This window comes from Pseudomonas sp. OST1909 (genome assembly GCF_015277575.1).
Lineage (GTDB): Bacteria > Pseudomonadota > Gammaproteobacteria > Pseudomonadales > Pseudomonadaceae > Aquipseudomonas > Aquipseudomonas synxantha_A.
In genome coordinates, this window is record NZ_CP063780.1 from 6154648 (window position 1) to 6212318 (window position 57671).

At 60.6% G+C, this 57671-nt stretch carries 52 protein-coding genes (2 of these 52 only partly in view); 15 read left to right on the forward strand and 37 right to left on the reverse strand.

Going from position 1 to position 57671, the window contains the following annotated elements:
- The 6 genes from IH404_RS27005 to IH404_RS27030 form a co-directional block, all read right to left on the reverse strand.
- Positions 1-463, reverse strand: the start of a protein-coding gene (locus tag IH404_RS27005; protein WP_194439507.1) for a TIGR03364 family FAD-dependent oxidoreductase. Its footprint begins 671 nt before the window's first position; the window shows 463 of its 1134 coding nt (coding positions 1-463); its start codon is at positions 461-463; its stop codon lies off the left edge, out of view.
- Between the two features lie 125 nt (positions 464-588).
- Positions 589-1611, reverse strand: a complete 1023-nt coding sequence (locus IH404_RS27010; RefSeq protein WP_005792321.1) for a putative 2-aminoethylphosphonate ABC transporter substrate-binding protein — start codon at positions 1609-1611, stop codon at positions 589-591.
- 23 nt (positions 1612-1634) lie between these two features.
- Positions 1635-3347 (reverse strand): putative 2-aminoethylphosphonate ABC transporter permease subunit, encoded by a 1713-nt coding sequence (locus IH404_RS27015; protein WP_194439508.1) that lies wholly within the window; start codon positions 3345-3347, stop codon positions 1635-1637.
- Position 3348: 1 nt separating this feature from the next.
- Complete coding sequence (locus IH404_RS27020; protein WP_194439509.1) at positions 3349-4413, reverse strand: putative 2-aminoethylphosphonate ABC transporter ATP-binding protein; 1065 nt, start codon at positions 4411-4413, stop codon at positions 3349-3351.
- 247 nt (positions 4414-4660) lie between these two features.
- Entirely contained in the window at positions 4661-5524 is an 864-nt protein-coding gene (locus IH404_RS27025) for a LysR family transcriptional regulator (RefSeq protein ID WP_005792324.1), read from the reverse strand.
- Between the two features lie 16 nt (positions 5525-5540).
- Positions 5541-7847, reverse strand: a complete 2307-nt coding sequence (locus tag IH404_RS27030; protein WP_194439510.1) for a heavy metal translocating P-type ATPase — start codon at positions 7845-7847, stop codon at positions 5541-5543.
- Positions 7848-7932: 85 nt separating this feature from the next.
- On the opposite strand from IH404_RS27030, the gene cadR reads away from it, so the two are divergent.
- The gene (gene cadR / locus IH404_RS27035; RefSeq protein WP_005792326.1) at positions 7933-8373 is read left to right on the forward strand and encodes a Cd(II)/Pb(II)-responsive transcriptional regulator; all 441 of its coding nucleotides are present in this window, start codon (positions 7933-7935) and stop codon (positions 8371-8373) included.
- A gap of 132 nt (positions 8374-8505) precedes the next feature.
- Here the strand turns inward: cadR and IH404_RS27040 are convergent, their stop codons facing one another.
- Together IH404_RS27040 and lgt are read right to left on the reverse strand one after the other, a co-directional pair.
- The gene (locus IH404_RS27040) at positions 8506-9339 is read right to left on the reverse strand and encodes a thymidylate synthase (protein WP_005792328.1); all 834 of its coding nucleotides are present in this window, start codon (positions 9337-9339) and stop codon (positions 8506-8508) included.
- A gap of 51 nt (positions 9340-9390) precedes the next feature.
- The gene (gene lgt / locus IH404_RS27045) at positions 9391-10203 is read right to left on the reverse strand and encodes a prolipoprotein diacylglyceryl transferase (RefSeq protein WP_005792329.1); all 813 of its coding nucleotides are present in this window, start codon (positions 10201-10203) and stop codon (positions 9391-9393) included.
- Positions 10204-10419: 216 nt separating this feature from the next.
- Between lgt and IH404_RS27050 the strand changes: the two genes are divergently transcribed.
- Positions 10420-11166: an NRDE family protein gene (locus tag IH404_RS27050; protein ID WP_194439511.1), complete on the forward strand. Its 747-nt coding sequence runs from the start codon at positions 10420-10422 to the stop codon at positions 11164-11166.
- 98 nt (positions 11167-11264) lie between these two features.
- On the opposite strand, the gene ptsP is transcribed toward IH404_RS27050, so the two are convergent.
- Both ptsP and IH404_RS27060 read right to left on the reverse strand, forming a co-directional pair.
- Positions 11265-13544, reverse strand: a complete 2280-nt coding sequence (gene ptsP, locus IH404_RS27055; protein ID WP_005792331.1) for a phosphoenolpyruvate--protein phosphotransferase — start codon at positions 13542-13544, stop codon at positions 11265-11267.
- Positions 13545-13566: 22 nt separating this feature from the next.
- Positions 13567-14046 carry an RNA pyrophosphohydrolase gene (locus IH404_RS27060; protein WP_003176750.1) on the reverse strand — a complete coding sequence of 160 codons (480 nt, stop codon included), beginning with the start codon at positions 14044-14046 and terminating at the stop codon, positions 13567-13569.
- Positions 14047-14189: 143 nt separating this feature from the next.
- On the opposite strand from IH404_RS27060, the gene IH404_RS27065 reads away from it, so the two are divergent.
- On the forward strand, positions 14190-14846 hold the full coding sequence (locus tag IH404_RS27065; protein ID WP_005792332.1) for an HAD family hydrolase: 657 nt from the start codon (positions 14190-14192) through the stop codon (positions 14844-14846).
- A 94-nt stretch (positions 14847-14940) separates the two neighbouring features.
- Here IH404_RS27065 and IH404_RS27070 read toward each other — a convergent pair whose 3' ends face one another.
- Positions 14941-15354: a DUF2269 family protein gene (locus IH404_RS27070; protein WP_005792333.1), complete on the reverse strand. Its 414-nt coding sequence runs from the start codon at positions 15352-15354 to the stop codon at positions 14941-14943.
- Positions 15355-15394: 40 nt separating this feature from the next.
- A complete protein-coding gene (gene ilvA, locus IH404_RS27075; protein ID WP_005792335.1) occupies positions 15395-16909 on the reverse strand; it encodes a threonine ammonia-lyase, biosynthetic in 1515 nt (504 codons plus the stop codon).
- Between the two features lie 138 nt (positions 16910-17047).
- On the opposite strand from ilvA, the gene rpiA reads away from it, so the two are divergent.
- Positions 17048-17719: a ribose-5-phosphate isomerase RpiA gene (gene rpiA / locus IH404_RS27080; protein ID WP_005792336.1), complete on the forward strand. Its 672-nt coding sequence runs from the start codon at positions 17048-17050 to the stop codon at positions 17717-17719.
- A 324-nt stretch (positions 17720-18043) separates the two neighbouring features.
- Positions 18044-19990, forward strand: a complete 1947-nt coding sequence (locus tag IH404_RS27085) for an autotransporter domain-containing protein (RefSeq protein ID WP_194439513.1) — start codon at positions 18044-18046, stop codon at positions 19988-19990.
- Here IH404_RS27085 and IH404_RS27090 read toward each other — a convergent pair whose 3' ends face one another.
- The 4 genes from IH404_RS27090 to IH404_RS27105 all read right to left on the reverse strand — a co-directional run bounded on the left by IH404_RS27090 (position 19991) and on the right by IH404_RS27105 (position 24227).
- Positions 19991-20899: an SdiA-regulated domain-containing protein gene (locus tag IH404_RS27090; RefSeq protein WP_005792338.1), complete on the reverse strand. Its 909-nt coding sequence runs from the start codon at positions 20897-20899 to the stop codon at positions 19991-19993.
- 121 nt (positions 20900-21020) lie between these two features.
- Complete coding sequence (locus IH404_RS27095) at positions 21021-21944, reverse strand: SdiA-regulated domain-containing protein (protein ID WP_005792339.1); 924 nt, start codon at positions 21942-21944, stop codon at positions 21021-21023.
- Positions 21945-22144: 200 nt separating this feature from the next.
- Positions 22145-22810 (reverse strand): fumarylacetoacetate hydrolase family protein, encoded by a 666-nt coding sequence (locus tag IH404_RS27100; protein WP_005792340.1) that lies wholly within the window; start codon positions 22808-22810, stop codon positions 22145-22147.
- 22 nt (positions 22811-22832) lie between these two features.
- Positions 22833-24227 (reverse strand): FAD-binding oxidoreductase, encoded by a 1395-nt coding sequence (locus IH404_RS27105; RefSeq protein ID WP_005792341.1) that lies wholly within the window; start codon positions 24225-24227, stop codon positions 22833-22835.
- A gap of 205 nt (positions 24228-24432) precedes the next feature.
- On the opposite strand from IH404_RS27105, the gene serA reads away from it, so the two are divergent.
- Positions 24433-25662 (forward strand): phosphoglycerate dehydrogenase, encoded by a 1230-nt coding sequence (gene serA / locus IH404_RS27110; protein WP_124360241.1) that lies wholly within the window; start codon positions 24433-24435, stop codon positions 25660-25662.
- A 64-nt stretch (positions 25663-25726) separates the two neighbouring features.
- On the opposite strand, the gene IH404_RS27115 is transcribed toward serA, so the two are convergent.
- Positions 25727-26167, reverse strand: a complete 441-nt coding sequence (locus IH404_RS27115) for a DUF4399 domain-containing protein (RefSeq protein ID WP_005792343.1) — start codon at positions 26165-26167, stop codon at positions 25727-25729.
- A 134-nt stretch (positions 26168-26301) separates the two neighbouring features.
- Here IH404_RS27115 and IH404_RS27120 point away from each other — a divergent pair, with 134 nt between their 5' ends.
- The gene (locus tag IH404_RS27120) at positions 26302-26796 is read left to right on the forward strand and encodes a transporter substrate-binding domain-containing protein (protein ID WP_005792344.1); all 495 of its coding nucleotides are present in this window, start codon (positions 26302-26304) and stop codon (positions 26794-26796) included.
- Between the two features lie 25 nt (positions 26797-26821).
- Here IH404_RS27120 and IH404_RS27125 read toward each other — a convergent pair whose 3' ends face one another.
- On the reverse strand, positions 26822-27454 hold the full coding sequence (locus IH404_RS27125; RefSeq protein ID WP_005792345.1) for a 2OG-Fe(II) oxygenase: 633 nt from the start codon (positions 27452-27454) through the stop codon (positions 26822-26824).
- Between the two features lie 132 nt (positions 27455-27586).
- Between IH404_RS27125 and IH404_RS27130 the strand changes: the two genes are divergently transcribed.
- On the forward strand, positions 27587-28339 hold the full coding sequence (locus IH404_RS27130; protein WP_005792346.1) for a DUF2059 domain-containing protein: 753 nt from the start codon (positions 27587-27589) through the stop codon (positions 28337-28339).
- A 101-nt stretch (positions 28340-28440) separates the two neighbouring features.
- Here the strand turns inward: IH404_RS27130 and IH404_RS27135 are convergent, their stop codons facing one another.
- On the reverse strand, positions 28441-29382 hold the full coding sequence (locus IH404_RS27135; RefSeq protein WP_194440715.1) for an alpha/beta hydrolase: 942 nt from the start codon (positions 29380-29382) through the stop codon (positions 28441-28443).
- 99 nt (positions 29383-29481) lie between these two features.
- Between IH404_RS27135 and IH404_RS27140 the strand changes: the two genes are divergently transcribed.
- A complete protein-coding gene (locus IH404_RS27140; RefSeq protein ID WP_194439514.1) occupies positions 29482-30057 on the forward strand; it encodes a DUF6436 domain-containing protein in 576 nt (191 codons plus the stop codon).
- Between the two features lie 26 nt (positions 30058-30083).
- Positions 30084-32438: a penicillin acylase family protein gene (locus tag IH404_RS27145; RefSeq protein ID WP_194439516.1), complete on the forward strand. Its 2355-nt coding sequence runs from the start codon at positions 30084-30086 to the stop codon at positions 32436-32438.
- Positions 32439-32448: 10 nt separating this feature from the next.
- Here the strand turns inward: IH404_RS27145 and IH404_RS27150 are convergent, their stop codons facing one another.
- Complete coding sequence (locus tag IH404_RS27150) at positions 32449-33414, reverse strand: GlxA family transcriptional regulator (protein ID WP_194439518.1); 966 nt, start codon at positions 33412-33414, stop codon at positions 32449-32451.
- A 240-nt stretch (positions 33415-33654) separates the two neighbouring features.
- Here IH404_RS27150 and IH404_RS27155 point away from each other — a divergent pair, with 240 nt between their 5' ends.
- Entirely contained in the window at positions 33655-34296 is a 642-nt protein-coding gene (locus IH404_RS27155) for an HD domain-containing protein (RefSeq protein ID WP_194439519.1), read from the forward strand.
- Between the two features lie 70 nt (positions 34297-34366).
- On the opposite strand, the gene IH404_RS27160 is transcribed toward IH404_RS27155, so the two are convergent.
- From IH404_RS27160 to IH404_RS27190, 7 genes are all read right to left on the reverse strand, one after another.
- Positions 34367-35251, reverse strand: a complete 885-nt coding sequence (locus IH404_RS27160; RefSeq protein ID WP_003195236.1) for an ABC transporter permease subunit — start codon at positions 35249-35251, stop codon at positions 34367-34369.
- Positions 35248-36168 carry an ABC transporter permease subunit gene (locus IH404_RS27165; protein WP_347340290.1) on the reverse strand — a complete coding sequence of 307 codons (921 nt, stop codon included), beginning with the start codon at positions 36166-36168 and terminating at the stop codon, positions 35248-35250. The genes IH404_RS27160 and IH404_RS27165 overlap by 4 nt, the downstream gene beginning before the upstream one ends.
- Positions 36165-37307 (reverse strand): polyamine ABC transporter ATP-binding protein, encoded by a 1143-nt coding sequence (potA, locus tag IH404_RS27170; protein ID WP_003195240.1) that lies wholly within the window; start codon positions 37305-37307, stop codon positions 36165-36167. The genes IH404_RS27165 and potA overlap by 4 nt, the downstream gene beginning before the upstream one ends.
- 65 nt (positions 37308-37372) lie before the next feature.
- Positions 37373-38467 (reverse strand): polyamine ABC transporter substrate-binding protein, encoded by a 1095-nt coding sequence (locus IH404_RS27175; RefSeq protein ID WP_194439521.1) that lies wholly within the window; start codon positions 38465-38467, stop codon positions 37373-37375.
- 149 nt (positions 38468-38616) lie between these two features.
- Positions 38617-39711: a polyamine ABC transporter substrate-binding protein gene (locus IH404_RS27180; protein ID WP_032803992.1), complete on the reverse strand. Its 1095-nt coding sequence runs from the start codon at positions 39709-39711 to the stop codon at positions 38617-38619.
- Between the two features lie 149 nt (positions 39712-39860).
- Entirely contained in the window at positions 39861-41225 is a 1365-nt protein-coding gene (locus IH404_RS27185; protein WP_103734202.1) for an aspartate aminotransferase family protein, read from the reverse strand.
- A gap of 58 nt (positions 41226-41283) precedes the next feature.
- On the reverse strand, positions 41284-42642 hold the full coding sequence (locus IH404_RS27190) for a glutamine synthetase family protein (RefSeq protein ID WP_003195249.1): 1359 nt from the start codon (positions 42640-42642) through the stop codon (positions 41284-41286).
- A 597-nt stretch (positions 42643-43239) separates the two neighbouring features.
- On the opposite strand from IH404_RS27190, the gene IH404_RS27195 reads away from it, so the two are divergent.
- Both IH404_RS27195 and IH404_RS27200 read left to right on the forward strand, forming a co-directional pair.
- A complete protein-coding gene (locus IH404_RS27195) occupies positions 43240-44616 on the forward strand; it encodes a glutamine synthetase family protein (RefSeq protein ID WP_003213894.1) in 1377 nt (458 codons plus the stop codon).
- Positions 44617-44861: 245 nt separating this feature from the next.
- A complete protein-coding gene (locus IH404_RS27200; RefSeq protein WP_194439523.1) occupies positions 44862-45524 on the forward strand; it encodes a TetR/AcrR family transcriptional regulator in 663 nt (220 codons plus the stop codon).
- Between the two features lie 65 nt (positions 45525-45589).
- On the opposite strand, the gene IH404_RS27205 is transcribed toward IH404_RS27200, so the two are convergent.
- From IH404_RS27205 to IH404_RS27240, 8 genes are all read right to left on the reverse strand, one after another.
- Positions 45590-45805 (reverse strand): TOBE domain-containing protein, encoded by a 216-nt coding sequence (locus IH404_RS27205; RefSeq protein WP_003176783.1) that lies wholly within the window; start codon positions 45803-45805, stop codon positions 45590-45592.
- 19 nt (positions 45806-45824) lie between these two features.
- The gene (gene ssuB, locus IH404_RS27210) at positions 45825-46631 is read right to left on the reverse strand and encodes an aliphatic sulfonates ABC transporter ATP-binding protein (RefSeq protein ID WP_005792359.1); all 807 of its coding nucleotides are present in this window, start codon (positions 46629-46631) and stop codon (positions 45825-45827) included.
- Complete coding sequence (gene ssuC / locus IH404_RS27215; protein ID WP_032878854.1) at positions 46628-47413, reverse strand: aliphatic sulfonate ABC transporter permease SsuC; 786 nt, start codon at positions 47411-47413, stop codon at positions 46628-46630. The genes ssuB and ssuC overlap by 4 nt, the downstream gene beginning before the upstream one ends.
- A 9-nt stretch (positions 47414-47422) precedes the next feature.
- The gene (gene ssuD / locus IH404_RS27220) at positions 47423-48571 is read right to left on the reverse strand and encodes an FMNH2-dependent alkanesulfonate monooxygenase (RefSeq protein ID WP_005792361.1); all 1149 of its coding nucleotides are present in this window, start codon (positions 48569-48571) and stop codon (positions 47423-47425) included.
- Between the two features lie 26 nt (positions 48572-48597).
- Positions 48598-49566, reverse strand: coding sequence for a sulfonate ABC transporter substrate-binding protein (locus IH404_RS27225; RefSeq protein ID WP_194439524.1), 969 nt, complete (start codon positions 49564-49566; stop codon positions 48598-48600).
- 96 nt (positions 49567-49662) lie between these two features.
- Positions 49663-50256 (reverse strand): NADPH-dependent FMN reductase, encoded by a 594-nt coding sequence (gene ssuE / locus IH404_RS27230; protein WP_005792364.1) that lies wholly within the window; start codon positions 50254-50256, stop codon positions 49663-49665.
- 314 nt (positions 50257-50570) lie between these two features.
- Positions 50571-51209, reverse strand: a complete 639-nt coding sequence (locus IH404_RS27235; protein ID WP_194439526.1) for a peroxiredoxin — start codon at positions 51207-51209, stop codon at positions 50571-50573.
- 273 nt (positions 51210-51482) lie between these two features.
- The gene (locus IH404_RS27240) at positions 51483-52826 is read right to left on the reverse strand and encodes an OprD family porin (RefSeq protein ID WP_194439529.1); all 1344 of its coding nucleotides are present in this window, start codon (positions 52824-52826) and stop codon (positions 51483-51485) included.
- A gap of 370 nt (positions 52827-53196) precedes the next feature.
- Between IH404_RS27240 and tauA the strand changes: the two genes are divergently transcribed.
- Positions 53197-54183, forward strand: coding sequence for a taurine ABC transporter substrate-binding protein (gene tauA, locus IH404_RS27245; protein ID WP_194439531.1), 987 nt, complete (start codon positions 53197-53199; stop codon positions 54181-54183).
- Between the two features lie 113 nt (positions 54184-54296).
- On the opposite strand, the gene argA is transcribed toward tauA, so the two are convergent.
- Positions 54297-55595: an amino-acid N-acetyltransferase gene (gene argA / locus IH404_RS27250; RefSeq protein ID WP_005792368.1), complete on the reverse strand. Its 1299-nt coding sequence runs from the start codon at positions 55593-55595 to the stop codon at positions 54297-54299.
- Positions 55596-55728: 133 nt separating this feature from the next.
- Positions 55729-56877, reverse strand: a complete 1149-nt coding sequence (gene argE, locus IH404_RS27255) for an acetylornithine deacetylase (RefSeq protein ID WP_194439532.1) — start codon at positions 56875-56877, stop codon at positions 55729-55731.
- A 158-nt stretch (positions 56878-57035) separates the two neighbouring features.
- Here argE and IH404_RS27260 point away from each other — a divergent pair, with 158 nt between their 5' ends.
- Positions 57036-57671, forward strand: partial view of a CYTH domain-containing protein gene (locus tag IH404_RS27260; protein ID WP_005792371.1) — the 5' portion only. It continues 732 nt past the right edge of the window; the window shows 636 of its 1368 coding nt (coding positions 1-636); the start codon lies at positions 57036-57038; its stop codon lies beyond the right edge, outside the window.

Consider the following 57671-nt stretch of genomic DNA (forward strand, 5'->3'; position numbering starts at 1 on the left):
GCGCCGGGATCGCCTCGCGGGAATACAGTTGCTGATCGTCCTTGCCATGCAACGCGGCGCGGTGATGGCGGAACTGGCCGGCGTAGAGATCCTTCATCGCAGCGCCTTGCAGCAGCTCCACGTTATAGCCGTGCTCCCGGGCACGCCCGGCGCAAAAGGCTTCGAGCAACTGTTCTTCGGCCTCGGTGCGGGCGAACAGGTAGGAGCCATTGCGCTTGAGTGCAAGGCCCGCTGCTAGCGCCCATTGGCCCCAGATGTCGCGACTTTCCCGTGCCAGGTCGAGCATCGGGCCCGGCGGCTGGCCGGTGACCACGGCCTGGCCGAAGTTGCGTACCGAGGCGCCCAGCGGTGTGGCGCTGCGCTCGAACACCTTGACCTTGAGGCCGCGCTTGGCGGCGGCATAAGCGTGGGACAGGCCGAGGATGCCGGCGCCGATGATCAGCAGGTCGCTGTGGTGTGTCATGGAGTGATGTCCTGAATTCGAAGCCGCTATCGCAGGCAAGCCAGCTCCCACATTTTGATGTGTGAATACCTTCAAATGTGGGAGCTGGCTTGCCTGCGAAGGGGCCATAAGCCCTAACGAAAACCTTACTGACCCGCCACCTTCTCCGACTTACCGTCATAGCGCTTGCGCCATTCAGCCAGGATGCTGTCGCGATTTTTCGAGGCCCAGGCAAAGTCGTTCTTGATCAGGCGCTGCTCGTAGTCGGCCGGCAATTCGGTCTGCGGCTTGGCGATACCCGGCTGGGCGAGGATGGCGAAGTTAGCCTTGTACAGCTCCATCGCCGCTGGGCTGGCGGAAAAGTCAGCGAGTTTTTTTGCCGCATCGGCGTGTGCGCTGCCCTTGACTACGGCGGTGGCTTCGATCTCCCAGCCCAGGCCCTCTTTGGGCAGAATGATGTCCAACGGGGCGCCCTGGCGTTTGAGTTGAATCGCCGGGTATTCAAAGGAAATCCCGATCGGGAACTCACCGGACGCCGCCAGCTTGCACGGCTTGGAGCCGGAGTGAACGTATTGGCCGATGTTCTGGTGCAGGTCGTCCATGTACTGCCAGCCTTGCTTCTCGCCGAAGGTCTGCAACCAGGCACTGACATCCAGAAAGCCCGTGCCGGACGATGCCGGGTTAGGCATGACGATCTTGCCCTTGTACTCAGGCTTGGTCAGGTCCTGCCAGCTCACCGGTTTGGTCAGGCCCTGCTTTTCGGCTTCGATGGTGTTGAAGCACAGGGTCGCAGCCCACACGTCCATGCCCACCCAGGCCGGCGGGTTGGCGGCGTCTCGGTAGTTTTTGCCGATCTTGTCCAAATCCTTGGGCGCGTAGTTGTCGAGCATGCCTTGCTGGTCGAGGATCGCCAGGCTTGAGGCGGCCAGGCCCCACACCACGTCAGCCTGCGGGCGGTCTTTTTCAGCCAGCAGCTTGGCGGTGATGATGCCGGTGGAATCGCGTACCCACTTGATCTCGATGTCGGGGTTGGCCTGTTCGAAGGCTTTTTTGTAGGTCTTCAACTGTTCGGCTTCAAGGGCCGTGTACACGGTCAATTCGGTCTTGGCGAAGGCATTCAGGCTGAATGCCGTGAGTACCGCAGCGACCAGCGCCAGGGGCTTGAACATGGAGCACCTCCTTCAGGGATGTTTTATTGGCCGGGCGCGGTCTGGCGCCAGGCTTGGGAGCGACGCAGCGCGCCACGTGAGGCCCACGCCAGCAACAGCGAGACGCCGACTGAGGTGAACAGGATCAGGGTCGACATGGCCGCCGCGCCGCCCACGTTGCCGGCGTCGTCCATGTTCAGCACGGCGACGGCGGCGAGGATGGTGTCGGGGCTGTAGAGAAAGATCGCGGCGGACACGGTGGTCATCGCCGACACAAACAGGTAGCGCAGGATATCCAGCAGCGCCGGCAGGCAGATCGGCACCGTGACGCGCCAATAGTGGCGGTACAACGGCGCCTTGAGCGACAACGCCGCCGCCTCGAACTCGGCGTCCAGCTGGCGCAGGGCGGTGGTCGCGGTCATCTGCGCGGTGGTCAGGTAGTGCGCAATGGTGCACACCACCAGCAACGCCATGCTCCCGTAGAACACGTGCAGCGGGTTGCCGTTGAGGTTGAAAAAGAACACGTAGCCCAAGCCGAGCACCAGCCCCGGCACCGCCATCGGTACGAAGCTGAGCATGCGCAGCGCCAGGTTCAGGCCCTTCTGGCCCTTGGTCTTCTCCATCAGGTAGGCGCCGGTGAAGATCAGCACACTGCCGATCAACGCCGTGCACAGCGCCATGGTCAGGCTGTTGCGGTAGGCCAGCCAGCCGCCGCCGGCGGTGTCTTCGAACTGGTAGTGGTTGAGCGATAGCGACAGGTTGTACGGCCAGAACTTCACCAGCGACGAATACACCGCCATCCCGAACACCAGCAGCAACACCGCGCAAATCAGCAACACGATGGCCAGGTAGCAACCGTCGCGCAGCCGCGATGGCGCGGGCAGAAACACCTGGGCGCGACCGCTCATCGAGTCGCCATGCCGACGGCGCAACCAGGCATCCACGCCGAAGCTGAACAGTGCCGGCAGCAGCAACACCATGCCGATCAACGCGCCGCGCCCGAACTGTTGCTGACCGACCACCGCCTTGTAGGCTTCCAGCGCCAACACCTGGTAATCACCGCCCACCACCACCGGCACACCGAAGTCGGTGATGGTCAGGGTAAACACCAGGCAGAACGCGGCGAACACTGCCTGGCGCGTGGCCGGCCAGGTAATGCTGCGAAACGCCCGGGCCGGGCTGGCGCCCATGCTCGACGCGGCATCGAACAAGCGTGCATCCGCCAGGGACAGCGCCGAGAGCAAGATCATCAAGGCATGGGGAAAGGTGTAGATCACTTCACCGAGCACAATGCCCCAGAAGCCGTAGATATTGTCCGAGAGCAAGCCGCGCAACATGCCCTGGTTGCCGAACAGATAGACCAGGGCAATGCCCGGCAGCATCGACGGCGCCATCAAGGGCAGCAATGACAAACCGCGCCAGACGGTCTTGCCGGGAATCAGCGTACGTTGCAGGGCGTAGGCAAACAGGTAGGCCAGCGGTACGACGATGACCGCCACGCTGAGGGAAACTTTCAGGCTATTGCCCAGCAACCAGTGGAAGTTGGCGCTGGTCAGCAGTTCCCGCGCTGCCACCAGGCCACCGCCCTGCCCGGCTTCGCTGCTGAAGCCGCGCCAGAAGATCGCCAGCAACGGCAGCAGGACAGCCACCACCAACAGGCCGAGCCAGAGCCATTTGCCGCCGACTACAAAGAGGCGGTCGCCCCACTCGGCGCGGGACACCTGACGCGGTACCGGCAATGTCATGACGGCGGCCATCTCAGGCAAACACATGCAGGCTGCGCGGCGGCAAGGCCACCCAGATGTCCTGGGCGCCCAGGCGTGGCATGGCTTCGGGTGCCAGTTCGGCCAGCAACGGATGGCCCGGCAACTGTTCCAGCTCAAAGCTCATGCGGCAGCGGTTGCCGAGGAAGGTAATTTCGCGAACCTTGGCCGGGAACAGGTTTTCTTCATGCACCGTCGGGTTGACGCTGATCGCTTCCGGGCGACAGAACAGGCGGCCCGACCTGGCCACACCCGCATCGTCGGCCAGGCGCATATTCATTCCGCCGACCTGGGCATGGCTGGCGCTGCTACGGCTGAACGGCAACCAGTTGCCCTGGCCGACAAACTCGGCCACGAACGGCGTGGCCGGGCGGTCGTAGATCTCCTGGGGCGTGGCGTACTGCTCGACCTTACCGTTGTTCATCACGGCAATGCGGTCGGCCATCAACATGGCTTCGTCCTGGTTGTGGGTCACCATCAAGGTGGTAATTCCCAGGCGCCGCTGCAATTGGCGCAGCTCGGTGCACAAATGCTCGCGCACACGGGCGTCGAGGGCCGACATCGGTTCATCCAGCAGCAATAACGAAGGGGCCGGCGCCAATGCACGGGCCAGAGCGACGCGCTGCTGCTGGCCGCCGGAGAGTTGGCCGGGGTATTTCTTTTCGCTGCCGACCAAACCGACCAGTTCAAGCATCTGCCCGACGCGCTTGCGCACTTCATCGCGGCCGCTGCCTGTGAGGCCGTAGCCGATGTTTGCTTCAACCGTGAGATTGGGGAACAGCGCGTAGGACTGAAACAGGATGCCGTAGTCTCGCGCCTGGGGCGGCAGCAGGGAAACGTCCCGCTCGCCCAGGTAAAGCTCACCGCTATCCTGGCGCTCCAGGCCGGCGATGCAGCGCAGCAACGTGGTCTTGCCGCAGCCGGACGGGCCCAGCAGGCACACCAGCTCGCCGGCGGCGACGTCCAGGGACACGTTGTCCAGCGCGGTGAAAGCGCCAAAGCGTTTCTGGATCCCGCGCACCTTCATGGGCGCGCCGGGTTGGGTCAGGGCTGTGTTCATGCAAGGCACCTCATCGAACGGATGAAGGCCATGCTAGGGAGGCAATGCGTAGTTGGTGTGGCAGAAAGGCAAAAGGAGGTGATAGTGGTATTGGTGGATTTGTGTAGGACTCATGGAGATGAGTTGCCTGTCCTACCGCTATCGGGAGCAAGCCCCCTCCCACAGTTGACTGGGTTCCAACATGAGAATGCGGTCAAAATGTGGGAGGGGGCTTGCTCCCGATTGGCCCTCAAGCCAGCCACAGAACTTAAATTGGCGACATTTCCTGAGCCAGGCCAAGGAATGCCGCCGGCAGCCGCGCACCTTTACGCTCTTTAAGGCAATACAGATATTCCGGAATCTGCGGCGCATTCTCGATGGTCAGCACACGCAATTGCGGATCATGGGGCACTTCCTGGCGAGCAATGATGCTGATGCCGATATTGCGCAGCACCGCCTCGCGAATCGACTCACGGCTGCCAATCTCCAGCAACGGCCCATACCCCACGCCGCCGCTTTTCAACAGTTCTTCGGTCAGCCTGCGGGTGGTGGAGCCGGCTTCACGCATCAACAGCGTATGCCCGGCCAGCGCGCTCAACGACACATGCTCAAGCTTGGCCAACGGGTGATTGCGATGTACCGCCAGCACCAGCGGGTCGGTGCCCAGCACGCGGCGGATCAGGCGCGGGTCGTCCAGCAATTGCGAAGAGGCCGCAACGTCGACGCGGTAATCATCCAGCGCTTCGAGCACCTGCTGGGAGTTGCCGATTTCCACCGATACTTCCACGTGCGGCAGGCGTTCACGAAAGGCTTTGACCAGGTCGAGAATGTAATACGGCGCCGTCGCGGCAATCCGCAGCGCGCCCTGGACCTGACCATTGTTGCGCAGGAAAAACTCGATATCCGCTTCCTGCTGCAACAGCGTCTTGACCATCGGCAACAGCCGCGCACCTTCGTCGCTGACCGTCAGGCGACGGCCGCCGCGATAGAACAGCTCAACGCCGTATTGGCTTTCCAGGTTGCGAATCTGGGTGGTCACCGTGGGCTGGCTCAGGCCGAGTTTTTTCGCCGCCTGGGTGATACTGCCCAGGCGGGCGACCATGAAAAACGCCTTTAACTCAGCACTCAGCACACCACCCTCTCATCCTCTATTTGCGCAACAGGCGCAGGCCATTGAACACCACCAGCAAACTCACGCCCATGTCGGCGAAGACCGCCATCCACATGGTCGCCATGCCCATGAAGGTCACGGCCAGGAAAATTGCCTTGATCACCAGCGCCAGGGCGATGTTCTGCTTGAGGATACTCGACGTTTGCCGCGACAGCCGAATGAAAGCCGGAATCTTGCGCAGATCATCATCCATCAGCGCCACGTCAGCGGTCTCGATAGCCGTGTCAGTGCCCGCCGCTGCCATGGCAAAGCCGATCTCGGCACGGGCCAGAGCCGGGGCGTCATTGATGCCATCGCCGACCATGCCCACCCGATGGCCTTGGCCGTAGAGGGTTTCGATGGCTTGCAGCTTGTCGGTGGGCAACAGGTCACCCTGGGCCTGGTCGATGCCGACTTGGGTGGCAATCGCCTGGGCGGTGTGGGTGTTGTCGCCGGTGAGCATCAGGGTTTTGATGCCCAGGTCGTGAAGTTGCTGGATGGCTTCGCGACTGCTGTCCTTGACTGTGTCGGCCACGGCAAACAGCGCCAGGGGGCCGGACTTGTCCAGCAGTAGCACGACGGACTTGCCTTGTTTTTCCAGGGCGAAGAGTTTTTCTTCCAGCGCCTCTGAGCACAGGCCGAGGTCTTCCACCAGGCGGTGGTTGCCCAAGTGATAGGTCTGGCCATTGATGTCGCCGCGCACACCGCGCCCGGCCAGAGCCTCGAAGTTATCCACAGCATGAATTGGCAGGTTTTTATCCACAGCCGCGTTAGCGATCGCCAGGGACACCGGGTGGTCGGAACGCCCGGCCAAACTGGCGGCCAGGGCCGGGGCGCTGTCTTCAAGATTCGGGAACAGCGGCAGGTAATCGGTTTGCACCGGTTTGCCGTGGGTGATGGTGCCGGTCTTGTCGAGCGCCAGGTAGTCGAGCTTGTAACCGCCCTCCAGGTACACGCCGCCCTTGATCAGGATGCCTTTGCGCGCTGCGGCGGCCAGGCCGCTGACGATGGTCACCGGTGTGGAGATCACCAAGGCACACGGGCAGGCAACCACCAGCAGCACGAGGGCGCGATAGATCCAGTCGAACCACACGCCCGCCATGAACAGTGGCGGAATCACCGCCACACCCAGGGCAAACAGGAACACCGCCGGGGTGTAGACCTTGGAAAAACTGTCGACAAAGCGCTGGGTCGGCGCCCGTGCGCCTTGGGCTTGTTCCACCGCGTGGATGATTCGCGCCAGGGTCGAGTTGTTGGCCGCCGCAGTGACTTTGTACTCCAGGGAACCGGCCTGGTTGATGGTGCCGGCGAAGACTTTATCGCCGATGGTCTTTTCAATCGGCAGGCTTTCCCCTGTGATCGGTGCCTGATCGATGGTGGATTGACCGGCAGTGACTTCACCGTCCAGGCCGATACGCTCGCCGGGTCTTACCCGCACGATCGCGCCCAGTTCTATGCTTTTGACTTCCTGTTCCAACCATGAACCGTCAGCCTGGCGCACGGTGGCCTGCTCCGGGGTCATCTGCATCAAGCCGCTGATGGCATTGCGCGCCCGATCCAGGGACTTGGCCTCAATCAATTCGGCCACGGTAAACAGGAACATCACCATCGCCGCTTCAGGCCACTGACCAATCAGGATGGCGCCGGTCACCGCGATGCTCATCAGCGCGTTGATGTTCAGGTTGAGGTTTTTCAGGGCAATCCAGCCCTTTTTGTAGGTGGTCAAGCCGCCGCTGAGGATCGACACCAGCGCCACCAGTGCGATCACCCAGGTCGGTGCCACACCGGTGAAGTGCAGCACTTCGGCACCCAGAGCGCCCACGCCCGACACTGCCAATGGCCACCAATGCTTCTTGGCCGGCGGCGCGGCAGCGGGGCTGCCTTCCTCGATAGGGTCGGCCTGCATACCGATGGACTTGATCGCCGCAATGATCGGCGCCGTGCTCGGCAGGTCATGGGTGACACCGAGGATGCGGTTGATCAGGTTGAATTCCAGTTGCTGCACGCCGGCGAGCTTGCCCAGTTTGTTCTGGATCAGCGTCTGCTCGGTGGGGCAGTCCATGGCTTCGATGCGGAAGGTGCTCAGGCGCGAGCCGGCGGTGGGCGCTTCGCTCAGGGTCACCACGGCAGGCCCGGCAGCGCCGGAACAGCAGGAGCCTGAGTGGCCGTGGCTATCCACCGGCGTGAGTTTTGCCGGGGCGTGATCATGTGGGTGATCGTGACCATGATCGTGCGGGTGATCATGAGCATGGTCATGATCGTGCTTGTGGTCGTGCTTGTGTGGGGTGTGAATGGAGTGGCTCATCAGGTCGCGTCCGTAAAGGTGCCTGTTGCCAAGTAAAGACCCTGTAGCCACTATAGGGTCAAGCACCCATGTGGAGATTGCTGCGATGAAGATCGGCGAACTGGCCAAACTCACCGACTGTCCGGTGGAAACCATCCGTTATTACGAGAAGGAAAGCCTGCTGCCACCGCCTGCGCGCACTGAGGGCAACTACCGGGTCTATACCCAGGCGCACACCGAGCGGCTGATCTTTATCCGCAACTGCCGCAGCCTGGACATGACCCTCGAAGAAATCCGCAGCCTGTTAGGGCTGCGCGACAGCCCCCAGGACCAGTGCGAAAGCGTGAATGCGTTGATCGACGAACATATCCACCACGTGAAAGCGCGGATTGATGGATTGTTGGCCTTGCAGGAACAACTGCTGGACCTGCGCCAACGTTGCGGCGGTGGGAACCAGTGCGGGATCTTGCAGCAGTTGGAAGTCAGCGGCGGGATTGCGGCCAGTGAGGCCGAGCCTTCGCATGTGGGCAGAAGCCACGGCCACTAAACTCAAGCGAACACGCAACCCATGTGGGAGCTGGCTTGCCTGCGATAGCGGTGGGCCCGCGACATTGATGTCGCCTGACACTCCGCTATCGCAGGCAAGCCAGCTCCCACAGTTTTTTACCGCGATGGGCCGTTAGATAGCCACGTCGGCCTTGATGCTTGGGTCCGCGTCGTAGCCCACGATCTCGAAATCTTCGAACTTGTAGTCGTAGATCGAAGCTGGCTTGCGCTTGATCACCAGCTCCGGCAGCTTTTTCGGCGTGCGCGCCAGCTGGGTCTGGATCTGTTCCATGTGGTTGCTGTAAGCGTGGGTGTCGCCAGTGGTGACAATGATCTCGTGAGGGATCAGGTCGCATTGCTGGGCCAGCATATGGGTCAGCAACGCCAGCGCGGCGGTGTTATACGGCAGCCCCAGGAATACGTCAGAGCTGCGGATATACAGCTGCATCGACAGATGGCCGTCATGCACGAACGCCTGATACAGCAAGTGGCACGGCGGCAGGGCTTGCTTGCCGTTGCGCGCGTTTTCCTGCGGGCTCTGGGTTTCGTCCGGCAGGTACTCGACGTTCCAGCCGTGGAACAGGATGCGGCGGCTGTTGGGGTTGGTCTTGAGCGTGTGCACCATGTAGTCGATCTGGTTGATCGTGCCGCCATCTTTGGTAGGCCAGGCGGTCCATTGCTCGCCGTACACCGGGCCCAGGTCACCGTCTTCGGTGGCCCATTCATCCCAGATCTTCACGCCATTTTCGTTGAGCCATTTGATGTTGGTGTTGCCGCTCAACATCCAGATCAGTTCGTTGGCGATGCTTTTGAAGTGCAGCTTCTTGGTGGTCAGCAGCGGGAAGCCGTCGGCCAGGTTATGCCGATACTGACGGGCGAACACGGCCTTGGTGCCGGTGCCGGTACGGTCGCCCTTGGTCAGGCCATTGGTCACGACGTCGTGCAGCAGTTCGAGATATTGCTTCATTTGAGTACCTGTATCGTTGAAGCCGAGGCGGGCAAACCTCGGCGTTCGAATTTAAAGCGCGGCGTTCTTCAGCGGCTGCGGGCGGTTGTAAGCCCACCACAACATGCCCAGGCCCGCCAGGATCATCGGCAGGCTGAGCACCTGACCCATGGTCAGCCAGCCCCACGCCAGGTAGCCCAACTGCGCATCCGGCACCCGAACGAACTCGACGATAAAGCGGAAAATCCCGTAGAACAGCGCGAACATACCCGACACGGCCATGGTAGGGCGTGGCTTGCGCGAGAAGAGGTAAAGAATAAGGAACAGCGCCACACCTTCCAACGCAAACTGATACAGCTGCGACGGGTGGCGCGGCAGTTGCGCCGGGTCGCTGAACGGCGGGAACACCATGGCCCACGGCACGTCAGTCGGCTTGCCCCACAACTCGGCGTTGATAAAGTTGCCAATGCGCCCGGCACCCAGGCCGATCGGCACGAACGGCGCCACAAAATCCATCAACTGGAAGAACGACTTGCCGTTGCGGCGCCCGAACCACCAAGCGGCGATCATCACGCCGACAAACCCGCCGTGGAATGCCATGCCGCCCTTCCACACTTCGAAAATCAGCGTCGGGTTGGCGATATACGCAGACAGGTCGTAGAACAGCACATACCCCAGGCGCCCGCCGACGATCACCCCCATCGACATCCAGAACACCATGTCGGAGAGCTTCTCCTTGGTCCAGGTCGGGTCGAAACGGTTCAGGCGCCGGGAAGCCAGCAGCCAGGCACCGCCGATGCCGATCAGGTACATCAACCCGTACCAATGGATTTTCAGCGGACCAATGGCCAGGGCCACCGGGTCGATCTGCGGGTAAGGCAGCATTGCGACTCCTCGTTAAAACATTTAGTCATGACGCACCGGACCATGCCGATGTGCGATTAAGCCTGCGTTACAGCGGCGAGATCAAATTAAGAAGTTCACATACACGCCAAATAGCCCGGCATGTTAACGGATGGAAGGTGAACGGCCCAACTTCGTTACGATGGAACGCCTGCACATCTGTGGGTAGAGTGGCAAAAACACAAAAGGGGTCACCCGATGTGCCTGATTGTTTTCGCCTGGCGACCGGGCCATGCCCAACCGCTGATCGTCGCGGCCAACCGCGATGAGTTCTATGCCCGCCCCAGCCTGCCGCTGGCCCAGTGGCCGGATGCGCCGCAGGTCTACGCTGGCCGCGATCAGGAGGCCGGGGGCACTTGGTTGGGTGTAAGCGCGGATGGGCGTTTTGCTGCGCTGACCAATATCCGCGACCCGCACCAGCCACCGGCACGCAAGTCGCGGGGCGAGCTGGTGGCGCGCTTTCTCAGTGGATCGCTGCCCATTGATGACTATTTAGCCGACGTTAACGGACGCTCGATTGAATATGCCGGGTTTAACCTGCTGGTTGGCACGCGGGATGAGCTGTGGCATTACAACGCCAATGATACCGAGCCGACGTTGCTGAAGGCTGGGGTTTACGGGTTATCCAATGCCGGGCTGGATACGCCCTGGCCTAAGTTGGTGAAGGCCAAGGCGGCGTTCAGCGCAGTGCTGGAGAACCCCGAGCCTAAGGCACTGCTGGGAATTCTCAGCGACCCGCAGACCGCCCCGTTTGCTGAACTGCCGGACACCGGCGTAGGCCTGGCGACCGAAAGCCTGCTGTCGAGCGTGTTTATCGCCAGCCCCAGTTACGGGACACGGGCGAGTACGGCGCTGATTGTGAATGCCGATGGGACGCGCAGGATGCTGGAGCGTAGTTTTGGCCCGCACGGCGGGCGGCTGGGCGAGGTCGAACTGGAAATCTGACGGCGCTTGGACTGACGTCATCGCAGGCAAGCCAGCTCCCACAGGGAACTGCATTCCAAATGTGGGAGCTGGCTTGCCTGCGATGAAGGCGCCTCGGTCTAGAGGGTTTTCGCCGAGGCCGGGTTGATCATCCGGGTCAGCCCGAGGTTCTTCAGCGCCAACTGCAACGAGCTGTGGATAACTTGCGGGTTGTCGATGGTCATCAACTGCGCGAGCAAATCCTTGGCCATGCCCAGGTCAACCTGGCGCAGCATCCACTTCACCTTCGGCAAGTTGGTGGCGTTCATCGACAGGCTGTCAAAGCCCATCGCCATCAGCAACACCGCGGCCGCCGGGTCGCCGGCCATCTCGCCGCAGATACTCACCGGCTTGCCCTCGGCATGGGCGTCGCGCACCACGTGTTGCAACGCTTGCAACACCGCCGGGTGCAGGTAGTCGTAGAGGTCGGCCACCCGTGGGTTGTTACGGTCCACCGCCAGCAGGTACTGAGTCAGGTCGTTGGAGCCCACCGAGAGGAAGTCCACCTGCCGCGCCAACTCCTTGGCCTGGTATACCGCTGCGGGAATTTCGATCATCACGCCAATCGGCGGCATCGGTACGTCGGCGCCTTCGTCGCGTACTTCGCCCCAGGCGCGGTGGATCAGGTGCAGGGCTTCTTCCAGCTCATGGGTGCCGGAGATCATCGGCAGCAGGATACGCAGGTTGTTCAACCCCTCGCTGGCCTTGAGCATGGCGCGGGTCTGTACGAGGAAGATTTCAGGATGGTCGAGGGTAACGCGAATGCCACGCCAGCCAAGGAAGGGGTTGTCTTCCTTGATGGGGAAATACGACAGTGACTTGTCGCCGCCAATGTCCAGGCTGCGCATCGTCACTGGTAGCGGGTGGAAGGCCTGCAGTTGCTCGCGATAAATCGCCAGCTGCTCCTTCTCGCTCGGAAAACGCTGGTTGATCATGAACGGCACTTCGGTGCGGTACAGCCCCACCCCCTCAGCGCCTCGTTGCTGCGCACGCGCTACATCCGCCAGCAGGCCGGTGTTGACCAGCAGCGGTACGCGGTGACCGTCGAGGGTGACGCACGGCAGCTCGCGCAACGAATCGAGGCCCTGGGCCAGTTGCTTCTCTTCTTCCACCACTTCGGCGTATTGCTTGCGCAGCACGTCGCTGGGGTTGGTAAATACCTCGCCGCGATGCCCATCGACGATCATGTCGATGCCGTCGACCTTGGAGTACGGCAGGTCCACCAGGCCCATCACCGTCGGGATGCCCATGGCCCGGGCCAGGATCGCGACGTGGGAGTTACCCGAGCCCAATACCGAGACCAGGCCCACCAGCTTGCCCTCAGGCACTTCGCCGAGCTGAGTGGCCGTCAGCTCTTCGCTGACCAGGATGGTGTTATCGGGGAAGACCATGTTGGTGCTGCGGTCTTCCTGCAGGTACGCCAGCAGGCGGCGACCCAGGTCGCGCACATCCGAAGCCCGCTCGCGCAGGTAGGCGTCGTCCATCATTTCGAAACGGTTGACGTGATCGGTGACCACCTGGCGCAACGCGCCCTGGGCCCACTGGCCGGTCTTGATCACGGTTTTGACTTCGTTACCTAGAGACGCGTCGTCGAGCATCATCTGGTACACGTCGAACAGCGCACGCTCTTCGGGGCGCAGCTGGGTGGCCAGCTTGTTCGACAGGTTGCGCATGTCGGCGCGCACGCCTTCCAGGGCGGTCTTGAACAGTTTGATTTCGGCTTCGATGTCGTGGACGGTCTTGTCCGGTACCACATCGAGGTCGGCCGGCGGCAGCATGACCACCGCCGTACCCACCGCAGCACCCGGCGAGCCGGGCACGCCGACGAACTTGGCTTCCTGGATGCCCTTGCCCTGGCGCCCCAGGCCGCGGATCGAGCCGGTGGCTTCAGCGTGGGCGATAACCCCGGCCAACTGCGCGCTCATGGTCACCAGGAAGGCTTCTTCACCTTCATCGAACTGACGACGTTCTTTTTGCTGGATGACCAACACGCCGACAACGCGGCGGTGGTGGATGATCGGCGCCCCCAGGAACGAGGCGTAGCGCTCTTCACCGGTTTCGGCGAAGTAGCGATAACGCGGGTGGTCGGCCGCATGTTCGAGGTTCAGGGGTTCTTCACGCGTCCCCACCAGGCCCACCAGACCTTCATTGGGCGCCATGCTGACCTTGCCGATGGAGCGCTTGTTCAAGCCCTCCGTGGCCATCAGCACAAAACGGTTGGTCTCGGGGTCCAGCAGGTAAACCGAGCAGACCTGGCTGCCCATGGCTTCCTTGACGCGCAACACAATAATCCCCAACGCCGCCTTGAGATCCTTGGCGGAGTTAACTTCCTGGACGATCTTGCGCAGCGTATTGAGCATGGCTCGGGGTCGAACTCCGTCGTCAGTCGCGCGCTAAAAGGCGCGGGGCAAGCTCTTTGAGAGCGCGGCGGTAAACCTCGCGCTTGAATGTCACCACCTGGCCCAACGGGTACCAATAGCTGACCCAGCGCCAGCCATCGAACTCCGGTTTACCGGTCAAATCCATCCGCACCCGCTGCTCGTTGGAGATCAGGCGCAAAAGAAACCATTTCTGCTTCTGGCCGATGCACAGCGGTTGGCTGTGGGTACGCACCAGGCGTTGCGGCAAACGATAGCGCAACCAGCCACGGGTACAGGCCAGAATCTGCACATCTTCACGCTCAAGGCCGACTTCTTCGTTCAACTCACGGTACAAGGCGTCTTCAGGGGTTTCGTCGGGGTTTATCCCACCTTGAGGAAACTGCCAGGCATCTTGGTTGATTCGGCGAGCCCATAGCACCTGTCCGGCATCATTCGTAAGAATAATCCCGACATTAGGACGGAAACCATCGGGGTCGATCACGGCAACAACCTCGCAAACGCATGTCGCCGCATTGTTCCACAAAGATTGTTCCAGCGGCAACGAGGCTTCTTACCTTATGTGCACTCTTGTGAAAAGACCGTATTCTGGACGCCTTTTTACAGACTTTTCAGCGAGTAACTGCAATGCGCCTGGCTTTATTCGACTTGGACAACACCCTTCTCGGCGGTGACAGCGATCACGCCTGGGGCGATTACCTGTGTGAGCGTGGGATTCTCGACCCGGTGGCCTACAAGGCCCGCAACGACGAGTTCTACCAGGACTACCTGGCCGGCAAGCTCGACAATGCTGCCTACCTGAACTTCAGCCTGGAAATCCTCGGCCGTACCGAGATGGCCCAGTTGGACGAGTGGCACCGCGACTTCATGCGCGACTGCATCGCCCCGCTGATGCTGCCCCTGGCGGCGCAATTGCTGGCCAAACACCGCGCCGCCGGCGACAAGCTGGTGATCATCACTGCGACCAACCGCTTCGTCACCGCGCCGATTGCCGAGTTGCTGGGCGTCGAGACCCTGATCGCCACCGAATGCGAAATGCTCGACGGCCGCTATACCGGGCGCAGCACCGATATACCGTGCTTTCGTGAAGGCAAAGTGACGCGCTTGAACCGTTGGTTGGAAGAGACTGGGTACAGCCTGGAAGACAGCTACTTCTATAGCGACTCGATGAATGATTTGCCGTTGCTGGAGCAGGTGACGCATCCGGTGGCGGTGGACCCGGATCCGAATTTGCGCGCTGAAGCGCAGAAGCGGGGCTGGCCGGTGATCACTCTGCGCAGCTGATGACGCTATCGCAGGCAAGCCAGCTCCCACATTTGGAATGCATTCCCCTGTGGGAGCTGGCTTGCCTGCGATGAAGGCGACGCGGCCTAACGCTTTAAACCGGCTTGGCGCCCATCAGCCCTGCAATCGCCACAAACCCCACCAGGCTGACCACCGCCAGCACCAGGGTAAAATTCAGGCTGCCGCCCTCACCTTTGCGCAGGCGATTAAGGCGCGCCACCAGCCAGAACCACGCCAGCGCCGCCACGGTGTAGAGGATGCTGGAGCCTAAAATCCAGGTTTGCCCCAGGGGCCAGCCGATCAGGTGCACCAGCCACCAACCGGTGAACGGCATACTGACCAGGCAAATGCCCATCAGCAGCCACACGAACGCCCATGGGCGTTGCACGGTAACCGCCGGGCCGGCGCTGCGTTTACGCCAGGCCAGTACGGCCAGGCCGAGGCCGCTGAGCAGCAGCAACACGGTGGCGGTGATGTGGATAACCTTGAGGGTGGTCAGTGTTTCCATGGTCTCGATTCCTTAAAGGCCGCTCAGTCAGCGTAGTCGCTCAACCGAGGAACAACTGGTAGGCCGGGTTTTCGCTTTCATCCCAGTACGGGTAGCCGATTTCAGCCAGGGCTGCCGGCACCAGGTGGCGCTCGTCCGCCGGCACTTGCAGCCCGGCGACCACACGGCCGTCCGCTGCACCGTGGTTGCGATAGTGGAACATCGAAATGTTCCAGCGCCCGCCCAGCTTGTGCAAGAAGTTGAACAAGGCGCCCGGACGCTCCGGAAATTCGAAGCGAAACACCACCTCATCGCTGACTTTGGCCGCATGGCCGCCCACCATATGGCGAATGTGCAACTTGGCCAGTTCGTTTTCGGTCAGGTCCAGCACGGGGAAACCCTGGCTGGTCAGGCTGGCGATCAGTGCGCTGCGCGGATCGTTTTCCGGGTGGGTCTGCACGCCGACGAAGATGTGCGCTTCGCTGCCAGAGTGGTAGCGGTAATTGAATTCGGTGATCTGGCGCTTGCCCACGGCCTCGCAGAACGCCTTGAAACTACCCGGCTGCTCGGGAATGGTTACTGCGATGATGGCTTCGCGGCCTTCACCCAGCTCGGCGCGCTCGGCCACATGGCGCAGGCGATCGAAGTTGACGTTGGCGCCGGAGTCGATGGCGACAAAGGTCTGGCCGCTGACGCCGCGAGTCTCGACGTACTTCTTGATCCCGGCCACGCCCAACGCGCCTGCCGGCTCGGTGATGGAGCGCGTGTCGTCGTAGATATCCTTGATCGCCGCGCAGATTTCATCGGTGCTGACGGTGATCACTTCATCCACATGATCCTTGCAGATGTCGAAGGTGTGCTGACCGATCTGAGCCACCGCCACGCCATCAGCAAAGATTCCCACGGTCGGCAGCACCACGCGCTCGCCTGCCGCCATGGCGGCTTGCAGGCAGTTGGAGTCGTCCGGCTCAACGCCGATGATCTTGATTTCCGGACGCAGGTATTTCACATACGCCGCAATACCGGCGATCAGCCCGCCGCCGCCCACCGGTACGAAAATCACGTCCAGCGGCCCCGGGTGCTGGCGCAGGATTTCCATCGCCACGGTGCCCTGCCCGGCAATCGTGTGTGGATCATCGTAGGGGTGAATGTAGACGTAGCCTTTTTCTTCGACCAGCTTGAGCGAATAGGCCAGGGCTTCCGGGAAGGAATCACCGTGCAGCACCACTTTGCCGCCCCGCGAGCGCACGCCTTCGACCTTGATCTCCGGGGTGGTCTTGGGCATCACGATGGTGGCCTTGACCCCCAGCACCTTGGCCGCCAGGGCCAAGCCCTGGGCATGGTTGCCCGCCGATGCCGTGACCACGCCACGGGCGCGTTCCTCGCTGCTCAATTGGGTCAGCTTGTTGTAGGCGCCGCGAATCTTGAACGAGAACACCGGCTGCAAGTCTTCGCGCTTGAGCCATACCTTGTTGCCCAACCGCTCGGAGAGCTGGCGGGCAGTCTGCAAGGGAGTTTCCACGGCGATGTCATACACGCGCGAGGTGAGGATCTTTTTGACGTAGTGTTCAAGCATCGGCAGGCATCTACTTCACGAGTTGGGCAGGGCCAAGGAGTCTAACCCAGCGTTTGGGCGGGCGACCACACGAATCCGGAGGTTTTGTTGGGTTATACTCGCGCCCCTCGATAACTCCCCGCCCGTTCCGGAGCCCGCATGACCCAGGATCAACTCAAACAGGCAGTGGCCCAGGCCGCCGTCGATTTAATCCTTCCCAAACTCGACGACAAGAGCATCGTCGGTGTCGGCACCGGCTCCACTGCCAACTGCTTTATCGACGCACTGGCCCAGCACAAGGGCGCATTCGACGGCGCCGTGGCGAGTTCCGAAGCCACCGCTGCACGCCTTAAAGGCCATGGCATTCCGGTGTACGAGCTCAACACCGTGAGCGATCTGGAGTTCTACGTGGACGGCGCCGATGAAAGCGACGAACACCTGAACCTGATCAAAGGCGGCGGCGCAGCCCTGACCCGCGAGAAGATCGTCGCGGCCGTGGCCAAGACCTTCATCTGCATCGCCGATGCCAGCAAGCTGGTGCCGGTACTCGGTGCATTCCCGCTGCCGGTGGAAGTCATCCCCATGGCCCGCAGCCACGTGGCCCGCGAGCTGGTAAAACTGGGCGGCGACCCGGTATACCGCGAAGGTGTACTGACCGACAACGGCAACATCATCATTGATGTGTTCAATATGCAGATCACCAATCCGGTGGAGCTGGAGACGCAGATCAATGCCATCGTCGGTGTGGTCACCAACGGCCTGTTCGCTGCGCGCCCGGCGGATGTGTTGCTGCTGGGTACCTCCGAAGGCGTGAAAACCCTCAAGGCTTAACAACTGTGGGAGGGGGCTTGCTCCCGATGGCAATGTATCAGGCAGCTAATCTGTAGCTGACACTCCGCTATCGGGAGCAAGCCCCCTCCCACATTTGAGAGCCCTCGCTGTAACAAAAACGCTACCTTTCGCAGCACTCCTCTCCAAAACCGTGCGCTCGGTCACGGCACGCACCGCCCCACCTGGTATCCAATCCGTTACAAATTACAGCCACGCGACCCACGCGTTTAACAGTGCGCCAATTTGCAGCCGCCCACGGAATGAGGCGCGCATTGTGCAAAGGGTCTGGGCCTGAACATCTCCCTCACCTCAAGGAAGACCCTTGTGATCAAGCCCCTCGCCTTCGCCATCAGCGTTGCCGGTGCCCTGCTGTCCACGCAAGCCCACGCCTACGATTACGGCCAGCACGCCAACACCACCCTGGAAAAACTGATCAACGACTACCCTGGCAGGTATCGCGGCACGGCTAATTTCGCCGGCGCTGCGGATTGGATGCAAAGTCAGATGGGCACGGCCTATGCCACCAGCCGCCAGGACTTCACCTGGAACAGCGGCAGCCGTGCGTCACAAAACGTCGTGACCTACGCTGCCGGCACCCAGCCGCAGTACGTGGTGATTGGCGCGCATTTCGATACCTACTTCGGCCGCCCGGCCCTGCAAGGCCTGGACGACAATGGCTCCGGCGCCAGCGTGTTGACCGAGGTGGCGAAGAACCTCAGCGGCCTGTCATTGGAAAATGGCCTGCAAGTAGTCGGCTTCGGCGCGGAAGAAGAAGGCTTGCGCGGCTCCCGGGCCTTTGTCGACTCACTCAGCGCCAGCCAGCGCGCCAATATGCTCGCGATGATCAACCTCGACAGCTTGATCACCGGCGACATGATGTACGCCCACGCCGGCCAGAACAGCACCGCCAACCCGGCCTTGGCGTCCTTGCGCGAGCATACGTTGCAGATCGCCAAGGAGCTGAACATCCCACTGTTCACCAACCCCGGCCTGGACCCGAAATACCCCAAGGGCACGGGCTGTTGCAGTGATGGCGAGGCCTTTGAACCGCTCAACATCCCAATCCTTTATATAGAAGCCACTAATTGGGAACTGGGCGACCTGGACGGCTACACCCAGACCGACAACCCGAAAATCCCCGGCGGCTCCACCTGGCACGACCCTAAAGAAGACAACAAGGCCGTGCTCACCGATGCCTTCGGCCAGGCGCGCATCGACCAGCGCCTGCGTGACTACTCGCGCCTGCTCAGCCGCCTGGTGCTGGAACTGACCAACGCCGACCTGATGGCCTCAACGGCGTCCGGCGGTGCCGTTGCACGCAACATGCAAGACAACCTGCAACGCCAGCATCAGGCCCTGGTGCGCCTGCATGATCGCCGCTGGCTGAGCCTGCAGGCCGCTAGCCGTGAGGTCGGCAGCTTTGATGGCGAGATCGGCGTGGATGGCGAATACAGCCCGGACAGCGGCTTCGACAGCGCTCCCAACCCCGAAGCCCGGCGCCTGGGCCTGCATGCGCTTGGCGACTATCAACTGACCTCGAGCCTGAATATCGGCGCCAGCCTGAGCTACCTCAATGGGCGCGACAAACTCGAGCATCGCGGCAAACTGGACAGCGACACTTGGCAGGCAGCCGCCTATGCATTGCTCAATGATGGCGGGCCAAGCTGGTTGGCCGGCGACCTGAGCGTCGGCCACACGCGCTTCGATTCCAAGCGCAACCTGGTCATCCAGGCCAATGGCGGGCCGATCCTGCTCAATCAGCAATTGACCGGCGAGGCCGATGCCCTGGCGTTGGGCGCACGGGTCTTGGGCGGCTATGACTTTGACTTCGGCGCCCTCAAGAGCGGGCCTTTCGCCGGTCTGGACTACAGCCACTACCGCATCGACAAGTTCCACGAAAAGCAGAACCTGCGCACAGCCCTGGAGTATGAAGAACAGTCTTTCGATTCCCTGGAAGCCAGCCTCGGCTGGCGCGTGCGTGGCGCGGTTGCCCTGCCCTATGGCCTGAGCCTGATGCCGTATGGCGACATCGCCTGGGTCAAGGAACTGGCCGACGGCCGCCTGGACGACCTGCAACTGACGGCACGCGCCGATGGCCAGGCGCGCACCGCTCGGCTCGGCTCACCGGACAAGAGCTTTGGCCGCGCGCAAGTCGGCAGCCAATTGGCGATCACCCCACAGCTGGGTGTATACGCCGAGGTCAATGGCCGCCTGGGGCATGCCGAAGGCAGCCAAACCGGCTATTCACTGGGCGTGCAATGGATGTTCTGATCAGGGCTTCTTGAACACGTAGAACAGGTTCGGCTCGCTGACCAAATACAAGGTACCGTCGTCATCCATGGCAATTCCTTCGGCCTGAGGCACGCGCTTGCTCAGGCCATGGCGCCCTTTAAGCAACGACAAACTGCTTAAGGGGCGACCGTCGATATCCAGCTCCAATACCAGGAACGACTCATCCGACAGCGCCAGCAGATGGCCGCTGCGTTCGTCGTATTGCAGGCTCGACAGGTCGCGTACAAACAGCCCTGCATCGCGCTTGGGGTTGTTGATCACATGTACCGAGTAGGTTTTTTCCGGTTTGAAATGCGGGAAGCCGTGGACCTCGTAGATCAGCATCGGGTCGCGCTCCTTGGCCACGAACAGGCGCTTGCCCACTGAGTCGTAGGCCAACCCTTCGAAACCCTTGTTGCCACCGATGTGCACGCCCAAGGTCATTTGCTCTGCATCGGCAGCGTCGAGGAATTGGGTGTCATCGTCCACATGCACCTTGATCAAGCGCTGCTGGCGCTCATCGCTGATGACGTAGATGTTGTCGCTGATAAATTCCACCGCCTCGGCATCACCGAAGCCCACCAGAGGAATGCGCCGCAAGATCTTGCCCTCCAGGGACAGCTCCACCAGCTCGGCGTTTTTATTGGTGACGGTAAACAGGCTTTTGCGCACCGGATCGTAAGTGAGGGCCGAGACATCATCGTCGAGCCCTTCGATCACCTGGCCTTCCAGGGTCACGCGGTAATCTGCCAGGCCAATGGCGCGCTCATCGGCAGGCTGGCGCCACACCTGCCAGTTGAACCAGGCACGCTCGAACAGACGAAACTGCTGCGCAACGACCCCGGCGGCAACCAGGGCAAGCAACAGCAAGATGAAAACAGCAGGTTTGGGGCGGGCAAGTCGACGCATCGGGGCGGGCTCAGTGAAAAAACTGGCGAATAGATATCAAGGTCGCCTGAATTTAAACTTAAACGCGCCGAACTGTCTGGCGAATGCCGTTTATAAAGAAAAGTCTGACGTAATTCGTCAGTTATTTCTGCTTTTCAAAACGATAGAACAAGTTGGGTTCACTGACCATGTACAGGTTGCCGCTCTCATCCAGGGTCACCCCTTCGGCGCGCGGGATGGTGTCTTTCAGGCCGTTGAAGCCACCGAGCAAGGTCATGAAGCTGACTTGCTCGCCTGTTTCGTCCAGTTCCAGCAACAGGTGGGAATCGGCCGACAGCACCAGCAAGTGCCCAGTGCGCGGGTCAATGGACAAGGCCGAAAGGTTGCGCACATCCAGTTCGGTGCTGGCCAGCTTTTGCTTGTCGCCGGTCAGCGTGTTGCCATCGCTCTTCCACGTGAACAAGGCCGGCGGCCGCTCTTCGCCCAGCACAAGCTGCTGATTGCGCTTGTCCCACGCGATCGCTTCAAAGGCTTTGTTCTGGTCTTTGGAGGGGCCCAGGTCATGGCTTGGGAAATCAGCTTTGTTCAGCGCTGTGGTGCCGGCGTCCACCTTTACCACGGTCACAGTGTGGTCGCGTTCATCTACCACGGCCATCGAGCCGTTTTCCATCACCGTCACGCCCTCAGGATTGTTCCAGCCATTGAGCGGCATCTTGCGCAATACGTCGCCTTGCAGGCTCAGCTCTACCAGAAACGGGTTTTTGCCCATGACGGAAAACAGGGTTTTGGTCTGGGGGTTGTAGGACAGGTCGGAAGCCTCATCCTTCTCCATACCGGGCAGCAGCTTGGCGTCGATGACCGCCTGATAGTCCGGGAGCCAAACACTCTCCTGGCGTTCAACCGGGCTCTCGAAGCGCTCCAGCACCCACAGCACACCGCGATCATCCCAGTGCATGGCCCAGGCCACGCCATACAGAATGGCACCGGCCAAAAATACCCAGGAATACCAGCGCATGGACAAGCGCGAGCGAAGCGAGGTTTTCGAAGTGGGTAGAGGCACGGCCATTGAGCGCTTTTCCGGAAAGTCAGCTGTATGGGATAGCACAGGATTCAACGGCCTGCGCGCAAGAGGCTGGGATTATCCGGATGGCGTGTGAAAAAAATGCAAAAGCCCATACTTGGGATATACACAAAACCAATGTGGGAGGGGCGGTGCGACGATTCGACTTGCTCCCCCCACATTTTTTACCGCATTTCTACAGTGAGTCAGCGCACAGTACTTTCGAAACGGTTCACACCCGCCAGCTCCAACACCAGTTCATCCCCCACATTCAATGGGCCAACACCTGCCGGGGTGCCGGTGAGAATCACATCACCCGCCTGCAGGGAGAAGCAACCAGCCATGTACTGAATCATCGGCACGATCGGGTTGAGCATCTGCGCGCTGTTGCCATCCTGGCGCACTTCGCCGTTGATGGTCAGGCGTATGCCGATGTCGGTCACGTCCGCAAAGGTACTGCTGACCACAAAGGGGGCAAGCACCGCCGCGCCGTCGAAGCACTTGGCGATTTCCCACGGCAGGCCCTTGGATTTCAGCTCGGCCTGTTTGTCGCGCAGGGTCAGGTCCAGCGCCGGGGCGAAGCCGGAGATGGCGTCGAGGACTTCTTCGCGGTTTGGCTTGTTCGACAACGGCTTGCCGATCAACACCGCGATTTCCACCTCGTAATGCACCGAACCGCGTTCGGTGGGAATCGCAAAACCACCTTCCAACGGCACTACGCAGCTACCGGGCTTGATGAACAGCAAAGGCTCGGTGGGCACCGGGTTATCCAGTTCCTTGGCGTGTTCGACGTAGTTACGCCCGATGCACACCAGTTTGCCCACAGGGAAGTGGATGTTGGTGCCGTCGACATACTTGTGCTGGTAGCTCATGGAACGACTCCTTCAGGTGCGGTTAAACCGCGAAGATTTTGCCAGGGTTCATGATCCCGTTCGGGTCGAACACGGCCTTCACAGCCTTCATGTACTCGATTTCAACCGGCGAGCGGCTGTAGGTCAGGTAATCACGCTTGGTCATGCCCACGCCGTGTTCAGCGGAAATCGAGCCGTTGTACTTGGCGACGGTTTCGAACACCCACTTGTTCACGGTGGCACACTTGGCGAAGAACTCGTCCTTGCTCAGGTTTTCGGGCTTGAGGATGTTCAAGTGCAGGTTACCGTCACCGATATGACCGAACCAGACGATTTCGAAATCCGGGTAGTGTTCGCCGACGATCGCATCAATTTCGCTCAAGAATGCCGGCACTTTGGAGACGGTGACCGAAATATCGTTCTTGTACGGTGTCCAGTGGGAGATGGTCTCGGAGATGTACTCGCGCAGCTTCCACAGGTTGTGCAACTGGGTTTCACTCTGGCTCATCACGCCGTCCAGTACCCAGCCCTGCTCGACGCAATGCTCGAACGTTTCCAACGCATGGTTGGCGACTTCTTCAGTGGTGGCCTCGAATTCCAGCAGCGCGTAGAACGGGCACTCGGTTTCGAATGGCGCCGGCACATCGCCACGGCCGAGGACTTTAGCCAGGGCCTTGTCGGAGAAAAATTCGAAGGCGGTCAGGTCCAGCTTGCTCTGGAACGCGTGCAGCACCGGCATGATCGAGTCGAAGTCGGTGGTGCCGAGTACCATGGCGGTGAGGTTTTTCGGGGCACGGTCCAGGCGCATGGTGGCTTCGACCACAAACCCCAGGGTGCCCTCGGCGCCGATAAACAGCTGGCGCATGTCGTAGCCGGTGGCGTTTTTGATCAGGTCGCGGTTCAGTTCCAGCACATCGCCCTTGCCGGTAACAACTTTCATGCCGGCCACCCAATTGCGGGTCATGCCGTAGCGAATCACCTTGATCCCGCCGGCATTGGTGCCGATATTGCCGCCAATCTGGCTGGAACCGGACGAGGCAAAATCCACCGGATAGTACAGGCCGTTTTCTTCAGCGACGTTCTGCAATTGCTTGGTGACCACGCCCGGCTGGCACACGGCGGTGCGGTCGGTGAGGTTCACGTCGAGGATCTGGTTCATATAGTCGAACGACACCACCACTTCGCCATTGGCCGCGACTGCCGCGGCCGACAGGCCGGTGCGCCCACCGGACGGCACCAGTGCTACCTTGTGCTCGTTGGCCCAACGGACGATGGCCTGCACCTGCTCAGTGGTCTTGGGAAACACGATAGCGCTGGGCGCGGGGGCGAAGTGCTTGGTCCAATCCTTGCCGTAAGCCTCCAGGGAGTCGGCATCGGTCAGCACTTTGCCGGGCTCAACCAGGGTCTTTAGCTCATCAATCAGGGCAGGATGGGTCATCGACAGAACTCTCGAACAATTCATGGTCATCCTGAGAACGCTTCACGTCGCAGGAATAGGTGTTTAGCGGGGTGCGTATGCTAGCATACCGCCCCCGCAGGACAGACCCAAAGGGCGTTTCTGCGGTGACGGCTTTCCTGCCGTCCGGGTCAGCTTGCGCTGCTCGACTCCCTGCCAATTTTCTCCGGGATACAGGTTTACGCAGATGAGCAAGACTTCTCTCGATAAGAGCAAGATCAAGTTCCTTCTTCTGGAAGGCGTCCACCCATCGGCTGTCGACGTTCTGAAAGCCGCCGGGTACACCAGCATTGAGTACATCACCAGTTCTCTGCCGGAAGCCCAGCTCAAGGAAAAGATCGCCGACGCGCACTTTATCGGCATTCGCTCCCGCACTCAGCTGACCGAAGAGATCTTCGACCACGCCAAGAAACTCGTGGCGGTCGGTTGTTTCTGCATCGGCACCAACCAGGTGGACCTCAATGCCGCACGCGAGCGCGGTATCGCGGTGTTCAACGCCCCGTACTCCAACACCCGTTCCGTAGCGGAGCTGGTATTGGCCGAGGCCATCCTGCTGCTGCGCGGTATCCCAGAGAAGAACGCCTCCTGCCACCGTGGCGGCTGGATCAAAAGCGCGGCCAACTCCTTCGAGATCCGCGGCAAGAAGCTGGGTATCGTCGGTTACGGCTCGATCGGCACCCAACTGTCGGTGCTGGCCGAAGGCCTGGGTATGCAGGTGTTCTTCTATGACACCCTGACCAAGCTGCCACTGGGCAATGCCACCCAGGTGTCGAGCCTGACCGAGCTGTTGGGCATGTCCGACATCGTCACCCTGCACGTCCCGGAAACCGCTGAAACCCAGTGGATGATCGGCGAGAAGGAAATCCGCGCGATCAAGAAAGGCGGGATCCTGATCAACGCCGCTCGCGGCACTGTGGTCAAGCTGGACGCCCTGGCCGACGCAATCAAGGACAAGCACCTGATCGGCGCCGCCATCGACGTGTTCCCGGTGGAGCCACGCTCCAACGACGACATCTTCGAAAGCCCGCTGCGTGGCCTGGATAACGTGATCCTGACCCCGCACATCGGCGGCTCCACCGCTGAAGCCCAAGCCAACATCGGCCTGGAAGTCTCGGAAAAACTGGTCAAGTACAGCGACAACGGTACCTCGGTATCGTCGGTCAACTTCCCGGAAGTGGCCCTGCCGGCTCACCCGGGCAAGCACCGCCTGCTGCACATCCACCAGAACATCCCGGGCGTGATGATGGAGATCAACAAGGTCTTCGCGGAAAACGGCATCAACATCTCCGGTCAGTTCCTGCAGACCAACGAGAAGGTCGGCTACGTGGTGATCGACGTCGACGCCGAGTACTCGGACCTGGCGCAAGAGAAGCTGCAGCACATCAACGGCACTATCCGTAGCCGCGTGTTGTTCTAAGGTTTCAACCGCACCACGAAAAAGGGAGCCCCTCGGGGCTCCCTTTTTTGCATCTGAACAAATCTTACTTGACGTTAACCGTGATGACTTTCGAGGCTACCGTAGGCTCGAACTGGCGATGCACGTTGTCGCCAGCCACCAGTTGCAAGGTGTGCTTGCCTGGCGTGAGGGTCAGCTCGGTCTCGGTTTGCGCCTTGCCGAAGTGAATCGATGTAGGCGTGGCCGGGATCGCTTCGTTTGCGTTGAGCGCCCCCACTTCCTGATCTACCAGCAGGTGATGATGGCCGGCGCCCGGTACCTGTTTGTCGATCGGCTCCAGGTCCAGGCCCTTGATGCCAAATTTGACGGTGAAGGTTTTGTCGACAGTAGCGCCGTCTTTGGGCGAGACAATGAACACTTCAGCACCAGCAGGAGCCGGTGTGCGCGGCAGGTCGGCAGCGCTGGCCAACATCGAAGCACCCAGCAGCAGGGACGCCAGGGTTGCACGGGACAAAAGGGCTTTCATTCGCTTCTCCAGTTTTTCAGTGAAATCTGTAGGGTTATGACAACTTCGCGATAAATTGCGGTCCAAGGCACCCGACACCATAGCAAAACGATGCTGAACAGCGCCTCGTCCATTCGAATTCTCTAGGAGTGATCATGCGCTTTTCGCCTGGCCTGTTACTGTTGCTTGCCCTTCTGAGCCCATTGGCCCATGCCGAGCTGATCGATGACGTCAATGATCGCGGCGAACTGCGTATAGCCCTGGAAGCCAACACCCCGCCGTTCAATTTCAAGGAAGGCGACAAGCTCACCGGCTTTGAAGTGGAACTGGGCGAGCAACTGGCGAAAGAAATGGACGTACGCTCCTCGTTTATCACCACCGATGATGCCGACCTGATGAACGGCGTGGCGACCGGCAAGTACGATGTGGCAATCAACCATATCGCTATGACTGCCGAGCTGAAGGATCGTTTCGATGTCAGCGCCGCTTATAACGACAAACCTGAACTGGTGATCCCGTTTCAGAAGGGCAACCCCGCGTTCAAGAGCAGCCTGGACAAGGCGCTGGAGCGGGTGAAAGCGGATGGCCGCTTGAAAGCGCTGGAGCAGAAGTGGTTTGAAAGCCGAACACCGATAGTCAAGACACAGTAGGTCAAATGTGGGAGGGGCCGCCTGCTCAGAACGGCTCGTTGCCCCGCCGGCGAAACCAGCCGGTCAGGGACAGGCGCTCCCGCGTGGCAGGCAGTACCTCGTGGGGCACCTCGCCCGACAAAAACACCACCAGACAGCCGCCGGTGGGCACCACGTCATATTCGACGCCGCCCTTGAGGTACATGCGCAACTGGCCGCCATGCTCGGGCAGCCAGGCGTCGTTCAGGTAGATCACCGCCGAGACCATGCGCCGGTCGTCGTCACGAAAGCGGTCCACATGCTTGAGGTAAAACGCACCGGGCGGGTACATCGCGAAGTGGCTTTCGAAATCTTCCAGCCCAAGGAACAGGCTGCGGTTCATTGCCAGGCGCAGGCTGTCCATGACGGCCATATAGGTGTCGCAAACCGCCGCGTCGCCCTCTTCCAGCCACTGAATATGATCACCGCGAATACCCTCGCGAATCTCCTGGGCCGGCCCGCGTCCGACTGCCGCCGGTGCCAGCTCACCTTCGGCCGCACGTTTATGGCACTCAGCCGCCAGTTCCAGGGTCAGAGCCTGGGGCAGGAAGCCATTCTGCTGCGACCAGCCTTTTTCGGCCAAGTCGTCAACGATACGTTGCAGCAGCGGGTCATCGAGGGATATTTGCATGGCGCGCATAGTATCCATACGCCTGAGAATCCGACAGCGCCGTCGAGCGCCCAAATGCACTTTAAATCAGCTGTCTGATAGGACTTCTCGACAAATCCTACGCCCGACACGGACAATAGTGGCCGACTGACAGGAGTCCATATGCGTCGTTTGTTTTTTACCGTGTTGATGTTCTGCGTTTTGCCCGCCTGGGCAGACAGCCATGACCAGTTGTACAAGGTTGCCGGCTGGGCCGAACAACGTGCGCATTTCAATGACGCCCTCAGTGCCGCGCAGCAACGCTACCGCAATAGCCTGCCGCCGGTGGTGTATCAGGCGCTGGTGGACAACAGCAATAAGCGCTTTGGCGCCCAAGCCATGGATCAGCGTGCCGAGGCGCAACTGCGCAAGCACCTGGCCAACCCGAAACCGGCCCTGGCGTTCTTCCAATCGCCCCTGGGCCGCAAGATCGTCGCTGCAGAATTGCTGGCCACGCGCCGCGACCAGTTGGCGAAAAACGCCCAGGGCTTGCCGAAAATCCAGGCCGACGCCACCCGCAGCCTGATCATCGGCCATCTGGCCCAAGCCCTGCCCGCGCGCGAGGCCGGTGCAGAAGTCAGCCTGGCGATTGCCGGTGTAGCGGCCGACAGCTTGAGCCAGATGATCCCCGGTTTGCTTGGCGGCGGTCAGGCCCAGGGTATGTTGAATGGGCAGCGCGAACGGTTGATGCAACAAATCGACAAGGACCTGAACAACACGCTGTTGTACGTCTACCGGGATTTGTCCGACCCGGAGCTGGAAGAGTTCGCTACGTTTGCCGAATCGCCGGAAGGTAAGGCGTATTACCAGGCGGCCCTGGCAGCCATTCGCGCAGGGCTGGCTGTCGGCCAAAGCACCTCAAGCCTGACGCAGTAATTGTGGGAGGGGGCTTGCTCCCGATAGCAGAGTGTCAGTCACCAGATATATGACTGACACACCGCAATCGGGGGCAAGCCCCCTCCCACATTTAAAATGCGTTAGTTCAGGTGATCGGTGAGGTACTTGAAGTACTCATTACGAATCTCTGGAATCTCATTGGCCAGGTGATGCCTGCCCCGCGGCAGCATCAACACCTCGGGCTGGGCGAACTTCCCCCGCAGCACGCGCAAGTTGTGCTGCCAATCCACCGTCATATCTTCCTCACCCTGCACGATCACCGGCCGCCGTGGGCTGCGGGGTGCGGCTTCGATGCGTTTGATCCAGCGCGCCAGCGCCCCTACCCAAGCGGTGGGCAATTGGCGCGGCTGCAGTGGGTCGGCTTCAAGGAACGGTTTGAACGCAGGGTCGTTGGAGTTATCGCTGAAGCGCCGGGCGATGCCTTTGACGAATGGGCGCAGCAGGTAATAACTGACCTGCGACCATCCCCAGGCACGCGGCCGCACCAGCGGTGAGAGCAGGAAGGTCTTGCCCTGGGCCGGGCTGTCGGCGCCGTGGTTGAGCAAGTGGTCCACCACAATGGCGCCGCCGGTGCTTTGCCCGAACAGATGCCAGGGTTGCGGCAATTGCAGCGCCTTGGCCTCAGCGAACAACGCCTGCACCACGCTCTGGTACACCGCAAACTCATCGATGCTGGCGCGCGGGCCGCTGGACAAGCCGTGGCCCGGCAAGTCGCAGGCGATCACCACAAAGCCCTGGTCCAGCGCCCAATCCACCACATGGCGGTACAACCCCATGTGGTCGTAGAAACCGTGGAACATGAACATCGTTGCCACCGGCGCAGGCGGCCACCATACCTGGGCCACCACTTCAAACCCGTCCACTTCCAGGCGCCCCAACCGGCTCACCGCCGGCACCTTGCGAGCGGCCAGGTCAAGCCCATAGAAACGTTGATAGACCCTTGCCTCGGCGCTAAGCGGTTGCGCGTCCACCAGGGGCCGCAAGCTTTCGCGCAGATGATCAGGGTCAAAGGTGACGGGCATAAAGGCTTCCAGACTGGCGGTGAAGATGAATATCGAGCTGCGATATTCATCTGTCAGGACAAGCATGGCAAGCTACGCGACCTGCGAGGATACCTTTGAATGCGACCGCCTTACCGCAACGCCCTGTTCGCCAGCCTGATCCTGGTTATCTGCGCCGGCGTGCTGTGGGCCGCGTATGACTGGTTCCAGGGCCGCTACCTGCGCGCCTTCAGCGAACACACGGCGGTATTTTCCGGCGACGCGCTGCAACTGCCCGCCGCCCTCAGCGGCCCTGGCCCGATTCGCCTGGTGCACTTCTGGGACCCGGCCTGCCCGTGCAATGTCGGCAACCAGCAACACCTGGGTGAACTGATCGAGCAGTATGCGCCCCAGGGGGTCGAGTTCTATGCGCTGCAAAAAGCCGGTAGCCACGGCACCCTGCCCGACAACCTGCGCCACATGAAAATCCTCGACGCCCTGCCCGGCGCCGATCGGATACCCGCCAGCCCGGCCGTAGGCATCTGGGACCGCACAGGCAAGCTGGCGTACTTCGGCCCCTACAGCGAAGGGCTGACGTGCAATGCCAGCAACAGTTTTATCGAACCCATCCTCAAGGCCCTTGGAACCGGACGCGAAGTGAATGCCACTCACACCCTCGCGGTAGGCTGCTATTGTTCGTGGCCTAAGGATCTGTAGCCCGTCCACTCTGGTAAGGAATGTTCATGAAGCGCGTCTTGCAGATTTTCGCGGTGCTGATTGCGCTGGTCGCCCTCGGCGCCGGTTGGTATGTCTACAGCAAGCAGCCCACGCGCCAGGGCACAGTGAACCTGGCCCACCTGCAAAGCTCGGTCACGGTGCGCTACGACGACCGTGGCGTACCGCATATCCGTGCCGAGAACGAGGCTGACCTGTACCGCGCCCTGGGCTATGTGCATGCCCAGGACCGGCTGTTCCAGATGGAGGTCATGCGGCGCCTGGCCCGTGGCGAACTGGCCGAAGTGCTGGGGCCCAAACTGCTTGAAACCGACAAGCTGTTTCGCAGCCTGCGCATTCGTGAGCGCGCCTTGAGCTACGCAGAGCACATGGACCCCGATTCGGCGTCGTCCAAAGCCCTGCAAGCCTATCTGGACGGGATCAACCAATATCAGGACAGCCACGCCAGCCCCATGGAGTTCGACGTGCTGGGCATCCCCAAGCGCCGCTTTACCGTCGAGGACAGTATCAGCGTCGCCGGGTACATGGCTTACAGCTTTGCCGCCGCCTTTCGTACCGAGCCGGTGCTGACTTACGTACGCGACCGTCTGGGCAGCGACTACCTGAAAGTGTTCGACCTCGACTGGCAACCCAAGGGTGCGCTCAACCTGGCGGCCAGTGACTGGCAAACCCTCGGCGCCATCGCCGCCCTGAGTGAACAGGCCCTGGCCGAAAACGGCCTGCCGCAGTTCGAGGGCAGCAACGCCTGGGCCGTCAGCGGCAGCCATACCAAAAGCGGCAAGCCGTTGCTGGCGGGTGACCCGCATATCCGCTTCTCGGTGCCATCGGTGTGGTACGAGGCGCAGCTGTCGGCGCCAGGCTTTGAGCTGTACGGCTATCACAACGCGCTGGTGCCGGTGGCGTTCCTGGGGCACAACCTGGACTTCGGCTGGAGCCTGACCATGTTCCAGAACGACGACCTTGATCTGGTCGCCGAGAAGGTCAACCCGGACAACCCCAACCAGGTCTGGTATCACGGCCAATGGGTCGACATGACCAGCAGCGAGCAACAGATCCAGGTCAAGGGCCAGGCGCCGGTGACCCTCACGCTGCGCCGTTCGCCCCACGGCCCGATCATCAATGACGTGCTCGGCGAGAACGCCGGCAGCACGCCAATTGCCATGTGGTGGGCGTTCCTGGACACCGAAAACCCGATCCTCGAAGGCTTCTACCAACTCAACCGCGCCGATACCCTGGCCAAGGCACGTGCCGCGGCCGCCAAGGTGTCGGCACCGGGCCTGAACATCATATGGGCCAATGCCAAGGGCGATATCGGCTGGTGGGCGGCAGCGCAGTTGCCGATCCGCCCGGCCGGCGTCAACCCGGCGTTCATCCTCGATGGCAGCACCACCCAGGCCGACAAGTTGGGCTTCTACCCGTTCAGCGCCAACCCCCAGGAAGAGAACCCGGCACGTGGCTATGTGGTCTCCGCCAACGCCCAACCGGCATCGCCCACCGGCATGGAGATCCCGGGCTATTACAACCTCGCGGACCGTGGCCAGCAGTTGAACGCGCAGTTGAGCGACAACAGCGTGAAGTGGGATGTAAGCAACAGCCAGGCCTTGCAACTGGGCACCACCACCGCCTACGGCCCACGCCTGCTCGCACCGCTGCTGCCGGTGCTGCGCGAAGGGATCAAGGACCCGGCTCAACTCAAGCTGGTGGAACAGCTCGCAAGCTGGAAAGGCGACTACCCGCTGGACTCCACCAGCGCCACGCTGTTCAACCAGTTCCTGTTCAACCTTGCCGATGCGACCTTCCACCCGAAGCTGGGCGATGCACTGTTCAAGACCCTGATCACCACCCGCGTGATCGACGCGGCGTTGCCACGCCTGGCGGCCTCGCCGGACTCACCCTGGTGGGAGGGCAAACGCGCGGATATCGTCAAGCTCGCCTGGGACAACAGCCTGGCCCACCTCAAGACGACCTTCGGCGACGACCCGACGCAGTGGCAGTGGGGCAAGGCGCACACCTTGACCCATGGTCATCCGCTGGGCATGCAGAAACCGCTGGATAAGCTCTTCAACGTCGGCCCGTTCGCCGCACCGGGCAGCCACGAAGTGCCGAACAACCAGACCGCCGCGATCGGACCGGCGCCATGGCCGGTGACCTATGGACCTTCGACACGGCGCCTGATCGACTTTGCCGACCCTGCCCACGCCCTGACGATCAACCCGGTGGGGCAAAGCGGCGTACCGTTTGATGCTCACTATGGTGATCAGGCGCAAAGCTATATCGAAGGCGGGTATGAGCAGGCGCATCTCAGTGATGAGGAAGTGACGGCCAATACCCGAGGTACCTTGAAACTGTTGCCTGCCAGATAGCTGTTTACCGCTACACGGGTGCGGCGAAGTTAAGCCTGAACTGTTGCGGTGTGACGCCCAGGCGGCGATTGAACACGCTGCGCATGTGCTGGGCGTCGCGAAACCCGCATTGATAGGCCACGGTCTTGAGCGGCGCATGGCTGCTTTCGAGCATCACCCGCGCCGCGTCCACCCGCGCGCGCTCGACAAATTCCGCCGGCGTGATCCGCGCTTCACGGGCGAACACCCGGGAGAAATTGCGCGCACTCATATTGGCCGCCCTGGCCAAATCGGCAATGGTCAAATCCCCGGTCAGGTTGGCCAGCACGTATAACTGCACCAGCGCCACCGCCGAAGTGGCCTCGGCATGGGGTGTGAGAAACGGGCTGAATTGCGATTGCCCGCCCGAGCGTTGGGTGAACACCACCAGGCGCTTGGCCACGCTCAGCGCCACTTCCGGGCCGTGATCCTGGGCCAGCAGGTACAGCGAAAGATCGATACCCGCCGTGACCCCGGCCGAGGTGTAGAGGTTGCCGTCCTGCACATAGAGACGGTCGGCCTCGACCTGGGCAGAAGGGCACAGGCGCGCCAGGCTGGCGGCGTCATTCCAGTGGGTAGTGACGGTTTTACCGTCCAGCAGACCGGCGCGGGCCAGCATGAAGGCGCCGTTGCAGATCGAGCCGAAGCGCTGTGCCCTGGCAGCGGCACCGCGCAGCCACTCATCAAACTGAGGGCCGAAATCTTCGAAAGGCAGTTGCGGGCCGCCCGCTACCAGCAACAGGTCGTAGGGCTGCCGGGCTTCGCTGTAGTGTTTGTGGGCCTGCAAGGACAGGCCGTTGGAGGCAGCCATAGAACCGTGACCGAAACCGATCACCTCCAGGCGGTAGTGATCGTCGGGCACCAGGAAGCGGTTGGCCTCGCAGAACACATCCATGGGCCCGGTCACGTCCAGTGACTGGACGCCGGGGAAGATCAGGATGGCGACGGTTTTGTGCATGGGAGACCTTTATCTCTGGGCTGACGCAAAACCCTGTGGGAGCTGGCTTGCCTGCGATGCAGACACCTGGGCTCATCAGGTATACCGAGGTGATGCTATCGCAGGCAAGCCAGCTCCCACATTAGATCGCGCGCAGCCTTGGCGCGATGTGGCAGCACATTGGCCGAAAACGCTCCCTCGTCTCGATAGCTGCGTCGCCCAAGCGCGACCAGACTGGAGTCTTTCCAGAGGAGCACCCCCATGAACACCACCATCGCCGGCATCAAGATCCCAGACAGTGCCTTGGCCAAGGCCACCACCGAATACATCCGCGACATCGAATCCGACCTGCTCTACCACCACTCGCGCCGGGTATTCCTGTTCGGCGCCTTGAGCGGAGAGCGCAAGCAACTGGCCTACAACCCGGAGCTGCTGTACGTCGGCGCAATGTTCCATGACCTGGGCCTGGTGGAAGGTCATCGCAGTGACGACCAGCGTTTCGAAGTGGACGGTGCCAATGCCGCCGCCGCGTTCCTCAAGCCTTACGGGCTGAGCGATGACGATATCGAACAAGTGTGGCTGTCCATCGCCCTGCACACCACGCCGGGTGTGCCGCAACACCTGCGCCCCACCGTGGCGCTGGTGACCGCCGGGGTGGAGATGGACGTGCTGGGCATGGACTACGCCGCATTTTCCACGGTGCAGCGCGAAGCGGTGGTGCATGCGCATCCACGCGGTAAAGGGTTCAAGGAGTGCATCATCTGCGCCTTCGCCGACGGCTTGCGCCATCGCCCGCAGACCACGTTTGGCAACGTGAAGACCGATGTGCTGGTGGATCAGGAGCCGGGGTTCAGGCCGATGAATTTTGTGCAGGTGATTCGCACATCGCCATGGGCTGCATAGTTGACTTGAAATGCAATCAAATGTGGGAGCTGGCAAGCCAGCTCCCACATTTTTTAGCGCATTCCGGCAGTTAGACCGGTGCAGGCGCGCGGCGCTTGTCCGGCTGTTGCCAGCCATCCGCTGCAGCTTCTTCGATGGCTTGCTGGATGGCCTTCTTGCGATGCTCTTCGGCCCGGCGGCTGAAGAACCACACCAGGAACGTCACCAACGACACCGCCAACAGGATCAGGCTCGCCACCGCGTTGATCTCGGGTTTAACCCCAAGGCGCACCGCCGAGAACACTTCCATCGGCAAGGTGGTGGAACCCGGGCCCGACACAAAGCTGGCCAGTACCAGGTCATCCAGGGACAGCGCAAAGGACATCATGCCGCCCGCCGCCAGCGACGGCGCGATCATCGGGATGGTGATCAGGAAGAACACCTTCCACGGCCTCGCGCCCAAATCCATCGCGGCTTCTTCGATCGACAAATCAAGCTCACGCAAGCGCGCCGACACCACCACCGCCACATACGCCGCACAGAACGTCGTGTGCGCGATCCAGATGGTGACGATGCCACGCTCCTGGGGCCAGCCGATCATCTGCGCCATGGCCACGAACAGCAGCAACAGCGACAGGCCGGTGATCACTTCCGGCATCACCAGCGGCGCCGTCACCAGGCCGCCGAACAGCGTACGGCCCTTGAACTGGCTGATACGCGTGAGCACAAAGGCCGCCAACGTGCCCAGCGCCACCGCGGCCACCGCCGTGTAGCAGGCGATTTCCAGGGAACGCGCCACCGAGCCCATCAATTGGGTGTTGTCCAGCAGGCCCACGTACCACTTGATCGACCAACCGCCCCACACCGTCACCAGCTTGGATTCGTTGAACGAATAGATCACCAGGATCAACATCGGCAGGTAGATAAACAACAAGCCTGCGACCAGCATGAAGCTGGAGAAACGAAAGCGCTTCATATCTTGCCCTCCAGCTCTTTGGCCTGGCTGCGGTTGAACAGGATGATCGGCACGATCAGGATCGCCAGCATCACCACGGCCAAGGCAGAAGCCACCGGCCAGTCACGGTTGTTGAAAAATTCCTGCCACAACACTTTACCGATCATCAGGGTTTCCGGGCCGCCGAGCAGTTCCGGGATCACGAACTCGCCCACCACTGGGATAAACACCAACATGCAGCCGGCGATGATGCCGTTCTTGGACAGCGGCACGGTGATTTTCCAGAAGCTGTTGAAGGTGCTCGAACCGAGGTCGGAGGCAGCTTCCAGCAGGCTCTGGTCGTGTTTGACCAGGTTGGCGTACAGCGGCAGGATCATGAACGGCAGGTACGAGTAGACCACGCCGATATACACCGCGATGTTGGTGTTGAGGATCTGCAACGGTTCGCTGATCAGCCCCATGGACATCAGGAAGCCGTTGAGCAAGCCGTTGTTGCTGAGGATGCCCATCCACGCATACACGCGGATCAGAATCGCGGTCCAGGTCGGCATCATGATCAGCAGCACCAGCACGGTCTGCATCTCTTTGCGCGCGGTGGCGATGGCGTAGGCCATCGGGTAGCCGATCAGCAGGCACAGCAGCGTGCTGAAGAACGCCATCTTCAACGAGCCCAGGTAGGCGGCGATGTACAACTCGTCGCCCGCCAGCAGGCTGTAGTTGGCCAGGTTCAGCACCACTTCCAGCTTTTGCTCAACGTAGGTGTAGATCTCGGTGTAGGGCGGGATCGCCACGTCGGCTTCGGCAAAGCTGATTTTCAATACGATGAAAAACGGCAGTGCGAAAAACAGAAACAGCCAGAGGAATGGAATCCCGATGACCACCTGCTTGCCATTGGGGATTATGCGATCCAAGCGCCGCTTGAATTTCTTCATGTTCATGAGCGAAGTACCACGCCGCTGTCGTCTTCCCACCACACGTAAACCTGATCACCCCAGGTTGGGCGCTGGCCACGGCGTTCGGCGTTGGCGACGAAGGACTGCACCAGCTTGCCACTCGGCAGCTCCACATAGAACACCGAGTGACCGCCCAGGTAGGCGATATCGTGCACCTTGCCGCTGGACCAGTTGTGCTCGCAGGTCGGCATTTCGGTGGTGACCAGCAGTTTTTCCGGGCGAATCGCGTAGGTCACCGACTTGTCTTCCACCGAAGTAGCGATGCCGTAGCCCACGTAGATGTCGCGATCCAGGTCCGGGCACTTGAGCACCGCATGGCCTTCGGCGTCGTCCACCACCTGGGTGTCGAAGATGTTCACGTTGCCGATGAACTCGCACACCAGGCGGCTGGTAGGGGTTTCGTAGATGTCGATCGGGCTGCCGATCTGGGCAATCCAGCCCAGGTGCATGATCGCGATACGCTCGGCCATGGTCATGGCCTCTTCCTGGTCGTGGGTCACCATCACGCACGTCACGCCGACGCGCTCGATGATCTCTACAAGCTCCAGCTGCATCTGCGAGCGCAGCTTCTTGTCCAGGGCGCCCATCGGCTCATCGAGCAGCAAGAGTTTGGGGCGCTTGGCCAGGGAACGGGCCAGGGCTACACGCTGGCGCTGGCCGCCGGACAGCTGGTGCGGCTTGCGCTTGGCGTATTGGCTCATCTGCACCAGCTTGAGCATCTCGGCCACGCGGGCGTCGACTTCGGCCTTGGGGATCTTGTCCTGCTGCAGGCCGAACGCGATGTTCTGCGCCACGGTCATGTGCGGGAACAGCGCATAGGACTGGAACATCATGTTGATCGGCCGCTCGTAGGGCGGCATGTCGGTAATGTCCACGCCGTCCAGATAGATGCGGCCTTCGGTTGGGCGCTCGAAACCTGCGAGCATACGCAGCAAGGTGGACTTGCCTGAACCCGAACCGCCGAGCAAGGCGAAGATCTCGCCTTTCTTGATTTCCAGGGACACATCGTCCACCGCAATCGTCTCGTCGAACTTCTTCGTGACCCGGTCGATTTTGACCAACACCTTTTTCGGTGTCTGGTCGCCCTCGAGGGCTTTCTTATAGGCGCCGGAGGCAACTGCCATTTACGAAACTCCCAAAAAAAGAGTGCAGCTCGCCCAATACGGGCCAGCCTTGGATAGTTTGAGCCTTACTTGCCCGTCTTGACCTTGGTCCAGCTACGGGTCATTAAACGCTGCACTTTCGGGGGTAGCTCGAAGTTGACGAATGTCCGCTCGAGAACCGCCTGCGGTGGGTAAACCGCTGCGTCGGTGCGTATCGATTGTTCCATCAGCTTGTCCGCCCCGGGGTTAGGGTTGGCGTAACCGACGTAATCACTGACCTGGGCGATCACCTCAGGTTGCAGCAAATAGTTGATGAAGGCATGAGCCTCTTTAACGTTGCTCGCATCCTTGGGGATCGCCAGTACGTCAAACCAGAGGTTGCCGCCTTCCTTGGGAATTGCGTAGGCGATGTTCACGCCCTTGCCCGCCTCGGCCGCGCGGGCCTTGGCCTGGAATACATCACCGGAGAAACCGGCGGCCACGCAGATGTTGCCGTTGGCCAGGTCCGAGATGTATTTGGAGGAATGGAAGTAAGTCACGTAGGGCCGCACTTTGAGCAGCTTCTCTTCGGCCTTCTTGTAGTCGGCCGGGTTGGTGCTGTTAGGGTCCAGGCCCATGTAGTTGAGCACTGCCGGCAGCATTTCATCGGCCGAATCCATGAACGACACACCGCAGGTGGCGAGCTTCTTCATGTTTTCCGGTTCGAACAACACCGCCCAGGAATCGATATGGTCGACGCCCAGCACTTCCTTGACCTTATCGACGTTGTAGCCAATGCCGTTGGTGCCCCACAGGTACGGCACCGCGTACTGGTTGTCCGGGTCGTTCTTTTCCAGGCGCTTGAGCAGGGCCGGGTCGAGGTTGGCGTAGTTTGTCAGCAGTGACTTGTCGAGCTTCTGGAACGCCCCGGCCTTGATCTGCTTGCCGAGGAAATGGTTGGACGGCACGACCACGTCATAGCCGGTACGCCCGGCGAGCAACTTGCCTTCCAGGGTTTCGTTGGAATCAAACACGTCATACACGGGCTTGATGCCGGTGGCCTTTTCAAAGTTGGCCAGGGTGTCGGGGCCGATGTAGTCCGACCAGTTATAAACATGCACCGTCGATGCGGCCTGCACGCTGACAGCCAGCGTGATACCTGCACCCACCAGCAAGGCTTTGCGAAATAAAGAAATTGGCAAGTGGAGGTCCTCTTAAATAGTTGGGCCCAAAGTTGTTGCCCGGCAACAAAACCGGCGCGCAACTTACCCTCGATAAACCGATCCGGCAAAACTTTCTTTGATCTAATTTGTGGGAGAGGGGCTTACCCCCCTCCCACAGCTGCCAGGGCTTACTTGCCCGACTTGATCTTGGTCCAGCTACGGGTCATTTCACGCTGGGTCGCGGCCGGCAAGTCGGCAATCGCGTAGAGCTTGGCCTGCACGTCCGCCGACGGGTAGATGCCCGGGTCGCTGGTGATGTCTTTATCGACCAGTGCGGTGGCCTTCTCGTTACCGTTCGGGAAACGCACGCTGTTGGTGATCGACGCCATGACTTCGGGCTTGAGCAGGTAGTTCATGAAGGTGTAGGCGGCCTCGACGTTTTCGGCATCCTTGGGGATAGCGACCATGTCGAAGAAGCTGCCGGCGCCTTCTTTCGGAATGTCGTAGGCCACTTTGACTTTGCCACCGGCTTCAGCCGCCCGGGACTTGGCTTGCTGAATGTCACCCGAGTAACCCACGGCTACGCAGATATTGCCGTTGGCAAGGTCGGAGATGTACTTGGACGAGTGGAAATAGCCGATTGAAGGACGGATCTTCAAGAACAGGTCTTCAGCCTGCTTGAGATCGGCTTTCTTCTGGCTGTCGGTCGGCAGGCCCAGGTAATGCAGCGCGATTGGCAGCATTTCGGTTGGCGAGTCGAGGAAGCTCACGCCGCAGCTTTTCAGCTTGGCGATGTTTTCCGGCTTCATCAGCACATCCCACGAATCGATCTTGTCCACGCCCAGCGCGGCCTTGACCTTCTCCGGGTTGTAGCCGATGCCGATCGAACCCCACATGTAGGGGAACGCGTGCTTGTTGTCCGGGTCGCTGACCGACACGGCCTTGAGCAGGGATTTGTTCAGGTTGCTGTAGTTAGGCAGCTTGGACGTGTCCAGCTCCTGGTACACGCCGGCCTTGATCTGCTTGGCCAGGAAGTTGTTCGACGGCACGACGATGTCGTAGCCGGACTTGCCTGCCAGCAACTTGGCTTCCAGGGTCTCGTTGCTGTCGAACACGTCGTACACCACCTTGATACCCGACTCTTTTTCAAAGTTGGCGATGGTGTCCGGTGCAATGTAGTCAGACCAGTTGTACACGTGCAGCACTTTATTGTCTGCCTGGGCCGCGCCCGCCATTGCGCCCATCAGGGACAAGGCGAGGAGGGTCTTGCCAGCGTTTTTCAAACCTAATGCCTTCATTGGGTGATGCTCCGATTTTTCTTTTTTGGGCCGCACATTGTTTATGTTTCGGGCCCAGCCAAAGGGCAACAAAACAGGACGACAGTCTGGCAAGTTCAGGGGCCCGCTTTCAACCGGCCCCCGCATTTATCTACTCAGCCCTGCAATGCCGCCAACGTCAGGTCCAGACAATGACGGGCCTTGGTCACCAGCTCGTCGATTTCTGCCTGGCTGATCACCAGCGGCGGCGAAATGATCATGGTGTCGCCCACGGCGCGCATGATCAGGCCATTCTCGAAGCAGAAGGTTCGGCAGATCATGCCGGCGCCCTTGCCTTCATGACGCTTGCGCGTGGCCTTGTCCTGCACCAGCTCGATCGCACCGAGCATACCCACGCCGCGCACTTCGCCCACCAGCGGGTGGTCAGCCAGCTCCCTCAGACGTTTCTGCAAATACGGTGCCGTTTCGTCGTGTACACGGCTGACGATTTTTTCATCGCGCAGGATACGGATGTTTTCCAGGGCCACAGCCGCGGCGACCGGGTGGCCGGAGTAGGTAAAACCGTGGTTGAAATCGCCCCCTTCGTTGAGCACCGCCACCACTTCGTCGCGCACGATCAGGCCGCCCATGGGCACGTAGCCTGAGGTCAGCCCCTTGGCGATGGTCATCATGTGTGGCTTGAGGTCGTAGAAATCGCTACCGAACCACTCACCGGTACGGCCGAAACCGCAGATCACTTCGTCGGCGACAAACAGGATGTCGTACTTGGCGAGAATTTCCTTGATGCGCGGCCAGTAGGTGGCGGGTGGCACGATCACGCCACCAGCTCCCTGGATCGGCTCGGCGATAAAGGCGCCGACGTTGTCCACGCCCAACTCCAGAATCTTCTCTTCCAGCTGGTTGGCGGCCCAGATCCCGAACTCTTCAGGGCTCATGTCGCCGCCTTCGCCAAACCAGTAGGGTTGAGCGATGTGGGTGATGCCCGGGATAGGCAGGTCGCCCTGCTCATGCATATAGGTCATGCCACCCAGGCTGGCGCCGGCCACGGTAGAACCGTGGTAGCCGTTCTTGCGGGCAATGATGGTTTTCTTGTTCGGCTGGCCCTTGATCGCCCAGTAGTGGCGGACCATGCGCAACATGGTGTCGTTGCCTTCGGAGCCGGAGCCGGTGAAGAACACATGGTTCATGCCGGCGGGCGCGACTTCGGAAATGACTTTGGCCAGTTCAAGCACCGGCGGGTGAGCGGTCTGGAAGAACAGGTTGTAGTACGGCAGCTCTTTCATCTGTTTGGCGGCGGCGTCAGCCAGTTCGTCGCGACCATAGCCGATCGCCACGCACCACAGGCCGGCCATGCCGTCGAGGATCTTGTTGCCTTCGCTGTCCCACAGGTAAACACCGTGGGCTTTGGTGATGATCCTTGGGCCTTTCTCTTTCAATTGCTTGAAATCGCTGAACGGCGCCAGGTGGTGATCATTGCTCAAGGCTTGCCATTCACGGGTTTGCGGGTTGTTGCTGGACATACCAATCTCCTAGACTTTTCAGTGAAGGGCGCGCCGTTTGAAGGACGCGCCCGGCGCATCAGACGGCGAAGAGCAGGAATTCCCGCTCCCACGAACTGATCACGCGCTTGAAGTTTTCATGCTCGGCCCGCTTGACCGCGACGTAGCCTGTGATGAACTTTTGCCCCAGGTATTTCTCGATGGTCTTGCTGTTTTCCATACGCTCAAGGGCATCTTCGATGGTCAACGGCAAGCGCAGGTTGCGGCGCTCGTAACCACGGCCGACTACTGGCGCGCTCGGGTTGTGGCCTTCGACCATGCCGATGTAGCCGCACAGCAGGCTGGCGGCAATCGCCAGGTAGGGGTTGGCATCGGCGCCCGGCAGGCGGTTCTCCACGCGGCGGTTCTGTGGGCCGGCATCCGGTACGCGCAGGCCGACGGTGCGGTTCTCTTCGCCCCACTCCACGTTCACCGGCGCCGAGGTGTCGGGCAGGAAGCGGCGGAACGAGTTCACGTTCGGGGCGAACAGCGGCAGCAATTCAGGTATGAACTTCTGCAGGCCACCAATGTGGTTGAGAAACAGCTGGCTCATGGTCCCATCTTCATTGGAGAAGACGTTCTTGCCGGTGGCGATGTCGATGATGCTCTGGTGCAGGTGCATCGCGCTGCCGGGCTCGCCGGTCATCGGCTTGGCCATGAAGGTGGCAGCCACGTCGTGCTTGAGCGCGGCTTCACGCATGGTGCGCTTGAACACCAGGATCTGGTCGGCCAGGGACAGGGCATCGCCGTGACGGAAGTTGATTTCCATCTGTGCGGTACCGTCTTCGTGGATCAGGGTGTCGAGGTCCAGCTCCTGCAGTTCGCACCAGTCGTAGACGTCTTCGAACAGCGGGTCGAATTCGTTGGCTGCTTCTATAGAGAAAGACTGGCGGCCAGTCTCCGGGCGCCCGGAACGGCCAATCGGCGGTTGCAGCGGAAAGTCCGGGTCTTCGCAACGCTTGGTCAGGTAGAACTCCATCTCCGGCGCCACGATGGGCTGCCAGCCGCGGTCGGAGTAGAGTTTGAGGACTTTCTTGAGCACGTTGCGCGGCGACAGCTCGATCGGGTTGCCTTGCTTGTCGTAGGTGTCGTGGATCACCTGGGCAGTCGGCTCGATGGCCCAGGGCACCAGGAATACCGCGTTCTGGTCGGGGCGGCAGATCATGTCGATGTCGGCCGGGTCGAGCAATTCGTAATAGATGTCGTCCTCGACATAGTCGCCGGTCACGGTCTGCAACAGAACGCTTTCGGGCAGGCGCATGCCTTTTTCGGCGATGAACTTGTTGGTCGGCGAGATCTTGCCCCGGGTAATACCGGTGAGGTCGCCAATCATGCATTCGACTTCTGTGATCTTGTGGTCTTTCAACCAATCGGTGAGCTGGTCGAGGTTGTTACTCATAAATGCCTCTGGGCTGGGTTTCCTGGCATCCGTTAAAAGCCAGGCGTTGGTTGACGCAGCATCCGCGTCGTTTGTTCATTCAGGGTAGGAGCTTACCTGCCATTTGCCCATGGGTTGCATTCCTCACGCCAAAGTTGTGCAGAATCATGATCGGCACGGCGAATATGGGCGGGTGGGTGGCGCAGGCGTTGGCAAAGAGGAGGTCGGACGGGCCGTCAAGAATATTGGCCGGTGCGTGAGCATTCACGCGGGACGAACGGACTGCGCACAATGTGTGGCGCAAGCACGCAGAGACGCCGAATGGCGGCAGGTGAAACATGAAGCACCCCGGTATTATTGCTGTTATGGGTTTGAATCGAGCTTAGCCTTGTTCATTTTTTTACACAACACCCCCGTAAAAAATACAACACGGCCCGCTCAAGCCTGCAGGTCCAAAGACCTTTAAACCCAAAAAACCGCCCCAAAAAGCCCCAAAAAAGCCTTCATGGCGCTTTTTTAGGGCAAAAAATGCCTCGCTTGACTTCGGCAAGCCGTTCGGGTTGACTGAAACCAGAAAAGATCAATGATTGATATTTTTAACAACAAAGGTGTTGCATCATGTCGGTACCCCCGCGTGCCGTTCAGCTTAACGAAGCGAACGCGTTCCTTAAGGATCATCCTGAGGTTCTGTACGTAGACCTTCTAATTGCGGATATGAATGGTGTGGTGCGCGGCAAGCGCATCGAACGCACCAGCCTCCACAAGGTTTACGAGAAGGGCATTAACCTGCCTGCCTCTTTATTTGCCCTGGATATCAATGGCTCGACGGTGGAAAGCACCGGCCTGGGCCTGGACATCGGTGATGCTGACCGAATCTGTTATCCAATCCCCGACACCCTGTGCAATGAACCCTGGCAAAAGCGCCCTACCGCGCAATTGCTGATGACCATGCACGAACTTGAAGGTGAACCTTTCTTCGCCGACCCGCGCGAAGTGCTCCGCCAAGTTGTAAGCAAGTTTGACGACCTCGGTCTGACCATCTGCGCCGCCTTCGAGCTTGAGTTCTACCTGATCGACCAGGAGAACGTGAACGGCCGCCCACAACCGCCCCGCTCGCCGATCTCCGGCAAACGCCCGCACTCGACACAGGTCTACCTGATCGACGACCTCGACGAATACGTCGACTGCCTCCAGGACATTCTGGAAGGTGCCAAGGAGCAAGGCATTCCGGCCGATGCCATCGTCAAGGAAAGTGCCCCGGCGCAGTTCGAAGTGAACCTGCACCACGTGGCCGACCCGATCAAGGCCTGCGACTACGCAGTACTGCTCAAGCGCCTGATCAAGAACATCGCCTACGACCATGAGATGGACACCACCTTCATGGCCAAGCCTTACCCAGGGCAGGCAGGCAATGGGTTGCACGTACACATCTCCATTCTGGACAAGGACGGCAAGAACATCTTTGCCAGCGAGGATCCCGAGCAGAACGCCGCATTGCGTCACGCGATCGGCGGTGTGCTGGAGACCCTGCCCGCCCAAATGGCGTTCCTGTGCCCCAACGTCAACTCCTACCGTCGTTTCGGCGCGCAGTTCTATGTGCCGAACTCGCCGTGCTGGGGCCTGGACAACCGCACCGTAGCCATTCGCGTCCCCACCGGCTCGTCCGATGCCGTGCGTATCGAACACCGCGTGGCCGGTGCCGATGCCAACCCTTATCTGCTGATGGCTTCGGTCCTGGCGGGTGTACACCACGGTCTGACCAACAAGATCGAACCGGGCGCTCCGGTGGAAGGCAACAGCTACGAGCAGAACGAGCAAAGCCTGCCGAACAACCTGCGCGATGCCCTGCGCGAGTTGGACGACAGCGAGGTGATGGCCAAGTACATCGATCCTAAATACATCGATATCTTTGTTGCCTGTAAGGAAAGTGAGCTGGAAGAGTTTGAACACTCCATCTCCGACCTTGAGTACAACTGGTACCTGCATACCGTGTAAGTGGTTGCGGCATTGAAGAAGCGCCACAGGCTTAGGGTCTGTGGCGCTTTTTTATGGGCTTATTCCGGGAGACCGAATTGGCCTCATCGGGAGCAAGTCGAATCGTCGCACCGCCCCTCCCACACTGACCGAGTTCCACATTTGGAATGGGGTCAACTGTGGGAGGGGGCTTGCTCCCGATGGCGGCCTGGAAGACAACACACCTCCCTGCTCATACAATGCCCGCTGCCTTGTAGGAGACATCCATGACCACCCGCCCCGCCGCCCCTCGCAAACCCCGCGCCCGCAGCCAGGCGCGGATCGACGCGATCCTGGACGCCGCCCGCGCCTTGCTGGCTGCCGAAGGCGTGGCCGGTTTGTCGATCTACAGCGTGGCCGAACGTGCGCAGATTCCGCCGTCGTCGGTGTATCACTTCTTCGCCAGCGTGCCGGCTTTGCTGGAGGCGTTGACCGCCCAGGTACACGCCGCCTTCCGCGCCGCCATCCAGGCGCCCATCGAACATGACTCACTCAAGCATTGGCGCGACCTGTCCTGCATCGTCGAACAGCGCATGCTCAACGTTTACGACCAGGACGCGGCTGCACGCCAGTTGATCCTGGCACAGCACGGGTTGACCGAGGTGACCCAGGCCGATCGTCAGCATGATCTGGAATTGGGGGACTTGATGCTGGAGGTGTTCAACCGCCATTTCGAAGTGCCGAGCTTGCCTAAGGACGTAGATGTATTTGCCCTGGCGCTGGAGTTGAGCGACCGCGTGTATGCGCGCTCGGTGCATCAGCACGGGCTGATTACGCCGCGCATGGCTGAGGAAGGAATGCGAGTGTTTGATGCCTATGTGGGGCTCTACTTACCCGCATATTTGTCCAAACGGGCCTCATCGCAGGCAAGCCAGCTCCCACATTTTTGATCTGTGAATACATTCAAATGTGGGAGCTGGCTTGCCTGCGATAGCGAGCTCAAGAGCGACGCGAATCACAATTTTGCAATCGACACCTCAGTCGATTTCACAAAGGCAATCACTTCACTGCCAATCACCAGCTCCAGCTCTTTCACCGAGCGAGTGGTAATCACCGAAGTAACGATGCCCGACGCCGTCTGCACATCGATCTCCGACAGCACGTCGCCAACCACGATTTCCTTGATGGTGCCTTTGAACTGGTTACGCACGTTGATGGCTTTAATAGTCATGATGTTTTTCCTGTGTGGGTTATTGAGCCCAACGCAATTGCGTCGGCAGCGGTGAAACAGGTTCGGGTTCCGGCGGTGAGCCGGGCAGCGACAGCACGCGGTTGAGCACCTCGGCCTCCAACGCGGCCAGGCGGTGTGAACCACGGGCCCGTGGGCGCGGCAGGTCGACGGCGAGGTCGAGGCCGATTTCGCCGTCTTCGATCAGAATCACACGGTCGGCAATCGCCACGGCTTCGCTGACATCGTGGGTCACCAGCAACACAGTGAAACCGTGCTTGCGCCAGAGGTTCTCGATCAGTTGCTGCATCTCGATGCGGGTCAGGGCGTCCAGTGCGCCCAGCGGCTCATCGAGCAGCAACAGGCGCGGTTGGTGAATCAACGCGCGCGCCAGGGCCACGCGCTGCTTCTGGCCACCGGACAAGGCCGCCGGCCATTCATTGGCGCGCTCGGCCAGGCCCACCGCTTCGAGGGCCTCCAGCGCCCTGGGGCGCCAGTTGCCCGTAAGGCCAAGGCCGACGTTGTCGATGATCTTTTTCCACGGCAGCAAACGCGCTTCCTGGAACATCAATCGTGTGTCTTCAATCGCCTCGTGCAGCGGCGCGGAGCCGGCCAGCAGCTCGCCGCCACTGGCCTTGTCCAGCCCCGCCAGCAGGCGCAACAAGGTACTCTTGCCGCAGCCGCTGCGACCGACCACGGCCACGAATTGACCGGCCGGAATATGCAGGTCGATGTCCTTGAGCACTTCGCGAGTGCCGAAGGATTTGCGCAACTTGCGCACCGCCAGGGGAATGCCCTTGAGCAGGCGCGGGGGTTGTTGAGCTGTCATGCCGCACCTCCTTTGACTTGATACGCCGGGTGCCAACGCAGCCATACCCGTTCCAGGCCACGCGCCGCCAGGTCGGCGAGTTTGCCGAGGATCGCGTACATCACGATGGCCAGCACCACCACATCGGTTTGCAGGAACTCACGGGCATTCATCGCCAGGTAACCGATGCCGGAACTGGCCGAGATGGTTTCCGCCACGATCAGCGTCAGCCACATAAAGCCCAGGGCAAAGCGCACGCCCACCAGGATCGACGGCAGCGCGCCAGGCAGGATGACTTGCCAGAACAGGCTGAACCCCGACAGGCCATAGCTGCGCGACATTTCCACCAGCGCCGGGTCGACGTTGCGGATACCGTGATAGGTGTTCAGGTAGATCGGGAACAACGTGCCCAGGGCCACCAGGAAAATCTTCGCGGTCTCGTCAATGCCGAACCACAGGATCACCAGTGGAATCAGCGCCAGGTGCGGCACGTTGCGGATCATCTGCACCGAGCTGTCCAGCAGGCGCTCGCCCCACTTCGACAACCCGGTGATAAAGCCCAGGGCCAGGCCGATGCTGCCACCAATCACAAAGCCCAGGCCGGCACGCCAGCCGCTGATGGCCAGGTGCGTCCAGATTTCCCCACTGACCACCAGGTTGACCCCGGCTTCGATCACCGCACTGGGCGCCGGCAAAATGCGCGTCGACAACCACCCCGCCGACACCGACAACTGCCACACCGCCAGCAACAAGATCGGCAGCACCCAGGGCGCCACGCGATGGCTGAATTTTTCAAAGTCCATAATGGCGCCTCAACTCTGTGACGCAGCTTTGGGAAGGATGTCGTTGGCGACCATCTCGCCAAACGGGCTGACGTAACCGGCGCTTTTGGGCAGCTCGGGACGTTCGATATCCAGGTGCGGAAACAACAGTTCGGCGACCCGATACGACTCTTCCAGGTGTGGATAACCGGAGAAGATAAAGGTGTCGATACCCAGGTCCGCGTATTCCTTGACCCGCGCCGCCACGGTAGGGCCATCGCCGACCAGCGCCGTGCCTGCTCCGCCACGCACCAGGCCGACGCCGGCCCACAGGTTGGGGCTGACTTCCAGGTTGTCACGGCTACCGCCATGCAAAGCGGCCATGCGTTGCTGACCGACCGAATCGAAACGCGCCAGGGACGCCTGGGCGCGGGCAATGGTGTCGTCGTCCAGGTGGGAGATCAGTTTGTCGGCGGCTTTCCAGGCCTCTTCGTTGGTCTCACGCACGATCACATGCAGGCGAATGCCGAAGCGCAGGGTACGCCCGAGCTTCTCGGCCTTGGCGCGCACTTGGGCAATTTTTTCCGCCACGGCGGCCGGTGGCTCGCCCCAGGTCAGGACCATTTCCACCTGCTCGGCCGCCAGGTCCTGGGCCGCTTCGGAAGAACCGCCGAAGTACAGCGGCGGGCGCGGTTGCTGGACCGGTGGGTAGAGCAGCTTGGCGCCTTTGACGCTGATGTGCTCGCCGTCGTAGTCCACGGTTTCGCCTTCCAGCACGCGGCGCCAGATGCGCGTGAACTCCACCGAGGCCTGATAGCGTTCTTCGTGGCTGAGGAACAAGCCGTCGCCGGCCAGCTCTTCCGGGTCACCACCAGTTACCAGGTTGAACAACGCTCGGCCACCGGACAGGCGGTCCAGGGTCGCAGCCTGGCGTGCGGCCACCGTTGGCGAAATGATCCCGGGGCGCAGTGCGACCAGGAACTTCAAGCGCTGAGTCACGGGAATCAGCGAGGCGGCCACCAGCCAGGAGTCTTCGCAAGAGCGCCCGGTAGGGATCAACACCCCGCCGAAACCCAGCCGGTCGGCGGCCTGGGCCACTTGTTGCAGGTAACCGTGATCGACGGCGCGAGCGCCTTCAGCGGTGCCAAGGTAATGGCCGTCGCCGTGGGTAGGCAGGAACCAGAAAATATTGAGGCTCATTGGAGTTGTCTCCTGAAGAAATCGAATTAAGGCGCTTTGGCAACAGCGGCAGGCGGCGTCCAGATCACGTCCTTGATGCTCAAGGGTTTGGGGATCAATTTGAGCTGATAGAAGCTGTCGGCGATTTTCTGTTGGGCGGCGACCACTTCCGGGGTCAGGAACAGCGCACCGTAGCCCTGGCGTTTCACCGAGGTCAGGGTGATGTCGGCGGGCAGGCCCAGCAGTGGCGCCACTTGTTCGGTGACTTCCTGCGGGTTGGCCTTGGACCACTCGCCCACCGCGCGCACTTCTTCCACCAGCGCCCTGATCACTTCAGGGTGCTGTTCGGCGTAGGGTTTGGTGGCCAGGTAGAACTGGTGGTTGTCGGCAATACCGGTGCCGTCGCGCAGGGTGCGCGCTTGCAATTGTTTCTCGGCGGCGGCCTGGTAAGGGTCCCAGATCACCCAGGCATCCACGCTGCCGCGCTCGAACGCAGCACGCGCATCGGCCGGCGGCAGGAACACCGTCTTCACGTCGGTGTAGTTGAGGCCGACATCTTCCAAAGCGCGCACCAACAAGTAGTGCACGTTGGAGCCTTTGTTGAGCACCACCTTTTTGCCTTTTAACTCTGCCACCGATTTGATCGGTGAGTCTTTGGGCACCAGGATCGCTTCACTGGTGGGCGCCGGCGGTTCGTAGGCAACGTAGAGCAGATCCGCGCCGGCCGCCTGGGCAAACACCGGCGGGGTTTCACCGGTGACGCCAAAGTCGATGGAGCCGACATTCAGGCCCTCAAGCAATTGCGGGCCACCGGGGAACTCGGTCCACTGCACCTGCACGCCCTGGGCGGCCAGGCGTTTTTCCAGGGTGCCCTTGGCCTTGAGCAGCACCAGGGTGCCGTACTTCTGATAACCGATCCGCAGGGTCTCGGCGGCTTGGGCTTGAACGATGGCGCCGAAGGACACAGCCGCAGCAAACAGTGCGACCAGACCACGACGCAAGATGACAGTGCGCATGGCGCTCTCTCCACAGTTGCGATTAGGGTTTTGGCTGCACCTGCTTGGCCGTTGGCGGCTGAGTAAGGTGAGTGTTTCTCGATTCGGGGGTAAGGCTCAGATGCTCCAGCGAGCACTCAACAAACGTTCATTCAACACGTCCGGATCCAGCGGCTTCGGGCGCCGCGCCATGGCGCTGTAGAGCTGCTCCAGGGCTTCGTGCAAACGTTTCTCAAGCACCGGCACCAACTGCGCCTGAACACTGCCTTCGCCGTAAGCGATCTGACTGTCTTCGGCGAAAATGCCGTGGAGCAATTCCTGGGCTTTGAGGGCCGACAGCACCGGCTTCAGGGCGTAGTCCACCGCCAGCATGTGGGCGATGCTGCCGCCGGTAGCCATCGGTAATACCACCTTATGGGCCAGGGCGCGTTCGGGCAGCAGGTCCAACACGGTTTTCAGCGCGCCGGAAAACGACGCCTTGTACACCGGTGTGGCGATCACCAGGCCGTCGGCATTGGCTACCTGTTGCAGCAGGTCGATGACCTTGGGGCTGTCGAACCGTGCGTGCAGCAAGTCTTCAGCCGGGAAGTCGCGTATCTGGTAACTCACCACCTCTACGCCCTGCTGTTGCAGCCACTGACGGGTTTTATCCAGCAACACCCCGGAGCGCGAACGCTGGCTGGGACTGCCTCCAAGTGTTACGACCAGCATGCAGGAGATTCCTTGAGCAAGTGTCGGCGGTTCGCTGTACGGCGATGGCGCCAAGATGGAACAGACCATATCAGTAGATTTATATATCTATAAATCTTATTTATTCATTTGCTTATTCCATAAATACATAAGCGTTCAACCAATCGCCAGGCGAAAAAAAAGGCCGTCAAAACGGCCTGAAAACCCCTGCTGTGTGAGACGGTTTGCAACTTGATGCCTTTGCTGTTCATGAGGCCGCCATCGCGGGCAAGCCCGGCTCCCACAGGGGAATGCGGTCAACTGTGGGAGCCGGGCCCGCGATGGCGATATCCGCCTTAACGATTGGGTTGTGGGGTAAGGCGCAGGTACGGCTTCACCGCGCGATAGCCCTTGGGAAAGCGTTTCTTGATCTCTTCCTCGTCCTTGAGCGACGGCACGATCACTACCTCATCCCCATCCTGCCAGTTGGCCGGCGTGGCGACCTTGTGGTTGTCGGTCAGTTGCAGCGAGTCGATCACCCGCAGGATTTCATGGAAGTTGCGCCCGGTACTGGCCGGGTAGGTGATAGTCAGGCGGATCTTTTTGTTCGGGTCGATCACGAACAAGGAGCGCACGGTGAGGGTGTCACTGGCGTTGGGATGGATCAGGTCGTAGAGGTCCGAGACCTTGCGGTCGGCGTCGGCCAGGATCGGGAAGTTGACCACTGTGTTCTGGGTCTCATTGATGTCTTCGATCCACTTGTGATGCGAGTCCACCGGGTCTACCGACAGGGCGATGGCCTTGACGCCACGTTTTGCGAATTCGTCCTTGAGCTTGGCGGTGAAGCCCAGCTCGGTGGTGCACACCGGGGTGAAGTCTGCCGGGTGGGAAAACAACACACCCCAGCTGTTGCCCAGCCATTCGTGGAAGCGAATCTTGCCGGCGCTGGAATCCTGTTCGAAGTCGGGGGCGATGTCGCCCAGTCTTAGGCTCATGGTGTGGCTCCTGATGAGTGCTTATGGAGCCCACTGTGCATGGATTTGGAATTATTTAAAAAGAATAAATATCGATTTATCTAGACGATAAAGGAATATTAAAAATGTGTTCATTGGACTTGGGCACACACGAAGATCAACATGGTTTTCAAGGTTCGAGAAGGCCTTGAGTCGCTGTAGTAAAGAGGGTTTCAGGAAGGGCTTGCGGGGGTTGAGCCCGACTTGAAAGCAGTACACCTTGCCCGGCATTGCGCCGGGCAAGGCTTTACAGGCTTACAACAGCGGGATCGAGTAGCTGACGATCAGGCGGTTTTCGTCCTGGTTACGTGCGTTGGCGATGTCGCTGCGCCACATAGCGTTTTTCCACGCCACGCCGACGTTTTTCAGCGGACCTTCCGGTACGACGTAGGCAACAGTGATGTCACGTTCCCACTCGGACTGGCCGGTGAACTCGGCACGGTTGCTGGCAACGGTGTCGATATGATCACCCTTCAGGTAAACCACACCAGCGGTCAGGCCAGGTACGCCCACCTTGGCGAAGTCGTAGGAGTAGCGAGCTTGCCAAGTGCGCTCGCCGGCACGGGCGAACTTCTGGATCTGCATATCGGTGGTGATGTAAGCCGACGAGCCGTCACCCTGGTTCAACCAAGGGAAGTCGCTGCTGCCGTTGCTGACCTGGTAACCGCCACCGAAGGTGTGGCCGGCAACCGAGTACAGGAACAGGCCGCTGTACAGGTTGTTGTCGACTTTGCCACGACCGGAGTTGACGCCACCGTAGTTGCCTGTGGAGAAGTAGGCAGACTGGTTGCCGTTGTTACCATCGTCGGAGCTGTTGAAGTAACGCAGGTCAGACTTCAGCACGCCAGGGCCGATAGCCCAGTTGTGGGTCAGGCCCAGGAAGTGTTGCTTGTAGAAATCTTCCAGGTTGCCGTAGTAGTACTGGGCGGTCAGGTCCTTGGTGATCTTGTAGTCACCACCGGCGTAGTAGAACTTGTTGCTCGAACGCCAGTTCACGCCACGGCTGTTGGCGCCGGAGATGGACAGGCTTTCGTTGTTGCTGGAGTTACGGCCCTTGGCTTTTTCGATCTGGCCGGCAACCAGGGTCAGGTCCTTGATGTCGCTGGAGGTGATCTGGCCACCCTGGAAGGTCTGCGGCAGCATACGACCATCGTTGGTCACGATGACCGGCAGCTTGGGCTGCAAGGTACCCAGCTTCAGTTCGGTCTGGGAGATCTTCGCTTTGGCGGTCAGGCCCAGGCTGGAGTAGTTATCAACGGCTTCGCCATTGGACTTGCTCGGGAAGATGGTGCCGCCATACGAGCTGGCGGTCGCGCCGTTGGTGCCGCCGCCGGAATCCAGGCGAACACCCAGCAGGCCGATAGCGTCAAGACCGAAGCCGACGGTGCCTTGGGTGTAACCGGAGATGAAACGCAGATCGAAGCCTTGGCCCCACTCTTCGTTCTTGCTCGGGTTAGCCGTGCCTTCGCGGTTGTCAGTGTTGATGTAGAAGTTACGCAGGCCCAGTGTGGCCTTGCTGTCTTCGATGAAACCGGCGGCGCCTGCTTGCTGGGCGATTGCGCCCAAAGCTACAGCCACAGCCAAGGTGGACTTCTTCATGTACCGCTCCTCTCGTTTCTAATTTTTGTATTTCTTTGGCCCCGGGTCTGACGCCCTGGATCCACAGATGCGCGATTAGCGCCAGATAGTGACTAGCAAGTCAATCGTAACCTTGTGTGTCTACTACCTTCGTCTAATCGCAGTTGATTTGGTCCCTGCAGGGTAATGAGTTTTTCATACACCCAAAAAGAATTGTTTCATTCTTTTTCATACGATTCGGGAATAAGCGGATGCGTGAAGCGGGTGGGTCGAGTGACACGAACCGCTCCATAAGCTAATTCCTAAAGGGTATTTACCAGTGCTTTTTTAGATCGATTAGTGTGACGGTACGGTTGCATACGTCACTCACGATCAAAAAGGCGACGCCATCATGGCCAAACGCACATCCTCCCGTCAATTTGTTACAGTTTTTGTATCGGTATTACTTTCTTTTGGTGTCAGCGCAGCCGATTTGACGGTCGGCTACCAGACCGGCATCGATCCCAGCAAAGTCCCCCAGGCCGACGGCCTCTACGAAAAAACCATTGGTGAGAAAATCGCCTGGCGCCGGTTCAACAGTGGGCCGGAGGTGGTCACGGCCATTGCATCGGGTGATGTACAAATCGGCAACCTCGGTTCCAGCCCCCTCGCCGCAGCCGCTTCGCGCAATCTACCCATCGTCGCGTTTATCGTATCGGCACAGATCAACGCTTCTGAAGCCCTGGTAGTGCGTAATGGCAGTGGCATCGACAAACCCGAAGACCTGATCGGCAAAACCATCGCCACACCCTTCGTCTCAACCTCCCACTACAGCCTGCTCGGCGCCCTGAAGCATTGGGGGCTGGACACTAAGCAAGTCAAAGTGGTGAACCTGCAACCGGCCGAAATCGCCGCCGCCTGGAAGCGCGGCGATATCGACGGCGCATTCGTGTGGTCACCGGCCCTGGGCGAAATCCGCAAGACCGGCAAGACCCTGACCGATGCGGCGCAGGTGGGCCAGTGGGGCGCACCGACGTTTGAAGTGTGGGTCGCGCGCAAGGATTTCGCGGAAAAACATCCTGAGGTAGTGGCCAGGTTCGCCAAGGTCACCCTCGATTCCTTCGCCGACTATGCCGCGCATAAAGACAGTTGGACGGTGGATTCGGAACCGGTGCAGAAGATCGCCAAATTGACAGGCTCCAATGCCGACGATATTCCAGAGTTGCTGGCGGGCACGACGTTTCCCGATGCGCAGGCACAACAGACCGACGCCCTGCTCAAGGGCGGCACGGCGAAGGCGATTGGGGAGACGGCGAAGTTCTTGAAGGAGCAAGGCAAGGTGGAGACGGTGTTGCCGGATTATTCGGCCTATGTGACCGACAAATTCATCACACAATAAATACAGTCTTCGGTGGGAGCTGGCTTGCCTGCGATGCCAGCATCTCGGTCGTTCAGATAAACCGAGGCGCTGCTATCGCAGGCAAGCCAGCTCCCACACAGAGCCGTACTCTTTTACAGGGCCTTTTCAAAGATCTTGGAGTTGCGCTGATAGTTGTACAGCGACGCACGCGCCGACGGCAGGCGGTCCACGCTGCTCGGCACAAAACCGCGCTCACGGAACCAGTGGGCCGTGCGCGTGGTGAGCACGAACAAGGTCTTCAACCCCTGCGCACGTGCACGGGTCTGGATGCGTTCGAGCAACACATCGCCGCGCGCGCCGTGGCGGTACTCCGGGTTAACCGCCAGGCACGCCAGCTCGCCCGCATCCGAATCCGCAATCTGATACAGCGCTGCGCACGCGATGATCATGCCTTCGCGCTCGACCACGCTGAACTGTTCGATCTCCCGCTCCAGCACTTCCCGCGAACGACGCACCAGAATGCCCTGCTCTTCCAGCGGACTGATCAGGTCCAGCAAACCGCCGACGTCTTCAATCGCCGCTTCACGCACCAGTTCGAATTGCTCCTGGGCCACCAGCGTACCGCCGCCGTCACGGGTAAACAGCTCGGTGAGCAAGGCGCCATCTTCGGCGTAGCTGACGATATGGCTGCGCCCTACTCCACCCCGACAGGCTTCGGCAGCGGCATCGAGCAGCTCGGCTTGATAGTTGCTGCCCAGGCGTTGCAGGTGCGCAGGCACTTGCTGTGGGCGCAATTCACGTACCAGACGGCCGTTCTCATCGATCAAGCCGGGATCGGCGCCGAACAGCAGCAATTTGTCGGCACCCAGGTCGATGGCGGCGCGGGTGGCGACGTCTTCGCAGGCCAGGTTGAAGATTTCACCGGTAGGCGAGTAACCCAACGGCGACAACAACACGATAGAGCGCTCGTCCAGCAGGCGGTTGATGCCCTTGCGGTCGACCCGGCGTACTTCGCCGGTGTGGTGATAGTCAACGCCCTCAAGCACGCCAATCGGCCGCGCCGTCACCAGGTTGCCGCTGGCCACGCGCAGGCGCGAGCCCTGCATGGGCGACGAGGCCATGTCCATGGACAGGCGCGCTTCGATGGCGATACGCAGATGGCCGACCGCGTCGATCACGCACTCCAGCGTCGCCGCATCGGTGATCCGCAAGCCTTCGTGGTAAGCCGGGGTCAGGCCGCGTGCTTCAAGGCGGGTTTCAATCTGCGGACGCGAACCGTGCACCAGCACCAGCCGCACACCCAGGCTGTGGAGCAGCACCAGGTCGTGGACGATATTGCCGAAGTTGGGATGTTCCACACCGTCGCCAGGCAGCATGACCACAAAGGTGCAGTCGCGGTGGGCGTTGATATAGGGCGAAGCGTGACGAAGCCAATTAACGTATTCGGGCATAACACCTGGGCCTGTAATAAAAAGCAGCCGAAAAAGGATGAGTCGCAAAAACGCACAGCGGGCTGATGGTTATCGTCGGAACAGGCTTGGCGACACGCTCGCTCTCCTTATGTACGAATGGGCAAAGGTTAATTTATGCAGGTTTCAGGCAGTAATGTTCGATCAGTTCCCGCAATAGACGCACTGTAGGCGTCAAGCGTGACATTTCGAGGTACTCGCCCGGCTGGTGGGCGCAGGCGATGTCGCCGGGGCCAAGCACCAGGGTTTCACAACCAAGGCGCTGAAGATAAGGCGCTTCGGTGCCGAACGCTACTGCTTCGGCACGATGACCGGTCAACCGTTCCGCCACCCGCACCAACTCGGCGTCTTCGGGCTGCTCGAAAGGCGGCACTTCGGGGAATAGCGGCGCGTAGTCGATCTTGACCTTATGACGCTCGGCCAAGGGTTCGAGCTTCTGCCGGATCGCCGCACGCAGCACGTCGGGGTCCATGCCCGGCAAGGGTCGCAGGTCGAACTCCAGGGAGCACTGGCCGCAGATGCGATTAGGATTGTCGCCGCCGTGGATACAGCCGAAATTCATGGTCGGCTGCGGCACGCTGAATTGCGCGTTGCGGTATTCGCGCTGCCAGGCCAGGCGCAGGCCGCGCAGTTCGCCAATGGCATCGTGCATGGCTTCGAGGGCGCTGTGGCCCAGGCTTGGGTCCGACGAGTGGCCGCTGCGGCCGAGGATATCGATGCGCTCCATCATCACGCCTTTGTGCAGGCGGATCGGCTTGAGCCCAGTTGGCTCACCGATCACCGCCGCCCGTCCCAGCGGCCTCCCCGCCTCGGCCAGGGCACGCGCGCCGGACATGGAGCTTTCCTCGTCACAGGTGGCGAGGATCAGCAGCGGCTGCTTGAACGGCTGGTCGAGCAACGGCAACACCGCTTCAATGGCCAGGGCAAAAAATCCTTTCATGTCGCAACTGCCCAGCCCCACCCAACGACCATCGACTTCCGTCAGCTTGAGCGGATCGGTCTTCCACAGTGCCGCATCATAAGGAACCGTATCGCTATGGCCCGCCAACACCAAGCCACCGGGGCCGCTGCCGAAACTGGCGAGCAGGTTGAATTTGCCAGGGCTGACTTGCTGGATGTCGATAGCGAAACCCAGGTCGCCCAGCCACGCGGCGAGCAGATCGATCACCGGGCGGTTGGTCTGGTCGAGAGACGCTTGTGTGCAACTCACCGACGGCGCGGCGATCAAGGCGGCGAACTGCTCTTTCATGGACGGTAACGGCATGCGCGGTCTCCCAACTTCCCGGATGAACCTCACTATAGAGGCATCTGCCCAACACAATAAACCGTTGCGGCACGTTGCCGGGCTCAGTCCTGTACACTGCACGACCTTGGCAGCCACACTTTTCCCCGGCTGCGCTCCCGATCCTGGATTTTCCGGCCATGCAGAAAGAAACCGAAATCAAGCTCCGCGTCAGCCGCGAAACACTCGCCGCGCTACGTGAGCACCCGCTACTGAAAAAACGCAACAAAAGTGGCTGGGAACGCCGTGAGTTGATGAATCAGTACTTCGACACCCCCGAGCGCGACCTGGCGCAGGCCAAGGTCGCCCTGCGCCTGCGCAAGGACGGTGACGACATCATTCAAACCCTCAAGACACGTGGCCAAAGCGTCGCCGGCTTGTCGGAACGCAACGAGTACAACTGGGACCTGCCCAAAGCCAAGCTCGATGTGAAGAAACTCGACGGCGAGTGCTGGCCCGAGCAACTGGCCGAGTTGGACAAAAAGACCCTCAAGCCGATCTTCACCACCGACTTCGTGCGTGAACGCGCCGAAATCGCCTGGGGCCGTGGCAAGGCCAAGGTGGTGATCGAAGCCGCCCTGGACCTGGGCCATGTGGTGGTCGGCAAGCAGAAGGAAGAAATCTGCGAGCTGGAACTGGAATTGCGCGAAGGCGAACCCGCCGCCCTGCTGGAGCTGGCCGCCGAACTGGCTGCGACCCTGGCCCTGATGCCCTGTGACATCAGCAAAGCCGAGCGCGGCTACCGCCTGTATGACGCGAGCAGCTACTCCTTGAGC

What these genes read in the sequence shown, in the direction of transcription:
- IH404_RS27010 (WP_005792321.1), bottom strand. Translation starts at nt 1,611, where the DNA reads ATGTTCAAGCCCCTGGCGCTGGTCGCTGCGGTACTCACGGCATTCAGC.
- IH404_RS27015 (WP_194439508.1), bottom strand. Translation starts at nt 3,347, where the DNA reads ATGGCCGCCGTCATGACATTGCCGGTACCGCGTCAGGTGTCCCGCGCC.
- IH404_RS27020 (WP_194439509.1), bottom strand. Translation starts at nt 4,413, where the DNA reads ATGAACACAGCCCTGACCCAACCCGGCGCGCCCATGAAGGTGCGCGGG.
- IH404_RS27030 (WP_194439510.1), bottom strand. Translation starts at nt 7,847, where the DNA reads ATGAGCCACTCCATTCACACCCCACACAAGCACGACCACAAGCACGAT.
- cadR (WP_005792326.1), top strand. Translation starts at nt 7,933, where the DNA reads ATGAAGATCGGCGAACTGGCCAAACTCACCGACTGTCCGGTGGAAACC.
- IH404_RS27040 (WP_005792328.1), bottom strand. Translation starts at nt 9,339, where the DNA reads ATGAAGCAATATCTCGAACTGCTGCACGACGTCGTGACCAATGGCCTG.
- lgt (WP_005792329.1), bottom strand. Translation starts at nt 10,203, where the DNA reads ATGCTGCCTTACCCGCAGATCGACCCGGTGGCCCTGGCCATTGGTCCG.
- IH404_RS27050 (WP_194439511.1), top strand. Translation starts at nt 10,420, where the DNA reads ATGTGCCTGATTGTTTTCGCCTGGCGACCGGGCCATGCCCAACCGCTG.
- ptsP (WP_005792331.1), bottom strand. Translation starts at nt 13,544, where the DNA reads ATGCTCAATACGCTGCGCAAGATCGTCCAGGAAGTTAACTCCGCCAAG.
- IH404_RS27065 (WP_005792332.1), top strand. Translation starts at nt 14,190, where the DNA reads ATGCGCCTGGCTTTATTCGACTTGGACAACACCCTTCTCGGCGGTGAC.
- IH404_RS27070 (WP_005792333.1), bottom strand. Translation starts at nt 15,354, where the DNA reads ATGGAAACACTGACCACCCTCAAGGTTATCCACATCACCGCCACCGTG.
- ilvA (WP_005792335.1), bottom strand. Translation starts at nt 16,909, where the DNA reads ATGCTTGAACACTACGTCAAAAAGATCCTCACCTCGCGCGTGTATGAC.
- rpiA (WP_005792336.1), top strand. Translation starts at nt 17,048, where the DNA reads ATGACCCAGGATCAACTCAAACAGGCAGTGGCCCAGGCCGCCGTCGAT.
- IH404_RS27090 (WP_005792338.1), bottom strand. Translation starts at nt 20,899, where the DNA reads ATGCGTCGACTTGCCCGCCCCAAACCTGCTGTTTTCATCTTGCTGTTG.
- IH404_RS27095 (WP_005792339.1), bottom strand. Translation starts at nt 21,944, where the DNA reads ATGGCCGTGCCTCTACCCACTTCGAAAACCTCGCTTCGCTCGCGCTTG.
- IH404_RS27100 (WP_005792340.1), bottom strand. Translation starts at nt 22,810, where the DNA reads ATGAGCTACCAGCACAAGTATGTCGACGGCACCAACATCCACTTCCCT.
- IH404_RS27105 (WP_005792341.1), bottom strand. Translation starts at nt 24,227, where the DNA reads ATGACCCATCCTGCCCTGATTGATGAGCTAAAGACCCTGGTTGAGCCC.
- serA (WP_124360241.1), top strand. Translation starts at nt 24,433, where the DNA reads ATGAGCAAGACTTCTCTCGATAAGAGCAAGATCAAGTTCCTTCTTCTG.
- IH404_RS27115 (WP_005792343.1), bottom strand. Translation starts at nt 26,167, where the DNA reads ATGAAAGCCCTTTTGTCCCGTGCAACCCTGGCGTCCCTGCTGCTGGGT.
- IH404_RS27120 (WP_005792344.1), top strand. Translation starts at nt 26,302, where the DNA reads ATGCGCTTTTCGCCTGGCCTGTTACTGTTGCTTGCCCTTCTGAGCCCA.
- IH404_RS27125 (WP_005792345.1), bottom strand. Translation starts at nt 27,454, where the DNA reads ATGCGCGCCATGCAAATATCCCTCGATGACCCGCTGCTGCAACGTATC.
- IH404_RS27130 (WP_005792346.1), top strand. Translation starts at nt 27,587, where the DNA reads ATGCGTCGTTTGTTTTTTACCGTGTTGATGTTCTGCGTTTTGCCCGCC.
- IH404_RS27135 (WP_194440715.1), bottom strand. Translation starts at nt 29,382, where the DNA reads ATGCCCGTCACCTTTGACCCTGATCATCTGCGCGAAAGCTTGCGGCCC.
- IH404_RS27140 (WP_194439514.1), top strand. Translation starts at nt 29,482, where the DNA reads ATGCGACCGCCTTACCGCAACGCCCTGTTCGCCAGCCTGATCCTGGTT.
- IH404_RS27145 (WP_194439516.1), top strand. Translation starts at nt 30,084, where the DNA reads ATGAAGCGCGTCTTGCAGATTTTCGCGGTGCTGATTGCGCTGGTCGCC.
- IH404_RS27150 (WP_194439518.1), bottom strand. Translation starts at nt 33,414, where the DNA reads ATGCACAAAACCGTCGCCATCCTGATCTTCCCCGGCGTCCAGTCACTG.
- IH404_RS27155 (WP_194439519.1), top strand. Translation starts at nt 33,655, where the DNA reads ATGAACACCACCATCGCCGGCATCAAGATCCCAGACAGTGCCTTGGCC.
- IH404_RS27160 (WP_003195236.1), bottom strand. Translation starts at nt 35,251, where the DNA reads ATGAAGCGCTTTCGTTTCTCCAGCTTCATGCTGGTCGCAGGCTTGTTG.
- IH404_RS27165 (WP_347340290.1), bottom strand. Translation starts at nt 36,168, where the DNA reads ATGAACATGAAGAAATTCAAGCGGCGCTTGGATCGCATAATCCCCAAT.
- potA (WP_003195240.1), bottom strand. Translation starts at nt 37,307, where the DNA reads ATGGCAGTTGCCTCCGGCGCCTATAAGAAAGCCCTCGAGGGCGACCAG.
- IH404_RS27185 (WP_103734202.1), bottom strand. Translation starts at nt 41,225, where the DNA reads ATGTCCAGCAACAACCCGCAAACCCGTGAATGGCAAGCCTTGAGCAAT.
- IH404_RS27190 (WP_003195249.1), bottom strand. Translation starts at nt 42,642, where the DNA reads ATGAGTAACAACCTCGACCAGCTCACCGATTGGTTGAAAGACCACAAG.
- IH404_RS27195 (WP_003213894.1), top strand. Translation starts at nt 43,240, where the DNA reads ATGTCGGTACCCCCGCGTGCCGTTCAGCTTAACGAAGCGAACGCGTTC.
- IH404_RS27200 (WP_194439523.1), top strand. Translation starts at nt 44,862, where the DNA reads ATGACCACCCGCCCCGCCGCCCCTCGCAAACCCCGCGCCCGCAGCCAG.
- IH404_RS27205 (WP_003176783.1), bottom strand. Translation starts at nt 45,805, where the DNA reads ATGACTATTAAAGCCATCAACGTGCGTAACCAGTTCAAAGGCACCATC.
- ssuB (WP_005792359.1), bottom strand. Translation starts at nt 46,631, where the DNA reads ATGACAGCTCAACAACCCCCGCGCCTGCTCAAGGGCATTCCCCTGGCG.
- ssuC (WP_032878854.1), bottom strand. Translation starts at nt 47,413, where the DNA reads ATGGACTTTGAAAAATTCAGCCATCGCGTGGCGCCCTGGGTGCTGCCG.
- ssuD (WP_005792361.1), bottom strand. Translation starts at nt 48,571, where the DNA reads ATGAGCCTCAATATTTTCTGGTTCCTGCCTACCCACGGCGACGGCCAT.
- IH404_RS27225 (WP_194439524.1), bottom strand. Translation starts at nt 49,566, where the DNA reads ATGCGCACTGTCATCTTGCGTCGTGGTCTGGTCGCACTGTTTGCTGCG.
- ssuE (WP_005792364.1), bottom strand. Translation starts at nt 50,256, where the DNA reads ATGCTGGTCGTAACACTTGGAGGCAGTCCCAGCCAGCGTTCGCGCTCC.
- IH404_RS27235 (WP_194439526.1), bottom strand. Translation starts at nt 51,209, where the DNA reads ATGAGCCTAAGACTGGGCGACATCGCCCCCGACTTCGAACAGGATTCC.
- IH404_RS27240 (WP_194439529.1), bottom strand. Translation starts at nt 52,826, where the DNA reads ATGAAGAAGTCCACCTTGGCTGTGGCTGTAGCTTTGGGCGCAATCGCC.
- tauA (WP_194439531.1), top strand. Translation starts at nt 53,197, where the DNA reads ATGGCCAAACGCACATCCTCCCGTCAATTTGTTACAGTTTTTGTATCG.
- argA (WP_005792368.1), bottom strand. Translation starts at nt 55,595, where the DNA reads ATGCCCGAATACGTTAATTGGCTTCGTCACGCTTCGCCCTATATCAAC.
- argE (WP_194439532.1), bottom strand. Translation starts at nt 56,877, where the DNA reads ATGCCGTTACCGTCCATGAAAGAGCAGTTCGCCGCCTTGATCGCCGCG.